Origin of the sequence: Mesorhizobium sp. B2-4-7, assembly GCF_006442685.1 — a bacterium.
Taxonomy (GTDB): Bacteria; Pseudomonadota; Alphaproteobacteria; order Rhizobiales; family Rhizobiaceae; genus Mesorhizobium.
Genome location: NZ_VFVH01000006.1, coordinates 113,782 through 168,674, shown reverse-complemented (window position 1 = coordinate 168,674; position 54,893 = coordinate 113,782). Strand labels below are relative to the sequence as shown.

The window sequence follows — 54,893 nt, the reverse complement described above, 5'->3', positions numbered from 1 at the left end:
CCGTGAGGTCGCCGACGCCTTCGACGAGGTGCAGCGCGCCGAGCAGGACGAGGATAAGTTCGTCGAGCAGGCCAACCAGTACTCCAACCAGAAGCTCGGCCAGGCACGCGGCGAGGCCGCACAGGTCCGCGAAGACGCGGCCGCCTACAAGAACCGGGTGGTGCAGGAGGCCGAAGGTGAGGCCCAGCGCTTCATCTCCGTCTATGACGAATATGCGAAGGCGCCCGACGTGACGCGCAAGCGGCTTTACCTGGAAACGATGGAGAAGGTGCTGAAGGACTCCGGCAAGGTGATCGTCGAGCAAGGCAACGGGCAGGGGGTCGTCCCCTATCTGCCGCTGCCGGCATTGCAGCAGAAAGCGCCGGCTCCGGCCCCGCTTGGCGCGACGACGGGAGGTAACCAGTGATGGCCAACCGTCTCCCCGTCATCGTCGTCATCGCGGCGGTCATCCTGTTCCTGCTCTATTCGTCAGTCTTCGTGGTCAATGCGCGCCAGCAGGCGCTGGTGCTGAGGTTCGGCGAGATCGTCGACGTCAAGACCGAGCCCGGCATCTACTTCAAGGCGCCGTTCTCGTTCTTCGACGCCGACACGGTGCAGTTGATCGAGAATCGGGTGCTGCGCTTCGACCTCGACAACATCCGCGTCCAGGTCTCGGGCGGCAAGTTCTATGAGGTCGATGCCTTCATCGCCTACCGCATCTCGGATCCGCGTGTCTTCCGTGCCGCCGTATCCGGCCAGATCGAGCTCGCCGAAGCGCGGCTGAGGACGCGTCTCGACGCTGCCTTGCGCCGCGTCTACGGTCTGCGCGACTTCGAGGCCGCCCTTTCGGAGGAGCGCGCTGTGATGATGCGCGAAGTGCGCGATCAGCTACGGCCCGACGCCACCTCGCTCGGCCTGCAGATCGAGGATGTCCGCATCCGCCGCACCGACCTCACCGCCGAAGTCTCGCAGCAGACCTTCGATCGCATGAAGGCGGAACGTCTGGCTGAGGCCGAAAGGCTGAGGGCGCGCGGCAATGAGGCGGCGCAGCGCATCAAGGCCCGCGCCGACCGTGAGGTGGTCGAGATCATCGCGGAAGCGCAGAAGGAGTCCGAAATCCTGCGCGGCGAGGGCGAGGCGCAGCGCAGCGCCACCTTTGCCGAGGCTTATCAGCGCGATCCGGCGTTCTTCGATTTCTACCGGTCGATGAACGCCTATGGCACGGCGCTGGACAACACCGGCACGACAATGGTGCTGTCGCCGAATTCGGAGTTCTTCCGTTTCTTCCGCGACCCTGACGGCAAGGAGGCGCCGGCAAGGCCGGCGGCTCCGCAGCCGGCACCACCTGCCGCCCCGGCGACGGCACCCGCGGCTTCGCCCAGCACCGGCCAATAGCGGCCGGTGCAGGATTTCTTCGCGGCAATAGGCCTGGTCGTCGTCATTGAGGGCCTGGTCTATGGCGGCTTTCCCGGTTTCGCCAGGAAACTGGCGGGCGAGGTGCTGTCATTGCCGGACAATGCATTGCGGATTGCCGGGCTGGTGCGATTGGCGCCGGCGTCGGTATCGTCTGGCTGATCCGCGGCGGCTAGGGGGGTGTGCAAAAACGCGGGATTTACACTCTGCCAATAGCCATAGCCGCAAACGTGCCCTATTTCTTGCCATCATGGCGCGACACGGCGTTTCCGTCGAAGCGCTTTTCTCTTTCAGAAGTGCCGGGAGGCTTCTCGATGACATCCAACACCCTTTTGCGCGCGGCTCGACGCACGTTCGTCGCTGGCGCGGCAGCGCTTCTTCTGGGCACCGTGGCCGTTCCGGCCTTCGTGACGCCGACAATGGCCGCCGACGGGCCTGCTTCGGTGGCCGACCTGGCGCAAGGCCTGCTCGGCGCGGTGGTCAACATCTCGACGTCGCAGACGGTGAAGGGCACGGAAGGTCCGGGCGCGGTGCCGATGCCGCAGCTTCCCGAAGGCTCGCCGTTCCAGGATTTCTTCGACGATTTCTTCAAGAACCGCGGCGGCGACAAGGACAATGGCTCGCAGAAAGTGCAGTCGCTCGGCTCCGGTTTCGTCATCGACGCCGAGCAGGGCATCGTCGTCACCAACAACCATGTCATCGCCGATGCCGACGATATCGAGGTCAATTTCTCCGATGGAGTCACGCTGAAGGCGACGCTGGTCGGCACCGACACCAAGACCGATGTCGCGGTGCTCAAGGTCGATCCGAAGGGCCACAAGCTGACGGCGGTGAAGTTCGGCGATTCCACCAAGATGCGCGTCGGCGACTGGGTGATGGCGATCGGCAATCCGTTCGGCCTCGGCGGCACGGTCACGGTCGGCATCGTCTCGGCGCGTAACCGCGACATCAATTCAGGCCCCTATGACGACTTCATCCAGACCGATGCCGCGATCAACCGCGGCAATTCGGGCGGGCCGCTGTTCAACAGCGCCGGCGAGGTCATCGGCATCAACACGGCGATCATTTCGCCGTCCGGCGGCTCGATCGGCATCGGCTTCTCCATCCCCTCGCAGCTCGCATCGGGCGTTGTCGAGCAACTGCGCCAATATGGCGAAACGCGGCGCGGCTGGCTTGGCGTGCGCATCCAACCGGTGACCGACGACATTGCCGAGAGCCTCGGCATGGCGACCGCCAAGGGTGCGCTGGTCGCCGGCGTCATCAAGGGTGGACCGGTCGACAACGGCACCATCCAGGCCGGCGACGTGATCATCAAGTTCGACGGTAAGGACATCCACGAAATGCGCGACCTGCCGCGTGTGGTCGCGGAGAGCCCGGTCGGCAAGGCGGTCGACGTGCTGATCGTGCGCAAGGGTGTCGAGCAAACGGTGAAGGTAACACTTGGCCGGCTCGAGGACAGCGAGAAGCTCGCTAGCGGCGAAAACGGCAACACCGACCAGGACAAAGGCGACAAGGCGCCGGCGGTTTCGACGGCCTCGGTGCTCGGCATGACCGTCGGCGAATTGAACGACGATACGCGCAAGAAGTTCAGCATCGCCGCCGATGTTTCGGGCGTCGTCATCACCGATGTCGCCAAGGATTCGGCCGCGGCTGAACGCGGCATCCAGCCGGGCGAGGTGATCACCGAAATTGCACAGGAATCGGTTGCCACGCCCAAGGATGTGATGGACCGGATCGGCGCGCTGAAGGAGCAGGGACGCAAGAACGCACTGCTGATGCTGGCGTCCAAGACCGGTGAGCTGAGGTTTGTGACGATCCGGATGGACTGAGGATCGCTAACGATGGTCATATTGTAACATCCCATGGGATGTACTATTTTGACTTGTGAGGCGGATCGTACTGGACACAAACGTTTTGACGGCAGGCTTGCGAAGCAGGAATGGCGCGTCTTTCGCCATCCTGCAGCTGATTGCGGATCGGCAAATTCGCCCATTAGTGACGACAGCGCTGTTTCTTGAATATGAAACCGTGCTGGCCAGACCCGAGCAGGTGGCGGCTCACGGGTTGTCCGCGCCGGATCTGGGCCGTTTGCTGGCCGGCTTTGCATTGCTGGCTGAGCCGGTCGAGCTGCACTTTCTCTGGCGGCCGCAATTGAACGATCCGAAGGATGAGATGGTGCTTGAAGCAGCGATCAACGGCCGGGCCGATGCGTTGGTGACTCACAATCGCCGGGACTTCCTAGCTGCGGCAGGCCGTTTTGATGTACTGCTTGTGAGCCCGGCCGAGTTCTTGGAAGGACTTCGTACATGAGCAAAGCGACTTATCCGCTGAAACTGCCACAGTCGGTTAAGGAAGCAGCCGCGCGCCTCGCGAAGGCCGATGGCGTGTCGCTCAATCAATGGATTGCGTCGGCTGTGGCGCAAAAGGTCGGGGCAATGGAAGCGGCAGCTGACTTCCTGCGTCGTCGTGCCGGCGACGCGTCACCGGGCGATTTCGCGAAAATGCTGGGGCGGGTCGCAGACAGATCGCCACAGTCCGGCGACGAATTTCCACCTGACAGGCATTGATCAGCGACGATTCTTCCGCCAATCCGCGCTCGTCAGCCTGTAGAACACATGCCTCTTCAGCTCCGGGTGGCTGTCGGGAATGCCGGGGTGGTCGAAGTTGGCCGAGGGATCGGCGGTCATGCCGAGGCGCTTCATGACGGCAGTGGAGCGGCGGTTGTTCTCGACCGCGAAGGAGACGATCTCGCCAAGGCCGAGTTTTTCGAAGCCGTAGGCCAGCCATGCCTCGGCAGCTTCCGTGACATAACCCTTGCCCCAGAATTCGGGCGCCAGCCGCCAGCCGACCTCAACGGTGCCGGCGGGAAGGAACGGCAGATGGTCGGTCCCGGTGATGCCGGCAAAGCCGATGCATTGGCCTGATGCGGCGATCTCGCAGGCGGCAAAGCCATAGCCGTCCCGATCGATGATGGCCCGCAGTTCGTCCATCTTGGCGTCTGCTGCGGCACGGTCGCGACGGAATGGGAAGAACTCCATCACGCGTTCGTCGGAATTGATGCGATGGAACAACTCGCGGTCACAATCGTCCCAGTTGCGCAGGATCAGGCGCTCGGTGCGCATTGGTTTCATTGGACGAACTCTTCCTGCCCGTAGCCTTGCAGATAGAGCAATGCGGTCAGGTCGCCATGGTCGATGCGAACCTTTGCCTGTGCAGCCACCATCGGTTTGGCATGCAGCGCAACACCGGTGCCGGCAAGGCGGATCATGTCGAGATCGTTGGCCCCGTCGCCGACAGCAATGGCATCGGCCGGGGTGAGGCCGAGACGCGCCGTGATCTCGATCAGCGCCTCGGCCTTGGCGGCGCGGCCGAGGATCGGCTCGCCGACCAACCCGGTAAAGAGGCCATCCTGTTCGAGCAGGCGGTTGGCGCGGTTTTCATGGAAGCCGAGCATGGCGGCGATGCGTGAGGTGAAGACCTCGAAGCCGCCCGAGACTAGCGCGGTCCAGGCGCCGTTGGCCCGCATCGTCTGCACCAGCGCGCGACCGCCGGAGGCCAATGTCAACCGGTTGGCAACGATCAGATCGACCACGGCCGCATCGAGCCCCTTGAGCAGGGCCACGCGCTCGCGCAGGGCGGGCTCGAAGGCGACCTCGCCATTCATCGATCGTGCGGTGATCGCCGCGATGTGCTCCTTGACGCCGATCTCGTCGGCTAGCTCGTCGATGCATTCCTGGTCGATCATGGTCGAATCCATGTCGGCGATGAGGATCTTCTTGCGGCGCGTTGCCGACTGCTGGACGATCACGTCGATCGGCTCGGCGGCCAGCGCCGCGCGCAGATTGGCGGCCGCCTCGTCGGCTTGTGCATTCGCTGGCAGTGCGAGATCGCAGGCAATGTCTTCGGCCATCCAGCGAACAGTGCTTGCGCCCACCGACCGTGAGGCCATATTCGCAAGCGATGGCGACAAGGCACGATCGGCGGGATGGGAAACAAGCGTGGCGATAAGCGGCATCGATAATTCCGGTGCGGATGCGGGCGAAGGCCGCGTGAAGAATGCGATCCTGATAGCCGGGCCGACCGCCAGCGGCAAGTCGGCGCTGGCGCTCGACCTGGCCGAACGTATAGGCGGCGTGATCGTCAACACCGATTCCATGCAAGCCTATTCGGTTCTCGACGTGTTGACTGCCCGGCCGGAGGCGGCGGACCTCGCTCGGGCACCGCATTATCTCTATGGGCATGTCCATCCCGGCACCGCCTACTCGACCGGGGCGTGGCTGCGCGACGTGACGAGGCTGATCGAAGACGGCGCGCTCTCGCGGCGACCGATCTTCGTCGGCGGCACCGGCCTTTACTTTCGCGCCTTGGCCGAGGGCATTTCGGAAATGCCCGACATTCCGCGGCAGGTACGCGACCGTTGGCGCTACGAGTTGAAGGAGCAAGGCGCCGTCAAACTGCATGGCATCCTGATGCGCGAGGATTCCAGAGCAGCCATGCAGTTGAAGCCCACGGACAGCCAGCGCATCGTGCGGGCGCTCGAAGTGCTCGACGCATCCGGCCGCTCGATCCTGGACTGGCAGGCCGCGCGGGGCCGGCCGCTCATCGACAGACAGACGGCCCGCTTCTTCGTCATCGAGCCGGACCGGGCCGCGCTGGTCGGACGCATCGAAAGGCGTTTCGACCAGATGCTGGCCAAGGGCGCACTGGACGAAGTCAGGCAACTCGCATCGCTTCGTCTCGATCCGCAATTGCCGGCGATGAAGGCGATCGGCGTTCGCGAACTGCAAGCGGCGATGGCCGGACAATCGGGTTTTCCCGAGGCGATTGAGCGCGCCAAGATCGCAACCAGGCAATATGCCAAGCGGCAGACGACCTGGTTTCGGCACCAGCTAGGACCGGAATGGCAAAGATTGCATCCTGGTGACGATATCGAAACCACGATCCAAACGCTTGTTGCTAATGCAACCTAGAAAGCCTTTCCTTCACGGAAAGGTTCTCGTTGTGGTTGTCCAAATTAACCCTCCGTAAGGCCCGCCATGCCATAAGGTCGATGGGCATTTTTCCATCGGGGAGCAGATGCGTTTCCACAAGGCGGAATCGGCGTTTTTCGTCTTTATCTTCGTGATCCTGGCCGCCGGCCTGGTGACGCTGCATGCCTATGGACTGCTGCAATCCTTTGCCACCGAACTGCACACGGCCTCCGGCCTGGACAAGGTCATCTACCTCAACAAGCTGCTTTTCGCGACGGGCGTGCTGCTCGCGACCGCGCTGTTCTTCGGCATCTTCTTCATCTACCCGCTGATCCGCAGGCAGGCGACGGAGGAAGGCAAGCTGCGGGCCATGACCGTGTCACTGAGCGCCCGCTCCGAGACGTTCGAACATGCGGCGCTGACAGATAGCCTGACCGGCATGCAGAACCGGCGCTATTTCGACGACGCGCTGAAGGAATATCTCGAGGAGTTCAAGCGCATCGAGAAACCCGTCGGGCTGATGATCCTCGACCTTGATCATTTCAAGCAGGTCAACGATACACATGGCCACGACGTTGGCGACGAGGTACTCAAGGCCGTCGCCAGCTGTCTCAAGGACATGACGCGCTACCATGACGTGGTGGCGCGATTGGGTGGCGAGGAATTCGCCGTGGTCACGCCCAACATGGAGGCGGAATTGTTGTCGAAATTCGCCGAGCGTATCCGCAAGGCGATCGCCAACATGTCGGTTCTTTCGGGCAATGTCCGGCTCAAGATCACCACCAGCGTCGGCCTTGCCGTCTGGGACCGCAAGGAGACGGCGGAAGAATTCTATCGCCGCGCCGACCGCCAGCTCTACGAGGCCAAGAGGCAAGGCCGCAACCGCGTCTGCGCCTGAAATCCCGAAGAAGAATTCACGAGGCCGGTTGCCTGACGCGGCTTTTTCGACTTCCGGTGCTCACGGACTGAATGTCCGCTCCGCTCCGGCTTCTCGAAACCACGCCATTCAATCCGGCCTGATGAATTCCCTTTCGGGATTTGACCAAGCTGGTTCGATGATGTGAAGCCTTTGGAGCTTGTGTGCGGCTTCCCGGCCGGTCGTCAGAGAGCTTGCAGGCTCAATCGTTCTGGGGGCGCATGCCGAAGGTGGCGGGCTTTAGGCCGTAGCGCATGTCGAAATCATCGTCCGATTGCACGCGTGCGGCCGGCGGCTTGCGGTAGTCGGGATCGCCGGCCTGGCGGCCAGAATCGACCACTTCGGCAAAGGCCATCGCCTGCTGCTGCGGCTTTGGAACGTTGCGAAGCCGTTCCACGATCGTCACCAGATCGACATCGTCGCCGGTTTTCGACGACATGGCTTGTTCGCGCTTTGCCGTGCCGGGGATCAGTTCAGCCGGCAGTCTCTCGAACTTCAGCCGCATCGTCGTCGCCACGCCTTCCCCGAAGGCGATCGCTTCGCGCTGGCCCATGGACGACAGGAAAGCAAGCGTGGAGGCGGACGAGTCGGCGATGGCCGAGCGGATGATCGCCTGGTCCTGCTCATTGGCGAGCCGCATGGCGAAGAAGGTCGAGCACTGCGACAGGATGGTCGGGTCGAGTTCGCCCGGGCGCTGGGTGACGACGCCGAGATAGCAGCCATATTTGCGGCCTTCCTTGGCAATGCGCGACAGCGCGTGCCTTGTCGGCGCGAAGCCGAGGCGCGCATCGGCCGGCATGTAGCGATGCGCTTCTTCGCACAGCAATAGGAGCTGCAGCTTGCCCTCGCTCCACAGCGCAAGGTCGAACGCCAGGCGCGCCAGCACCGAACAGACGGAATTGACCACTTCGGACGGCATGCCGGCCATTTCGAAACAGGTCACAGGGCGGCCGTTATGCGGCACGCGGAAGATGTTGCCGATCGTCTCGTGGATGGTGTCCTCGATCAGGCGCGAGTTGAACATGAAACGGTAGCGCGGATCGGCTGCCGCCGATTCGATGCGCGTCTTCAGCGATTTGAGCGTCGGGCGCTCGTTCTTGCTTTCGAGCATGCCCATGCGCTCGTCAATCTGCTTGAGCAGATCGGCAATGCGGTAGGGCACTGGCGTATCGGCGGTCAGCGCATCGCTGCCGCGCCTGAGATAGGCACCGGAATTGGGGTTGCGATAGAGGTTTTTGGCGAGCGGAATGAGGTCGCGCAGCGCATCGATCTCGTCGGGCACGGTCTCGCGGCCGCGAAATAGAACCTCGGCGAATTCCTCGAGCCGGAACATCCAGAACGGAAGGTCGAGCGTCTTGGAATCGACCTTGACGCAATATTCGGGCAGCGACGCGGCGAATTCATTGTGCGGATCGAGGATCAGGATGCGCAGATCCGGCCGCGCCGCGATCGATTTGCGCAGCAGCAGCGAGACGGCGGTGGACTTGCCGACACCGGTGGTGCCGACAATGGCAAAGTGGCGCGCCAGCGTGTCGTCGATGGCGATGTTGGCGGCGATCGCCTCGTCCTGCGACAGCGAGCCGATGGTGATCGAATGACGCCCGGCCAGATCGTAGACGGCCTGCAGGTCACGGCTGCGGATGCGGTGCGCGATGGCGCCGATATGGGGATAGGTGGTGATGCCGCGGTCGAAGATCGGCTTGGAGCCGGGTTCGGCGCCGTCGCGCACTTCGCCGATCAGCTCGATGCTGACCTCGATGGCGTTCTGGCCTTCGCTGTTCCAGGCGCGATCCGACTTGCCGATCGCATAGACCAGGCCGACGGTGCGCGTGGTGCCGAGATTGACCGAGATCATCTTGCCGACCGTCCACAGGCCGGTCACCGCGCCGTCGACGTCGTCCGCAAAGGCGCTGATGGTGGCGCGCGCACCGTCGCATTGCACGACATTGCCCAGGATGCGCCTGTCGTTCTGTTCGGCGTTGCGGCGCTCCTGCGATGTCGGTTCTCCGACCGAGGCTTCGCGTTCGACATACATGGACAGGCCAATCCCCATTTTCCCTCACGTCGAAGCCTACAGGAACGGGGTTAAGGTCGAGTGTGGCCGGATGGTGTAGGGACGATTAAGAAGCCGGCGAAAATTGTCGCGACAAGGCTCTTTTCCAGCTATCGGTTTTCGCTATAATAGACGAATGGATGATATGACGAACGACATTACCTCGACAATCGGCAGACGGATACACGCCGAGAGGACGATACGGGACTGGTCCCTGGCCGAGCTCGCCGAGCGCTCCGGCGTCTCCAAAGCCATGCTGAGCACGATCGAGCGCGGCATGACCAGCCCGACGGCAGCGCTCCTGGTGCGGATCGCCGCCGCCTTCGGCATGACGCTGTCGACCCTTATCGCACGCGCGGAATTGCAGGGCGGCGGCTTGCTGCGGGCGAGCGACCAGCCCGTCTGGCGCGATCCCGACACCGGCTATGTCAGGCGGCATCTTTCGCCGGCCGGCGACATGCCGCTCGAACTGATCAGGGTTCATCTGCCGGCGGGCGCCAAGGTCAGCCTGCCCGCGGCATCCTACGCCTTCATCAAACAGCAGATATGGCTGATCTCCGGACGGCTGGAATTCATCGAAGGCGATCTGGTGCACAGGCTCGAGCCCGGCGACTGTCTGGCGCTCGGCGCGCCGTCGGACTGCACCTTCCATGCGCTCGAGGCGGGCGCCGACTATCTCGTCGCGCTGGTCAGGGCCTGACATCATGCCGAGACGTCCAAAGCGCTCCCACAATGGGGGACCGCCGCTCGACGACTACAAGGGGCCGCCATGGGGCAAGGGCGATCCTTATATTTTCCTGGCCTGGCAGGCCGCGCATGCCAAGGCGTGGAAAGCACCGAGCCGCGACGTCATGCTGATGCGCGTGGACAAGGCGGAACGGCTGGGACTTACCTATGAGGAATACACGCTCGAACTCCTCGAACGCGGACGCCACCTTCAGGAAGAGGACACCGAACGCATCGCCGCGATCAAGGCGGCGCGCAAGGGAAAGCGATTCAGCGCTTTCGATTGACGCCAGTTCGACCGTATCGATCCTTCCATCTCAGCCAGGCAGAACGAGCATGCATTCCATCGAGATCAGAATGTTGACGCAGGACGCGCGGACACAGGCGTTGCTTGGCGATCTTCTGGTCGAAACGGTTGCCGCGGGCGGGTCGGTGAGCTTCATGCATCCGCTGGCGCCGGAAACCGCCCGCAGGTTCTGGGACACGTCGCTGACGGCGGCCGCAAGAGGTGAGCGGGTGGTGCTTGGCGCGTGGGAGGCAGACACGCTGGTCGGCACGGTCACGCTGCTGCTCGACTGTCCGCCCAACCAGCCGCACCGGGCCGAGATCGCCAAGCTGATGACGCGCCTCGATCGTCGAGGCAAAGGCGTGGCGACCCGCCTGATGCAAGCGGCCGAGGCCCTTGCGGTGGAGAGGGGCCGCACGCTTCTGGTTCTGGATACGGCGACCGAAGAGGGGGCGTCCGGGCTCGATGAGAGGCTGGGCTTCACGCTGACCGGGGAAATACCGGACTATGCATTGAAGCCCCATGGCGGGCTGACCGGCACGCTCATCTACTGGAAGCGCATCGGCCGGTGAACGTCATGTCGGAGATGGCTCGCCGAGGCGCGACAGCAGCCATTGGCGGAAATCCTGCTCGGCACCGGTCAGTCGCGCGATCGGTGCCTTGGTCAGAAAATGCCCCGATGTGCTCGGGAGCTCGAAATCGGAAAGCCTGGCCAGGGCCTTGCTTTCGAGTGCCGCGTCAATCAGCGGCCGCGAGCCCAGAAGCACGCCCGCGCCGGCTCGCGCAGCCTCCATCGCAGCCACGAAGCTGTCGAAGCGATGCGAGCGCCTGGGGTGACCGGCCAATCCCGCCGCGGCGAACCATTCCGCCCACATCTCGCGCGCACCGGCGACCAGGAGCAGCGGCAGGGATGTCCAGTCGGCATCACTGGCCAAGGCGGGGGCGGCCACCGGCACAAGCCGCTCGGCGGTCAGCCTATCGGCCAGGCGTCCGGGAAAGGATCCGTTGCCGAAACGGATGTCCAGCGCTGAGCCCGGCAGGTCATAGTCGGTCGGGCGATGGATCGTCACCAGGTCGACATGGATGCGCGGCAGCGCCTTGGCAAGGTCGGGCAGCTTCGGAACGAGCACCAGCAAAGCGAAAGAGATCGGCGCCCGCAAGGTGACGGTCTCGACGGCGCGGGGCTCGAACAGTTCCGCCGTGCTGCTGCCGATGGTGGCGAAGGCTGATTGGATGTGGGGCAAGTAGGCGGCGCCCTCCGGCAACAGTGCGACGCCCCGCGCCAGCCGTGAGAACAGACGCGTCTTCAGCCGATCCTCGAGGAGCCGGACATGCTGACTGACGGCCGCCTGGGTCAGGCCGAGTTCGGCGGCCGCCGCCGTAAAATTCGAAAGCCGCGCCGCTGCCTCGAAGCTGCGCAGCCAGTCGAGTGGGGGCAAGGTGGGGATGGTTCTCGCAGGCATTACGATTTTGCAGCCATTGACCGAAAAATGATAATTTCAATTGTACCTTTCGCTCGATCAACATGCAATCGAGGCCCCGCTGAGCGGACTGCGGGGCGCAATGGACAGGAACATCTCCATGTTGACCGATGCGCTGATAGGCGACGCAGGAAGAATGATCGAACTGGGCTGGAAGGACGGCACACGCTGCCGGTTCCATGCCATGTGGCTTCGCGACAACGCACTCGACGACAAGACACGCAGCGCCGGCAACGGCCAGCGACTGATCACCATCCTCGATATTCCAGCCGAGACGCGGATCGGTGCCGCTTCGATCAAGGGCAATGCCGTGGAGATCAGATTCGTGCCCGAGAAGAAGACGGTCAGCTTTCCCGAGGCGTGGCTTCGAGCCAATGCCTATGATCGCGCCGAGGCCCGTCAGTCCGGATGGACCGCCGACGCGGTGCAGCGCTGGACAAGGGCGACGATGCAGAATTCGGTGCCGCGCGCCGGTTATCCGAAGGCAAGCCGCAGCCGCAGTGTGCTGCGGGAATGGCTCTTGGCGGTGAGGGCCTACGGTTTTGCAGTGATGGACGGACTGCCGGCCGAATCCGGCGCTCTGTGCAAGGTCTCCGACCTGTTCGGCTACATCAGGGAGACCAATTACGGGCGCTGGTTCGAAGTGCGCGCCGAGGTCAATCCGAACAATCTGGCCTACACCAATCTCGGCCTCCAGGCGCACACCGACAATCCTTATCGCGACCCGGTGCCGACGCTGCAGATCCTGTCCTGTATCGAGAACACGGTGGAGGGTGGTGAGTCCAGCGTGGTCGACGGGTTCGCCGTGGCGGCCGCCCTGCAGGCCGAGAACCCCGAAGGCTTCCGACTCCTGAGTTCGCATCCTGCCCGGTTCGAATATGCCGGATCGACCGGCGTGCGGCTGCAGGCGAAGCGGCCTATGATCGAACTCGGGCCGGACGGCGAACTGATCTGCATCCGCTTCAACAACCGCTCGCTGGCGCCGACCGTCGACGTGCCTTTCGCCGAGATGGATGCCTACTACGCCGCCTATCGCCGCTTTGCGGAGTTGATCGAGGATCCGGCCTTCGAAGTAACGTTCAAGCTCGAGCCGGGGCAAGCCTTCATCGTCGACAACACCCGCGTCATGCATGCGCGCAAAGCGTTTTCGGGAACCGGGAAACGCTGGCTGCAGGGCTGCTATGCCGACAAGGACGGCCTGCTGTCGACGTTGGCGGCGATCGAGCACGGTTTCAAGGAGGCGGCGGAATGAACCCACATGATCTGAACGCCGGCAACATCGTCGAATTCATCGCCGATATCTTCGAGCGCCGGGGAGCCGAATCCTATCTCGGCGAGCCGGTGACCATGTCCGAGCATATGCTGCAGGGCGCCTGGCTCGCAGAGCAGGATGGTGCGCCGGAAGAACTGGTGGCAGCAGCCCTGCTGCACGATATCGGCCACTACACCAGCGAGTTCGGTACCTATTCGCCCGATGACGTCGAGGACAAGCACCATGACGAGGCCGGCGGCGAGGTGCTGGCGCCGTTCTTCCCGCCGGTCATCGTCGAATGCGTCAGGCTGCATGTCTCGGCCAAGCGCTATCTCTGCGCCACCGACCCGACCTATTTCGACAAGCTGTCGCCGGCTTCGGTTCATACGCTGTCGTTGCAGGGCGGGCCGATGAGCCCGGACGAGGTGGCCGGGTTCCGCAAGAACCCGTTTCACGAAGAGGCGGTGCGCGTCCGCATCTGGGACGAGGGCGGCAAGGTCGCCGACATGAGGACGCGCACGTTTCGCGACTATGTGCCGTTGCTAGAACGCGTGGTGGCGCGGTTCGCGGCCGACCAGGCGGCGTAGCCGATCGCACCGATCAGGAAAGGGAGGCGCGGTCCAAAACCGCGCCTCCCTCGGTTTTTCGCCACGATCTGGCTTATCCCTTGTGGTGAACCTGCTGCAGCCCATAGACGGGCGTCGCAATGCCTTCCTGCCTGGCCTTCAACTGCAGCGACAGGAACTGCGAATAATGGCGCGACTGGTGCAGGTTACCGCCATGGAACCAGAGCGCCTCCTGCTGCGTCGGCTTCCACATGTTGCGCTGCTCACCTTCCCATGGGCCGGGATCCTTGGTGGTGTTCGAGCCGAGTCCCCAGCATTTGCCGACCTTGTCGGCAACCTCCTTTGAGATCAGCTCCGCCGCCCAGCCATTCATCGAGCCGTATCCGGTGGCGTAGACGATGACGTCCGCCGGCAGTTCGGTGCCATCGCTGAGCAGGACGGAATGTTCTTTGATCTCGGCCACATCGACGCCGCTCTTGAGCTTGATGGCGCCATCGATGATCAGCTGCGAAGCGCCGATATCGATGTAGTAGCCGGAGCCACGCCTGAGATATTTCATGAACAGGCCGGAGCCGTCGTCGCCCCAGTCGAGCATGAACCCCGCCTTTTCCAGGCCCTTGTAGAACGCCGCGTCGCGCTCCTTCATCTTCTCATAAAGCGGAATCTGGAACTCGTGCAGGATCTTGTAGGGCAGGGAGGCGAAGATGAGGTCGGCCTTGGCGGTGGTCATACCGTTCTGCACCGCCTGCTCCGAGTAGAGCGCGCCAAGCCCGATATCCATCAGCGTGTCGGATCTGACGATGTGGGTGGTCGATCGCTGCACCATGGTGACGTCGACGCCGGCTTCCCACAGTGCTGCGCAAATATCGTGCGCGGAATTGTTGGAGCCGATGACGACAACCTTCTTGCCGGCATATTGGTCGGGGCCGGGGTGCTTGGAGGAGTGGTGCTGATCGCCCTTGAAATTCTCCATGCCCTTGAACTTCGGCAGATTGGGACGGCCGGACATGCCGGTGGCCAGCACCAGCTGCTTCGGCTTCAGCGTGATGTCCTTGCCGTCGCGGTGGACGACAACCGTCCATTCCTTGTTCTCCTCGTCGTAGGAAGCGCTCTTGGCCTCGGTTGAGGACCAGTAATTCAGCTCCATCACCTTGGTGTACATTTCCAGCCAGTCGCCGATCTTGTCCTTGGGCGAGAAAACCGGCCAGTTCCGGGGAAAATCGATGTAGGGCAAATGGTCATACCAGACCGGATCGTGCAGGCAGAGCGACTTGTAGCGCTTGCGCCAGCTGTCGCCGGCACGTTCATTCTTCTCGATGATGATCGTCGGCACGCCGAGCTGCCGGAGCCGTGCGCCAAGCGCGATGCCGCCCTGGCCGCCGCCGATGATGACCGTATAGGGCTGCGTCTTGAAGCCAAGCTCGGCCGCTTCCTTCTCGCGCTCTTCCTTCCAGGTCGGGCGGTTCCTGCCGGAGCCGTGCTTGGCGCCCATGGGCCGGGCGAAGCCGGCCGGCTCTTCATAGCCTTTCAGCTCGACCATTGTGGTCAGCAGCGTCCAGATCTTGCCGTCCTTCAACCTGATATGGCCGAAGCCGCGCGCCACATTCGTCTCGAAGCTGATCCAGCCGTCGATCACCCCGTTCGCCTCGGTCGCGTCCTCGCCCCTGGCGATGGCGAAATGTGATGGCTTCGTCTTCGATAGCTGGCTTTCCAGCATGTCACGCACCTGATCGCGGCCTTCCATGGTCTTGATATTCCAGGTGAAGGTGACGAGGTCGCGCCAATAACAATCTTCCTGGAAGCATTCGACCGCCTTGTCGACGTCGCCGGCGGCAAGGGCCGCGCCAAATCGTTCGAGAAGGTCGGAAAGCTTCCTGTTCGGGGCCTTGTCGAGCATCAGTTTCCTCCGCGTTTTTGTTGATCGGCCTCGTTGCGAGCTGCCTTTGCCGAGCTTGGGGTCCGGCCTCGGGCAGTATCGCGGCAAACCATGGGCCGCGTCACGTCGCCAAATAGTTCGGCTTGTTTTCAAGGGTTTGACCAGCGACCCGACGTCGAGCCGGGTCTAAATGACGGCGTGCGCGTGCTTCGTGCCATGCACCGGGCAAGCCGGCATGAAAGCGGAATCGACCCCATTGACGAACGGCTGCTTTCACCCTTATGGTTCGCCACCATGAAAAAGGCACTCATTCTCGTAGGAAGGCGCGTGGGCAAGGCGGTGTAACCGCCGGGCGAAAACCTCCCATGCGCAACACACAGGCTCCCTCGGGGGCCTTTTTTATTGCCTGAAACACGACTAAACGACCAGCAAATCGCCAGATGGCGGACAGTACGGGACCAAACCGATGAGCAACGGACAGAGCGAGCGGCGCGAAATGACTGGCGCCGAAATGGTGGTGCAGGCGCTGAAGGATAATGGCGTCAAGCATGTCTTCGGTTATCCGGGCGGCGCGGTTCTCCCGATCTATGACGAGATCTTCCAGCAGGACGACGTCGAGCACATCCTGGTGAGGCACGAGCAGGGCGCCGGCCACGCGGCCGAGGGCTATGCGCGCTCGACCGGCAAGGCAGGCGTCATGCTGGTGACATCGGGTCCGGGCGCGACCAACGCGGTGACGCCTTTGCAGGACGCGCTGATGGATTCGATCCCGCTGGTGTGCCTGACCGGGCAGGTGCCGACCTCGCTGATCGGTTCGGACGCTTTCCAGGAGTGCGACACGGTCGGCATCACGCGCCCCTGCACCAAGCACAATTGGCTGGTGAAGGACGTCAACGAGCTTGCCGCAACCATTCATGAGGCCTTCCATGTCGCCACCACCGGCCGTCCCGGTCCTGTCGTGGTCGACATCCCGAAGGACGTGCAGTTCGCCAAGGGTTTTTATGTTTCTCCGCAAACCGCGCCTCGCACCAGCTATCAGCCGAAGGTGCAGGGCGACCTGGAGAAGGTCAAGGCGGCGGTCGAACTGCTGGCCGGTGCCAGGAAGCCGATCATCTACAGCGGCGGCGGCGTCATCAACTCCGGTCCGGAAGCGAGCCATCTGCTGCGCGAACTGGTCGACCTCACCGGTTTCCCGATCACCTCGACGCTGATGGGGCTCGGCGCCTATCCGGCATCTGGCAAGAACTGGCTCGGCATGCTCGGTATGCACGGCACCTACGAAGCCAACATGGCCATGCATGATTGCGACGTGATGGTCTGCATCGGTGCGCGCTTCGACGACCGCATCACCGGCCGGCTCAACGCGTTCTCGCCGAACTCGAAGAAGATCCATATCGACATCGATCCGTCCTCGATCAACAAGAACGTCCACACCGACGTGCCCATTATCGGCGATGTCGGCCGGGTTCTGGAGGATCTCGTGCGGCTGTGGCGGGCAACCGCCAAGGCCGACAAGAAGGCGCTCTATCCCTGGTGGGAGCAGATCGCCAAATGGCGCGCGCGCGATTCGCTCGCGTACAAGATGAACAACGACGTGATCATGCCGCAATATGCCATCCAGCGGCTCTATGCCCTGACCAAGGACATGGACACCTACATCACGACGGAGGTCGGCCAGCACCAGATGTGGGCGGCCCAGCACTACCATTTCGAGAAGCCGAACCGCTGGATGACGTCCGGGGGGCTCGGCACGATGGGTTACGGCTTGCCGGCGGCACTGGGCGTGCAGATCGCGCATCCGAACGCGCTGGTCGTCGATATCGCCGGCGACGCTTCGGTGCAGATGACGATGCAAGAGATGAGTGCCGCGGTGCAGTTCGACGCGCCGATCAAAATCTTCATTCTCAACAACCAGTATATGGGCATGGTGCGGCAATGGCAGCAGCTGCTGCACGGCAACCGGCTGTCGCATTCCTACACCGAAGCCATGCCTGATTTCGTCAAGCTGGCCGAAGCCTATGGCGGCCACGGTATTCGCTGCGACAAGCCGGACGAGCTGGACGATGCCATCAAAGAGATGATCTCGGTCAGAAAGCCGGTGCTGTTCGACTGCCGCGTGGCGACGCTCGCCAACTGCTTCCCGATGATCCCGTCGGGCAAGGCGCACAATGAGATGCTCTTGCCGGACGAGGCGACGGACGAAGCGGTGGCCAACGCCATCGACGCCAAGGGCAGGGAACTGGTTTAGCAGCGGACAGAGGCAGGGCTGTCGCGAGAAGCCGTGCGTAAACAGAGATTAGATCCAAGAGTTTGAAGTCGAGATTCACATCATGAACGCACAGCTACAACCGACCGGCTCCGCCTATTTCATCGCCAAGGAAACGGAAAAGCCCGAGAACCACACGCTTTCCGTGCTGGTCGACAACGAGCCGGGCGTGCTTGCCCGGGTCATCGGCCTGTTTTCCGGGCGCGGCTACAACATCGAGAGCCTGACAGTCTCGGAAACCGAGCATGAGAAACATCTGTCGCGCATCACCATCGTGACGCGCGGCACGCCGCATGTGCTGGAGCAGATCAAGCACCAGCTCGAGCGCATCGTGCCGGTCCACCGCGTCGTCGACCTCACCGTGCGCTCGCAGGAGTTCGGCCAGGAGCGGCCGCTGGAGCGGGAACTGGCGCTGGTCAAGGTCGCCGGCACCGGCGAGGCCCGCGTCGAGGCGCTGCGCCTGGCGGATGCCTTCCGCGCCAGCGTCATCGACGCCAACACCGAGCATTTCATCTTCGAGATCACCGGCAAGGGCTCCAAGCTCGACCAGTTCATCGCCATCATGAAGCCGCTCGGCCTGGTAGAGATCTGCCGCACCGGCGTGGCGGCGATGAACCGTGGCCCGCAGGGGATGTAGCACCGGTAAGTTTCTCCACAGCGTGACGACGGGATCGGCCACCGGCCGAGGGTGGCCTTTGTGCGGTCGTTGGAAGAGACAATAATACTGGCTTATCTGGGAGGATATCATGTCGCTCGACGCATTCCTCGCCTTGCTTGTCTACGCCTTCGTGACCTCGATCACGCCCGGGCCTAACAATCTGATGCTGCTCGCCTCAGGTGTGAATTTCGGCCTGGTGAGGAGCGTGCCGCATATGTTCGGCATCAGCATCGGGTTTCTTGTCTTGCTGCTGGCGGTAGGCCTTGGTCTTGGCGCCGTGCTGACGGCGTTCCCGGCGCTGCACACCGCGCTCAAGATCGCCGGCGCCGCCTATCTGCTCTACCTTGCCTGGAAAATCGCCATGTCACGCTCGCTCAGCGGCAAAGGCGAGACGAAGGCGCGGCCGATGCGTTTCATCGAGGCGGCGGCGTTCCAGTGGGTCAATGCCAAGGCCTGGGTGATGGCGATCACCGCCATGGCCGTCTACTCCAATCCGGAGCATCCGTTCCTGTCGGTGGCGCTGATCTCGGTGGCCTTCACCATCGTCAACCTGCCGAGCGTTTCAGTGTGGGCGGGATTCGGCACGGCGCTGCGCGGTTTCCTGTCCGATCCAGTGCGGCTGAAGTGGTTCAACATCGCCATGGGCGTGTTGCTGGCCGCGACGCTTTGGCCGATGCTGCGGTGAGTTGTCCAGGTTCGCGATCCGCCTTTTGCACGCGATCATGGTGGCCAGCCCATCCATTGTGCAGTGCACATTAAATCTTCGTAATGCCGTGTTTTGGCCCTTTTCCGCCAAAGCCCTGTCCTATCTATTCAGCGAAATCGCGGCAGGGCGTCGTGATTTGAGCTAGAATACGACCACCTGGCTATGGCGTGTCGGACGGAGAGGGTCTTTTGTCGATGCGTGGAAAAGTCATTCTTTCATTGCTTGCGGTCGCCTGCGCAGGCGCGGCCTGGCTCTATCTGTCTCCCGACACGCTGAGCAGGGCCCGGCAGATCATCGGTGCAAAGCAGGTCGCGTCGGACAAGCCGACGCCGGATAGGCAGGATCCGCAGGCAGGGGCCAAGCAGGCGGCCGGCGGCACTGGCGCCCGTTCGGCCTCGATCATCTCGGCCACGGCAACGACGGCCGATTTCCCGGTCCGGCGCTACGCCATCGGCTTCGTCTCCTCTCCCGCCGTGGTCAGCATCAACGCGCGCGTGTCCAGCCAGATCGTGTCGATCGACGTCAAGGACGGGCAGATGGTGAAAACCGGCGATCTCCTGTTTTCGCTGGATGACCGTGCCTTGAAGGCGCAGCTCGCCAAGGATCAGGCGACGCTCGCCAAGGATCAGGCGCTGCTTGCCAGTTCGAATTCCGATCTTCAGCGCGCCAAGGATCTTGTCGCCAAGCAGGCCGGTACGCAGCAGACCTACGACCAGGCCGTTGCCGCGCAGAAGGCGGCGGCAGCGACTGTCGATGCCGACAAGGCGACAATCGATGCAGACAATGTCCAGCTTGGCTTTGCCACGATTACCGCGCCGATTTCCGGCAGGCTTGGCGCGGTCAACGTTGCCGTGGGCGATCTCGTGACCACCAGCAATGGCAGCAGCAGTACCTCGACCCCGCTCGTCACCATCACTCAGATGGATCCCCTGCAGGTGAACTTCAACCTGCCCGAAAGCAACCTTGCGCTGCTGCACAAGGCACTGGCAAAGCCACAGCAAGGGGCAGTGACCCTGACCCAGGACGGGAACCCGACACCGATTGGCAAGGGCACGCTCGATTTCGTCGACTCCAGCGTCGATACCGCTTCCGGCACCATTGCAACGCGAGCCAGCATACCCAACGCCGATCTGTCGCTGTGGCCGGGCCAATATGTGAATGTCGTGCTCGACGCCGGCATCATGCCGCAGATGACGTCCGTCCTCACGGTCGCGGTGCAGCCCAGCCAGAAGGGACCGTTCGTCTATGTGGTCAAGCCTGACAACACAGTCGAAATGCGGCCGGTGCAAGTGGCGCTGACCGAAGGTCAGAACAGCGCCATCAGCGATGGCCTGAAAAGCGGCGAGAAGGTTGTTATCGAAGGCCAGACGCGACTGAGGAACGGGGCTGCCGTGCACGAAGGCAAGGCATCCGCCGGACCCGGCGACCAGGCAGCACCCAAGGTCGCGCAAGCCGACAAGGCCCGCGAGGCCGCCCAATGATCTCCGAGTTCTGCATTCGCAGGCCTGTCGCCACCCTCCTGATGTCGTTCGCCCTCGTTCTGGGCGGGCTGTTCGCCTACAAGTTCCTCCCGGTGGCCGCGCTGCCCAGTGCCGAATTCCCCGTCGTCAACGTCTCGGCTCAGCTGCCCGGAGCCTCGCCGGAGACGATGGCAACGTCGGTGGCGACGCCGCTGATCAAGCAATTCGCCACCATTGCCGGCATCGACTCGATCTCGACCACCAACTCGCTCGGCCAGACCTCGATTGCCATCCAGTTCGTGCTCAACCGCGACATCGATGCCGCGGCCGCGGACGTGCAGGCAGCGATCGCGCGCACGCAAAGATCGCTGCCGCCCCAGATGACCTCGCCGCCGAGCTACCGCAAGGTCAATCCGGCCGACGCGCCGATCCTTTTGATGTCGCTGGTCAGCGATACGGTTCCGCTGACCGATCTCGATGCTTTCGCCGAAAACGTCATCTCGCCGTCGCTGTCGACCATCGACGGCGTGGCGCAGGTCTCCATCTTCGGCCAGCAGAAATATGCAGTCCGCATTCAGATCGATCCGACCGCGCTTGCCGCGCGCGGCATTTCGATCGACCAGCTGCAGGCGGCGATCGCATCCGCCAACTCCAACACCCCGCTGGGCGTTCTGAAGAACAACAAACAGCAGTTGACGATCACGGCCAATACGCAGCTGACCGACGCCGCCGGATTCTCCAACCTCATCATCGCCACCAAGAACGGTCATCCGGTGCGGCTGGGCGAGGTGACGCGCGTCGTTGATTCGGTGCAGACCACGACGACTGCGAGCTGGTATGACGGCACGCGCGCGATCATCATGGCGGTGCAGCGCCAGCCCGACGCCAACACTGTCGACGTCGTCGACAAGGTCAAGGCGATGCTGCCGTCCTTCCAGGACCAGATGCCGGCCGCCGCCCAGATCAAGCTGCTCAACGATCGTTCGACCTCGATCCGCCAGGCCGTGGACGACGTGCAGTTCACGCTGCTGTTGACCATCGCACTGGTGGTCATGGTGATCTTCGTGTTCCTGCGCCGCGTTACGGCGACCATCATCCCGGCCGTGGCGGTGCCGATCTCGTTGATCGCCACGCTCGGCGCGATGTTCCTGTTCGGCTTTTCCATCGACAACATCTCACTGATGGGCCTGACGCTCGCGGTCGGCCTCGTCGTCGACGATGCCATCGTGATGCTGGAAAACATCTTCCGCCATATGGAGGAGGATGGGTTGTCGGCGTTCGATGCGTCGCTGAAGGGCGCGCGCGAAATCGGCTTCACCATCATCTCGATTTCGATCTCGCTCGTGGCCGTGTTCATCCCGGTGCTTCTGATGGGCGGCGTCATCGGGCGCATCTTCAACGAGTTCGCCGTCGTGGTGACGGTCGCCATCCTGGCGTCAATGTTCGTGTCGCTGACGCTGACGCCGATGCTGTGCTCGCGGCTGCTGTCGGTGACCAAGGCCGACCGCGAGGCGCATGGCGATGGCCACAGGCGCGATTTCATCACCCGCGGCTACGACCGGATCCTGAGCTTCTGTCTGCGGCACACTTTCCTGGTGTTCCTGGTCTTCATAGGCACCGCGGCGGCGTCGGTGTGGCTGATCGAGGTCTCGCCGAAGGGCTTTTTCCCGCAGGAGGATATCGGCCAGATATCGGTGACGACCATTGCGCGCCAGGACATCTCGTTCGACGCCATGGCAAAGCTGCAGGGGCAGGTGGCCAGCGTGTTCTCGCATTCGCCCTATGTCGACCATGTTGCGTGGTCGGCGGGCAGCGGCAACAATGCGCTCAACCAGGGGCAGCTTTTCGTCCAGCTCAAGGGCAAGGACCAGCGGCCCAATATCGAGAAGGTGCTTGCGGATCTACGCAAGCAATTGGCCGGCGTCGCGGGCATCGAGACCTACATGCAGCCTGTGCAGAATCTGAGGCTGGGTTCGCGCTCGTCTGCCAGCGCCTACCAGCTCGTGGTTCAGGGCCTCGACACCGGCCAGACAGACATCTGGGCGCAGAAACTGAATGACGCGATGGCGGCCGATCATGCGACCTTCACCGACGTCACCAGCGATTTGCAGAACAATGCGCTGCAGGCGACGCTGGTGGTGGATCGCGACAAGGCGGCCCAGCTCGGCATCGACACCGACACGCTGCGCTCGGCGCTTTATGGCGGGTTCGGCACCGACCAGGTTTCGACGATCTTCGGCTCCGCCGACAGCTACGAAGTCATCACCGAGCTCGATCCCAAGATCGAGTGGTCGCCGGAGCGGATGCTGGCCATCCAGATGAGGACGGCGAGCGGCTCCCTGGTTCCGCTTGGCGCCTTCGCCCGGGTCGATCGCACGGCCGGCGCCTTGACGGTCAACCAGCTCGGCCAGCTTCCGGCCGTGACGATCTCTTATAATCTGCCGCAAGGCGTGGCGCTCGGCGACAGCGTGAGCCGCATCGACGCGCTCAAGGAGCAGATCGGCATGCCGGAGACGATCTCGACCAGCTTTGCCGGCACAGCCAAGACCTTCCAGGATTCGCTCGCCAACCAGGGCCTGCTGATCGGCGGCGCGATCCTCACCATCTATATCGTGCTTGGCATTCTCTATGAGAGCTTCATCCATCCGCTCACGATCCTCACAGGCTTGCCATCGGCTGTGCTGGGAGCGGTTGTCGCCTTGCGCTTCGCCGGCATGGACCTGTCCGTCATCGCGGTGATCGGCATCCTGATGCTGATCGGCATCGTCAAGAAGAACGGCATCATGATGGTCGACGTCGCGCTCGAATTGCGACGAGAAGGAATGTCGGCCACCGAGTCCATCCACAAGGCCTGCCTGATGCGGTTCCGGCCGATCATGATGACGACGCTGGCCGCCTTGATGGGCACGTTCCCGATCGCGCTCGGCACGGGCGCCAGCGCGGAGCTGCGCCAGCCGCTGGGCGTCGCCGTTGTCGGCGGTCTGCTCGCCTCGCAGGCGCTGACGCTGTTCGTCACACCGGTAATCTATGTCTACATGGAAAATTTCTCGGGCTGGCTGGTCGGGCTGATGCCGAAGCGCAAGCCCGAATTGCATCTGGTCGAAGCGGGGGATCAGCCTTCGCTGTTCGACGATGATGACGAAATCCGAGGCGAGCCGCAAAAGACGGCCGCGGAGTAGTGTATCCGCGTCGCGCCCACTGGCCCAAGTCGTCATGCTTGCGGCCGGCGGATCGCAGCCGTAGTTTGTGGCCATGTCCCACGATCATGACCACGACAACGAACTCGATCCGTTTGCCGCTCGCGTGCGCGCGCTGGAAACCATTCTCACCCGCAAGGGATTGATCGATCCGGCCGCGATCGATGTCATCGTCGATACCTACGAGACTAAGATCGGTCCCCGCAACGGCGCGAGGGTGGTGGCCAAGGCCTGGAGCGATCCCGCTTTTGCCGACTGGCTGAAGCGCGATGCTACGGCGGCGATCGGATCGCTGGGCTATACCGGCCGGCAAGGCGAGCACATGCAGGCGGTGTTCAACACCGAAGAGACTCACAATCTCGTCGTCTGCACGCTGTGCTCCTGCTATCCGTGGTCGGTGCTCGGCCTGCCGCCGGTCTGGTACAAGGCGCCGCCCTATCGCTCGCGCGCGGTCATCGATCCGCGCGGCGTGCTTGAGGAATTCGGGCTGACGCTGCCGGCCTCGACAAAGATACGCGTCTGGGATTCGACCGCGGAGTTACGCTATCTCGTCGTCCCGATGCGGCCTCAAGGAACCGAAGGCTGGAGTGAGGAGCGCTTGTCCGAATTGGTAAGCCGCGATGCGATGATCGGCACTGTGCTAGCCCAAAAACCGGAAAGAACGGGGGATCCGGCATGAACGGCCCGCAGGATGTCGGCGGACAGATGGGATTCGGGCCGGTGGCGCCGGAACGGGACGAGCCGTATTTCCATACCGACTGGGAGCGGCGGGCGCTCGGCGTGACGCTCACCGCCGGCGCCATGGGCGCCTGGAATATCGATGAGAGCCGGCATGCGCGGGAATCGCTGCATCCGGCCGACTATTATGCCTCCAGCTACTACCAGATCTGGATCAAGGCGCTGGAAACCCTGCTCAAGCGCCATGGTTTCGTCAGCGAGCGTGATCTCAAGGCAGGCGAGGCGATCGATGCGGCGGCGACGCCCAAAAGAGTGCTGAAGACCGATGACGTTCCGGCCGTGCTGGCCAAGGGCGCTCCGTGCAACCGGCCGGTCGAAACGGCGCCGCGGTTCAGGGCCGGCGACCGCGTGCGGACCAGGAATTTCAATCCGACCGGCCACACCAGGCTGCCGCGCTACGCGCGTGGCAAGCATGGGAGGATCGAAGCGGTGCGCGACGGCTTTGTATTCCCGGACACCAACGCGCATGGGCAGGGCGAGAACCCGCAATGGGTCTATACGGTGGTTTTCGACGGAGCCGAGATCTGGGGCGACGGGGCCGATCCGACGCTGACCGTGTCCATCGATGCCTGGGAGAACTATCTTGAACCGGCCTGAGGCGAACGGGCCTGCCGGTCTGCCCGCCGGCCTCGATGCGCCCGTCTTCGCCGAGCCCTGGCAGGCCGAAGCCTTCGCGATGACGGTGGCGCTGCACGACAAGGGCCTGTTTTCGTGGAGCGAGTGGGCGCAGGCACTGTCGGCCGAAGTGAAGAAACCCGGCGCCGGGGCTGACGGCCATGACTATTACGAACATTGGTTGGCGGCGCTGGAAGCGCTGCTGGCGTCGAAAGGATTGGCCGCCAAGCCCGATGTCGATGCAATGGCACGGGCCTGGGAGCGCGCCGCGCATGCCACGCCGCACGGCAAGCCGATCCTGCTGGAGAACGATCCGCACGCCGTCGGGTGATCGCGCGGACATGGCGCCCGTTCCCTTTACGTTCCCGTTCTCGCCTGATAGGCTGAAGCGCAGGGAGTTCGCCACCAGGCCGCGTCGATGGCGGTGGCGCTATCTTGTCTTTCTCTCGCGAATCCGGTCACACGATCAGATGGAATTTTCACCCCAACAGGACGAGGCGCTGCAGGCGGTCGCGCGCTGGCTCAAGGCCGGCAAGCCGCAATTGTTCCGGCTGTTCGGCTATGCCGGCACCGGCAAGACGACGCTGGCGCGCTATTTCGCCGAACATGTCGACGGCCAGGTGCAGTTCGCCGCCTTCACCGGCAAGGCGGCGCAGGTGCTGCGCTCCAAGGGCGCGGTCAATGCCCGCACCATCCATTCGCTGATCTACAGGCCCAAGGGGGAGGAATCGGTCGAAGACGAGGTGACTGGCAAGACGTCGATGTCGCCGACTTTTTCGCTCAACCGGCAGAGCCCGATCTCGCGTGCGAAACTGGTCATCATCGACGAATGCTCGATGGTCGACGAGCAGCTTGGCCGTGACCTCTTGAGCTTTGGCACGCCGATCCTGGTGCTGGGCGATCCCGGCCAGTTGCCGCCGATCTCGGGCGGTGGCTTCTTCACCGACCACGAGCCGGATTTCCTGCTCACCGAAATCCACCGGCAGGCGCGCGACAATCCGATCCTGCGGCTGGCGCTCGACGTGCGCGAGGGGCGCGAATTCATGCGCGGCGACTACGGCACTGCGCAGGTGATCGGCAAGGAAGACGTCAACCAGGACCTAGTGCTGAGGGCGGACCAGGTGCTGGTCGGCACCAACCGCACGCGCCGCCGCTACAACCAGCGCCTGCGCGAGCTCAAGGGGTTCAATGCCGACTATCCGCAGGCCGGCGACAAGCTGGTGTGCCTGCGCAACGACCCGGCCAAGGGCCTGCTCAACGGCTCGCTGTGGAAGGTGATGACCTCGTCGCGCGAGACGGTGAAACCTGGCATCAACCTTCTGGTGTCGCCCGAAGAGGATGATCCGGACCGCGGTGTCGCCAAGATCAAGCTGCTCAAGGCGGCGTTCGAGGATCCCGACGCCGATATCCCGTGGCAGCAGAAGAAGCGGTTCGATGATTTCGACTATGGCTATGCCCTGACCGTGCACAAGGCGCAGGGGTCGCAGTGGAACGAGATCGTGCTGTTCGACGAAAGCTGGGCGTTCAAGGAAACGCGCCAGCGCTGGCTTTACACCGCGATCACCCGGGCGGCCGAACGGTTGACGATCGTCAGGTAGCGGAGCCCAGTTGCCTGGCGCCGAGCCATTGCCAGGCATCGGCCTCGTCTTTGAAATGCCTGAGTTCGACCGGCGGCGGGGTAGGGAGGAAGTCTCGCGCCTGCGCCGTCCAGTCCGGCTCGCCGATCGCGGCACAACGGCCGATATGCTCTGCGGCCTGGACCGCGCCCTGTCGCAGCGTCTCGTCCGATATGTCGCTCCAGTCGACGCCGTCATGATCGATCACGCGCACCAGCACATCGATTCGCGGGTGAAGCGCGTAAGCCGCTTCGAGCAGGCCGAACAGGTTTTCCGCGTCGGCCGCCGAGACATGGCCGACGATATCGATGGCGAAGAGATCCTCACGGTCCGTATCGATGCGCCGGATTGCCGGCACGGCTTCGAGGAAATTCAAGGGATCGTATCCTTTCACAAACGTCATCCGATCTTCTGGAACACCGGAAACCCCCTATCTGTTCCCGTCAAAGGCGGTATAGATGCGCCGAAATCGAGCAGGATCCGAAGCCATGCCCGCAAAGCTTTCCGTCAATCTCAACGCCATCGCCATGCTGCGCAACCGGCGCGACCTGCCGTGGCCTGATGTGATCAGGCTTGGCCGCATCGCGCTTGCGGCGGGAGCGCATGGGCTGACGGTGCATCCTCGCCCGGACGAGCGCCATACCCGCCTTTCAGACCTGCCTGAGATCAGGGCCTTGATCGACGATGAGTTCCCGCGGGCCGAATTCAACATCGAGGGCCATCCGACCGAGCATTTCCTGGCGCTCGTGGAAAAGCACCAGCCGGAACAGGTGACCCTGGTGCCCGACGATCCCTCCCAGGCAACGTCGGACCATGGCTGGAACTTCATCGCCGATGCAGCGTTCCTGACACCGATCGTGAGACGCCTGAAGAAGGGCGGTTTCCGGGTCTCGTTGTTCTCCGATGCGGATCCTGCCGGCATAAACGCCGCGCGCGATACCGGCGCCGACCGCATCGAGCTTTACACGGGACCTTATGGCAGTTGCCATGCCGATTCCGCCAAGGCGGCCAAGGAGCTGGAAAGACTGGGAAAAACGGCCGATGCGGCCTTTGTCGCGGGCCTCGAGGTCAATGCCGGGCACGATCTGACCGTGAGCAACCTGCCGGCCTTGGCGCGACGCGTTCCGGCATTGGCCGAAGTGTCGATCGGACATGGGTTGACAGCCGACGCGTTGGAGTATGGCATGGCCGGCACGGTGGGCCGCTTTCTCAGGGCTTGCGGGTGGTAATGGTGGCAGCCTCGCGTGCAAAGCATGGCAGCCATAACGCGACGGTACTTGATATTGCATCGCAGCAAGCGTAGAGCACCGCCCGCTTATCGGAGTGTCGTTCATGGCCCTTGCCAACACTGGTAGTGAGGCAGAAACCGTCGAACAATCGAGCCATCCTGAAATCGAGCAGCACAGCACCAAGGTGTTGATGCTCGGCGCGCTCGGCGTTGTTTACGGCGATATCGGCACCAGCCCGATCTACGCGTTCCGCGAGGCGCTGGTGGCGTCGTCGGGCGGCGAAGTGGCCGACCGTGGCGACATTCTTGGCGTTCTCTCGCTGATCATCTGGTCACTGACGATCATCGTCACCATCAAATACATCATGTTCGTGCTGCGCGCCAACAACCGCGGCGAAGGCGGCGTGCTATCGTTGATGGCATTGGCGCGCGGCAGTTTCCCGAAGCGCTCGGCGATCATCCTGGGCATCGGTATCGTCGGCGCCTCGCTGTTTTTCGGCGACGCCGTCATAACCCCGGCAATTTCGGTGCTGTCGGCGGTCGAGGGCATGAACGTCGTCACGCCGACCTTCCAGCCCTATGTCGTGCCGCTGACACTGGTCATCCTGGCGGTACTGTTTTCGGTGCAGCGCTTCGGCACCGGCGGCGTAGCGCTGATCTTCGGCCCGATCACCGCGGTCTGGTTCCTGGCCATCGGCCTGTCCGGTCTCAACCATATCATCGCCGATCCGGAAATCCTGTGGGCGATCAGCCCGCACTATATCGTCGCCTTCCTGATCAATTCGCCCGATGTCGCCTTCGTCACCATCGGCGCCATCTTCCTTGCGGTCACCGGCGCCGAAGCGCTCTATGCCGATCTCGGCCATTTCGGCCGCAAGCCGATCGTGCTCGCCTGGCTGGCGATCGTGTTCCCTTGCCTGCTGCTCAACTATGCCGGCCAGGGCGCCTTCGTGCTGGCCAAGAACGGCGTGGTCGGGCATCCCTTCTTCGAAATGAACGAAGGCTGGACGCTGATCCCGATGGTGGTGCTGGCGACCGCCGCGACGGTCATCGCCAGCCAGGCGGTGATTTCAGGCGCATTCTCGCTGACCAGGCAGGCGGTGCAGCTCAACATGCTGCCACGGCTGGAAATCCTGCACACGTCGGAAAAACAGTCCGGCCAGATCTACATGCCGCGCGTCAACCTGTTGCTGGCGCTGGTGGTGATGATGCTGGTGGTGGGCTTCGGCGAATCCAGCAGGCTGGCTTCGGCATACGGCATCTCGGTGACCGGCAACATGCTGGTGACCACGGTGCTGCTGTTTGTCGTCATGACCCGCATCTGGAAATGGCGGCTGTGGGTGGCTGTCGCGATGACGGCGTTGTTCGGTTTCATCGATGTCGGCTTCTTTGCTTCCAACATCGTCAAGGTGTTCGAAGGCGGCTGGGCCTCGCTGGCGGTGGCCTTCACCATCGTTCTGGCGATGTGGACCTGGGTGCGCGGCAGCCGTTATCTCTTCGACAAGACCCGCCGCAACGAGATCCCGCTCGATTTCCTGGCCGGCAATCTGTTGAAGAAGAAGCCGCAGCTGGTATCCGGCACCGCGGTGTTCCTGACCAGCGATCCGCTCAGCGCGCCGACCGCGCTGATGCACAGCCTGAAGCACTACAAGGTCCTGCACGAGCAGAATGTGATCCTCTCGGTGGTAACCGCGCCGCAGCCGGTGGTGCCTGACAGCGACCGGGTCAAGATGGAGACGGTCAACGAGCTGTTCATGCGGGTGACGCTGACCTTCGGCTATATGGAGCAGCCCAACATCCCGCGCGCGCTGGCGATCTGCCGCAAGCAAGGCTGGAAGTTCGACATCATGACGACGTCCTTCTTCCTGTCCCGGCGCTCGCTGAAAGCCTCGCCCAATTCCGGCATGCCGGTGTGGCAGGACCGGCTGTTCATCGGGCTGGCGCGCACGGCGGCCGACGCCACCGAATATTTCCAGATACCGACCGGCCGTGTGGTAGAGATCGGCACGCAGGTGGCGATCTGACTGTCTCGATCGCCTTGGGCTGACGCTTCGGGGGACGGGCATGAGCGGCGAATTGGTGCTTGTCACCGGCGGATCTGGCTTTCTCGGCGCCCACTGTATCCTTGAACTGCTGAAGGCGGGCTACCGCGTGCGCACCACCGTGCGCTCGGCCGGGCGGCAAGCCGATGTCCTGGCCATGCTCAAGGCAGGTGGCGTCGAGCCGGATGACAGGCTCTCCTTTGCAATCGCCGATCTCATGAGCGATGCCGGCTGGCCGCTAGCCGCTGCAGGCTGCGACTATGTCCTGCATGTCGCCTCGCCGTTCCCGCCCGGCGTGCCCAAGCATGATGACGAGCTGATCATTCCGGCCCGTGAAGGCGCGTTGCGGGTGCTGCGGGCGGCACGAGATGCCGGCGTCAGACGCGTCGTGCTGACGTCCTCCTTCGCGGCTGTCGGCTACGGCAAGATGCCGCCCGACAGCCGTCCGTTCACCGAGGAGAGCTGGACCGATCCGATGGGAAGGGTCAGCGCCTATGTGAAGTCGAAGACGCTCGCCGAGCGCGCGGCCTGGGATTTTATCGCCGCCGAGGGGGGCGGGTTGGAGCTTGCTGCCGTCAACCCCGTCGGCATCTTCGGGCCTGTACTTGGCCCGGACCATTCGACCTCCACCGAATTTGTCCAACGCATGATGAATGGCGCCATGCCGGGCCTGCCGCGTCTGTCCTTCGGCGTCGTCGATGCACGCGACGTGGCGGACCTGCATGTCCGCGCCATGACCGATCCAGCTGCCAACGGCGAGCGCTTCCTGGCGGTCGCCGGCGATTTCATGACCGTGCGGGAAATCGCGCAAACCTTGAAAAAGCGGCTCAGCAATGCGGCGAAGCGCGTTTCGACCAGAGAGCTTCCCGATTGGCTGGTGCGCATGGTGGGACTGTTCAATCCGGAAGTCGCGCAGCTCGTGCCTGAGTTGGGCAAGGTCAAGAATGCCACCAATGCCAAGGCGGTGCGCATGCTCGGCTGGAAGCCGCGTTCGCGCGAAGACGCGCTGGCTGCGACCGGAGAGAGCCTTATTCGGCACGGCCTGATCAAAACATCGAAGTAGGGGCGGAAAGTCGAGAACAGACTTCCCGCCGCGTGGATTTCAACCTGCCAGGGCAGCCTTGTTCGCCTCGAGGAATTGTCTCAACGTCCTTGGCGTCCTGCCGGAAAGCATCTCGATCGCGTCCGTCACCATGGCGATGCGGCCGGCACGCGTGTTGACGTCGAAGGAAACGATGACGCCGGCAAAATCCTCGGGAACGCCTGATGCCTTTACCCCTTCCGTCAGGACATCATCCGAAACCTGCATGACATCGAGCGGCTTGCCGGTGACTTCGCTGACGAGGGCGGCGATCTCGGCCGTCGTGTACGCTTGCGGGCCAGTCAGCGTGTACGTTTTGCTGTCGGTCGAGCCGGAAGCGACACCGGCGGCGATCGCCGCTGCCATGTCGTCGCGTGCGCCATGGGCGATGCGGCCTTCGCCGGCGGACGTGTACCAGTGCCCCGAGGCGATCGCGTGCGGCAGCGCCATGAACAGGTTCTCCTGGTACCAGCCGTTGCGGAAGATCGTGTAGGGGATGCCGCTCGCCTTGATTGCCTGCTCGGTGCTGTAGTGGTCACCGGCAAACAGGACCGGCGACACCGGTTCCGGGTTGGGCATCGAGGTGTAGAGCAAGTGCGAAACGCCGGCGTTTTTGGCCGCCGCGACTGCATTCTCGTGCTGCTTCAGGCGCTTGCCGCTTTTGAGATCGAGATCGCCGGTCGAAATGATCAGCGCCTTGTCGGCACCCTTGAACGCGGTTTCCAGCGAAGCGGAGTCGTTGAAGTCTGCGGCCCTGACAACGACGCCGCGCACCGCCAAATCTGCCAGGCTTTCGGGATTGCGCGTGGTGGCGATGATCTTTGCAGGCGGAGTTTTATGCGCGTCCAGGAGATAGCGGATGACGCCGCGGCCAAGCTGGCCGGAGGCGCCGGTGACGAGAAGGGTTTCGGTCATCGGAGATCCTGATTTGTGCCGAAGCGGTGGGTGCTCTAGTGGTCTCAGAAAGAGACTAGCACTAAAATAGGAATTGACCTGCCACCGTAAAGGAGGCAGTTTTTCGGGAGGTAGGCACATCCAGGGAACCAGCGATGGACGGCAAGGTCACCAATCTGAAATCGAAGCTGGAGACCTACAAAGCGATGAGCGGGGGCGGTAATTTTGCCGACTGTCCGGTTCGCAATGTCATCCAGGGCGTCAGCGGCAAATGGAGATCGCTGCTGGTGATGGCGCTGGCTGAAAGGCCGTATCGCTTCGGTGAGTTGCGGCGGCTGGTGCCCGACATTTCGCAGCGCATGCTGACCCAGACACTGCATGATTTGCAGCGCGACGGCTATGTGCATCGTGAAGTGTTCCCGACCAAACCACCGAGCGTTGAATACAGCCTGACCGATCTCGGGCGCTCGATGTTCGGCGCCTTTCATCAACTGATCCTATGGGCCGAACTCAACCATGATGCGGTGCGCGAAGCGCGTGCGGATTTTGATGCCGCCCAGGCATAAGCCGCGGGGTGGCGCCGCGACGCCGCGCATTCGCCGCAGTTCCTCGCCTCAATGGTGGCCGGCACGGTGGTCCATCCGTTCAGGCGAACTGGGCTGGCGGAAGCGCGCTGGCCGGATCGTTCTTGCGAATGACCGTCGAAAGATACGATCCCTTCGCCCGCAGGAAGGCATGCAGGCGCAGTGGATAGTCCTGCGCCACGGCATGCTTGACGGACGGGCGTCCACTCAATGCCTGGCGCCAGGCCTGGACGAGCGGTTTGCCGTCCAGAATGCCGAAATCGCCGATCCGGTCGAAGGTATCGATGTAGCGGAAGACAGGGCCGTAGACTGCGTCGACGAGCGAAAAGCGCCCGCCTTCGAACCATGGTCCAGTCCGGCCGGCTTCGCCCGCCAATTCGGTCTCCACACGATCGAACATTTCCGACAGCGTCCGAGACTCGGCAAGGAATCCTGCCTCGGTCGACGCCGAATAGAACCGGCCGACGGCGTTGAGGATGGCTGAGCCATACTCGATCCAGGCACGATGCCGGGCACGGGCATAGGGGTCGGCCGGGTGGAGGGGATTGGCCTCAGTTTCTTCGAGGAATTCGAGGATGACGGCGGATTCGAAGATCACCGTTTCATCGTTCCCCCGCTGCACGCGCAGCAGCGGCACCTTGCCGAGCGGCGAGACCGCCTTGAACCAGTCAGGCTTGTTGGCGAGGTCGATGTCGACGCGCTCGAACGGCACGCCTTTCTCGGCCAGCGAGATCGCCGCACGCTGGACATAGGGGCAAAGGGGATGGCTGACGAGAATGAGGGTGTTGGCATGCTTCATCGGATTTGCCTCTCAATATCGATGCATTCGCATCTATCTAGATGCAAATGCATTGGTCGTCAAGCTTGATGCAATTGCATCTATCTCTTATGATGCCGTCATGATCGAGACAGCCATGCCATCGCCGGAGGCCATCAAGACCTGGGCACGCCTGATGCGGGTATCACGCCAGCTGGTGGAACGTGCCGAAGACGCGCTGAAGGAAGGCGGCCTGCCGCCGCTTGCCTGGTATGACGTGCTGCACGAACTCGCTGAGGCGGGCGAGGGCGGCTTGCGGCCGTTCCAGCTGATCGAACGAACCCTGTTCGCGCAGTATAATATTTCGCGGCTGCTGGCCCGACTTGAAGCCGATGGGTTTGTCGAGAAGCTGCCGGTGGCTGATGACGGCCGCGGCCAAACCGTCCGCATCACGGCCAAGGGACGAGAGACGCGCCGCCGTATGTGGGCCGTCTATGGCAGGTCGATCGCGGAGCTGGTTGGCGACAAGCTTTCGCCGCAAGAACTGAACACGGTATCGGCCTTGCTCGGGCGGTTGCGCGATCCGCCAGCCGGCGACTGAACATACGCGTTGCGCGGCTGCGGGGACACGGGAAAGACATTTCGTCATTTTGGCCTTGCGCCGATCTTCGGATTGCGCAATATGCCGAACCGTAACGTACGGTACTGAGCTCAGGCGATCTACGGCTCTACCATCAAACGGGAACAGAGCGTGTTGCAGGCAAATGCCGATATCGACAACGGCGAAGCGCTGACGGAGCGTCAGAAGGCGGTCCTGGATGCAGCGCTCCGCCTGCTGGTCGAAGAGGGCGACAATCTGACCATGACCGCAGTGGCGCGGCGGGCGAGCTGCTCCAAGGAAACGCTCTACAAATGGTTCGGCGACCGCGACGGACTGCTGACGGCGACGGTGCAATGGCAGGCCTCGAAGGTGCGGGTGACGGCGGTCGACGGCAGGGGGCTCGACCTTGCGTCGTTGGCCGCGAGCCTGGAGCGATTTGCTTCCGACTGGCTGAAGGTCATTTCCAGCGACACTTCGATCGCACTCAACCGGGTGGCGGTCGGCCATGCCGGTTCGGGCAAGGATGATCTTGGCGCGGTGGTGCTGGAGAACGGGCGCTTTGCCCTCGCCAAGCGCCTGAAGCCGGTGCTGGAGGCCGGCCGCCAGGCCGGGCTGCTCGATTTCTCGGACGCCGAGACGGCGTTCCGTACGTTTTTCGGGCTGGTCGCCCGCGACGTGCAGATCCGTCTCTTGCTTGGCGACCGGCTGGAATTGACTGAGGCGGCGATCGGCGGTGATGCCGTCCGCGCGACGCAGCAGTTTCTCGCTCTTTTCGGAGCAAAAACCGGGCCGCAAGGCCTCTGATCTTCAAACGGGAAGGAAGACAAAAATGCGCGTCTATTACGATCGTGATGCCGATCTCAACCTGATCAAGGGCAAGAAGGTCGCCATCATCGGCTATGGCAGCCAGGGCCGGGCGCATGCGCTCAACCTCAAGGATTCCGGCGCCAAGGAGATCGCCATCGGCCTCAAGGCCGGATCGGCGACCGCCAAGAAGGTCGAGGCCGACGGGCTCAAGGTGATGAGCGTGGCCGACGCCGCCAAATGGGCCGACCTGATGATGATGGCGACGCCCGACGAATTGCAGGCCGACATCTACAAAAACGAGATCGCGCCGAACATCCGCGACGGCGCGGCAATCGCCTTCGCGCATGGCCTCAACGTGCATTTCGGCCTGATCGAGCCGAAGTCGACGGTCGACGTCGTCATGATCGCGCCGAAGGGGCCCGGCCATACGGTGCGCGGCGAATACCAGAAGGGCGGCGGCGTGCCGTGCCTGGTCGCCGTCAACCAGGATGCTTCGGGCAACGCACTCGACCTCGCGCTCTCCTACGCCTGCGGCGTCGGCGGCGGCCGTTCGGGTATCATCGAGACCAATTTCCGCGAGGAATGCGAGACCGATCTGTTCGGCGAGCAGGTCGTGCTGTGCGGCGGCCTGGTGGAGTTGATCCGCGCCGGGTTCGAGACGCTGGTGGAAGCCGGCTATGCGCCCGAAATGGCCTATTTCGAGTGCCTGCACGAGGTCAAGCTGATCGTCGACCTGATCTATGAAGGCGGCATCGCCAACATGAATTACTCGATCTCGAACACCGCCGAATGGGGCGAATATGTCTCGGGGCCGCGCATCATCACCGCAGAGACAAAGGCCGAGATGAAGCGGGTGCTGAAGGATATCCAGACCGGCAAGTTCACCTCGGAGTGGATGCAGGAATACCGTGCCGGCCTGTCGCGTTTCAAGGGCATCCGCCGCAACAACGACAGCCATCAGATCGAGGAAGTCGGCGCCAAGCTGCGCGCGATGATGCCGTGGATCTCCAAGAACAAGCTGGTCGACAAGGCGAAGAACTGAGCGATCCACGCTCCAAAAGAAACGGCGCCGCGCGGCGCCGTTTTTTATTGCAGGATTGTGCGGCCTGGCTCAGCGATAGGGCGAGTAGCACTGCTGGCGTGGGCCGTTGTAGGGCTGGAAGGTGTTGTCGTAAGCGCGATACGAGCGGTATCTATTGTAGCACCACCGGACATGGGCGCTCGACAGCCGGCCGGCGCGATAGTAGCGGCGCGGCGGTGCATCGTAGTAATTGTAGTTGTTGTACATGCTGCCGAGGCCGAGCCCCAAGCCAAGCCCCAGGATCGCGGCGCTGGCGCTGTCATCATAGTAGCGGCCGCGATAATGGTGGCGGCGCCAACGCCAATCATCGCCGCCGTTCCAGCGACGACCGCTCCAGTGACGGCCGCCCCAATCGCCGCGGTTCCAATTGCCGTGGTTCCACCCGCCCGACCGGCGCCATCTCCAGTCGTTGTTGAAGCTCCGGTTGTTGCCGCCGGCCCAGCTGTCACGCACAGGCGTGACCGTCGGCGCCGCGGTGCTGGCTGGGATCGACAGCTCCGGCTGAAGGATTGGTCCGGCAGCGGATGGTGCCGTGATGCCGGAGAAGATACCGAGCGCTATCAGCCCGGATTTGACTGTGGAAGAAAAGAGCGCGTTCATTGCACTTCTCCAAGAGAACAGGCCCCACGCCGACCCTGGGATGGGCCCACTGTGGGTCTTTGCGTCTGAACGGCGGATGAACGGAAAGGTTCCCTCAACCATGGCGCGAGGCGCGCCAGGATCAATCGATTCCAGCTGGTGGTTGCCCGGCCTTGTTTTCTGCCGCGCTTGCGGGCAAAGGTCATGATATGTCGCTGCGTCTTGCAACCTTCAATGTCGAGAACCTGATGAACAGGTTCGATTTCTCCGGATACCGCAACCAGCTCAACGAGGACCGGACGCTGGCTCTCTTCGATATCCAGAGCGAGGCCGAGTACAAGATGCTGGAGCAGGCCCGCGCCATCGCGCAGTCGGACGACATGCGGCAGCTGACGGCGCTGGCCATAGCGGCCACGCGCGCGGATATCATCTGCATGCAGGAGGTCGACAATATCGAAGCCCTCAAGGCGTTCGAATATGGCTATCTTTTCAAGATGGTGGGGCAGGGCTACCGCCAGAAGTACACCGCTGCCGGCAATGATTCGCGCGGCATCGACGTCGCCGTGATGATGCGCAGCGAGACCGCGCAGGGCCAGCCCATCGAATTCGTGCGCATGACCAGCCACGCCTATGTGACCTATGAACAGTTCGGGCTGCACACGCCGGAGCTGGCGGCGCTCGGCAACCAGCCCAATGAACGCATCTTCCGGCGCGACTGCCTGGAAGTGGACATTACCGTGGGCGGCTCGCCGCTGACGCTCTATCTCGTGCACTTCAAGTCGATGGGCTCGCCCCGCAACGGGCTCGACGGGCGTGAAGCGACGATGCCGATCCGCATCGCGGAGGCGCAGGCGGTGCGCCGGATCATCGAGGAGCGCTTCGGGGCGGATCATGCAGCCGACAAGCGCTGGGCGATCTGCGGCGACATGAACGATTACCGCCAGCGCGTGAAGATCGCCGGCGACGAATTCGACGGCTATCGTTTCGAGGTGGTCGACGAGAACCTGTCCTGCATCAACGTGCTGACGGCCGGCGGTTTTTGCGAAAACGTGGTCGAGAGGCGGCCGGAAATGAACCGCTGGACCTTCTACCACACGCGTGGGCCGCAAGAGCGGCATTTGTGCCAGCTCGATTATATCCTGCTGTCCAAGGGATTGGCGGCTAAGAACGCCACCGCCGTCCCGGACATCATCCGCAACGGCCAGCCCTGGCGCACGATCTTTCCTGCCGGCCAGGAAGTGGAGCGCTTTCCGCGCGCCGGCTGGGACCGGCCGAAGGCATCGGACCATTGTCCGGTGGCGATCACGCTGGACATGGCCTGAGCCGTGAGCTTCGACCTGCCGCGCAACGTCATTTTGCCGGTCGACGCCGTCGACGTCAGGCTCGATCCCGGCCCGCATCCTTTCGCGCTGGACAACGCCGAGGCGATTGCCGCGAACTGGCAGCACGAGATCGCGGCCAACCCTGCGCTGTTCGACGGTCCCGTGGTGCTGCTTTCGCGACTTGCCTGGCGCGACAATCGCCTCGTCGGCCGGTGCCACGCGGTCAACTACTCCACCTTCATGCTCTGGCGGAAGCGGCGCGAGAATTCGGGCGCCGAGCACGCCTATGCCCATGCCATGCTCGTGGCCGGCGACAATGCGCTGGTGGCGATTCGCATGGCCGCCCACACCGTTACTGCCGGCCGCGTCTATTTCGCCGCCGGTTCCTTCGAACCGGCCGATTTTCGCGATGGCCTCGTCGATGTCGATTTCAATATGATCCGCGAGGTGCGGGAAGAAACCGGCCTCGACATTTCAGGCGCCGCACGCGGCCTGCATTACCATGCCCTGTCGACGGAAAGCGGCACGGTGATCTTCCGCCGATACCGGGTTCCCGAGCCCGCCGAGGAGATCGCGCGGCGCATCTCGGCCTTCGTCGCAACCGAGGCCGAACCGGAGATCGTCGGTCCGGTCATCATCCGCCACGCCGCCGACCTGCCGCACGGGCTGATGCCGCACATGAAGCCGCTGATCGAGTGGCATTTTGCGAACGCGGACTAAACCTTACCTTCCGTGCTGATCGCCAATGCCGGCATACGAAGGTCTGAGTGGCTGCCTGCAACCCCAAACATCGGGTGCGTGCGCGGACAATCGTCTCGATCAGGATGTGTTGCCACTGTTTGCAGGCCGCATTCTGCCTTTCGACCTCGACGCGTCGCGCGCCTATGCCGACCTCATGGTAAAGGCGAGAGCCTCAGGCAAGGCGATCGGCAATGCGGATGCCTACATCGCGGCCACGGCCGCAGCAAACGGTCTTACGGTCGCCACCCGCGACACCGGCCCATTCGCGGCCGCCGGATTGAATACGATCAATCCCTGGGAAACAGCGTCGTAGCCGCGCCTTTGCTTTCCAATCGCCTTATTCATGCCGCAGCGCGTCGATCGGGTCGAGCCTGGCGCCGCGCAGCGCCGGGAAGAAGCCGAAGACCATGCCGATCAGCGCGGAAAAGCCGACGGCGAGCAGGATGACTGCCGGGCTCGGCGCAAAGGGAATGGCCAGCGTCGCCGAGGCGAGACCGGCCAGCGAGAGCCCGATCAGGATGCCGATGATGCCGCCGAGCAGCGACAGCACCGTCGCCTCGACCAGGAACTGGATGAGGATGTGCTTTTCATGCGCGCCGATGGCGAGCCTGATGCCGATCTCGCGGGTGCGCTCGGTGACCGACACCAGCATGATGTTCATGATGCCGATGCCGCCGACCAGCAGGCTGACGCCGGCGACCGCGCCCAGCATGCCGGTCATGGTGGTGGTGGCGCTGGCCATGGCATCGGCGATCTGGGTCATGTCGCGGATCGCGAAATCGCTTTCGCGGTCGGGCGTGAGGCGTCTGGCGTCGCGCAGAATATCCTCGACGCGCGGCTGCAGCTCGCTGGTCGGGGTGCGGTCGTCGGCGGCGACGTAGATGTTGTCGATGTTGCGGTTGCCTGCAATGCGCCGCTGATAGGCATGCAGCGGCATCAACACGACATTGTCCTGGTCCTGGCCGAAGCCGGTATAGCCCTTCGGCTCGAGCAGGCCGATGATCTTGCAGGAGGTGCGGTTGACGCGGATGATTTCGCCCTCCGGGTCGCCGGCACCGAAGAACTGCTGGCGCACCGTCTCACCGATCAGGCATACGCCGGTGCCCGAGCGGGTCTCGGACTCACTGAACGAACGGCCTGAGACCAGTTTCCAGTCGCGAGCATCGAGATAGGCACTGTCGGTGCCGGTGACGCCGGAGGTCAGGCTCTCGGTACCGAAGATGACGCGGACCTGCTTCTGCGAGGCCGGCGAAATGGCGCGTGCGCCTGTCAGATGGGCAATGAGCGCGGCAAGATCCTTTTCGGTGAGCGGACGGACGACCTGGTCGAGCCCGCCCGGGCCGCCGGGACCGGCCGGGCGGCCGGAGCGCACAACCAGAAGATTGCTGCCGAGCTTGGCGATGTCGTCCTTGACCTTGGCGGTGGTGCCGGCGCCAATGGTGAGCATGGCGATGACCGCGGCGACGCCGATGACGATGCCGAGCAAGGTCAGGAACGAGCGCAGCATGTTGCGGCGGATCGAGCGCAAGGAGAGGCGGACGGTTTCCCAGAGCATTGTCAGGCCACCTCGACGGTCATGGTGTCGGAGGCGACATGGCCGTCGAGGAAGCGCACCGTGCGCTCGGCATATTCGGCGACGTCGGCCTCGTGGGTGACCATGGTGATGGTCAAGCCAAGCTCCTTGTTCAGTTGCGTCAGCAACTCCATGATCTCGTGCGTGCGGGCAGTGTCGAGATTGCCGGTCGGTTCGTCGGCGACGAGCAGCGTCGGCCTCGTGACGATGGCGCGCGCGATCGCCACGCGCTGTTGCTGGCCGCCGGAAAGCTCGGCCGGCGTGTGATGCTCGCGACCGACAAGGCCGACTTGCGCCAGCGCCTGCATGGCAAGATCGCGGCGCTCGCGGCCGGCCACGCCGCGATAGATCAGCGGCAGTTCGACATTTTCCGCCGCCGTGGTGCGCGCCAGCAGATTATAGCCCTGGAAGACGAAGCCGACATAGAGGTTGCGCAGCATGGCGCGGCGGTTGCGGTCGAGCCGGCCAGCATCGACGCCCATGAAGGAATAGGTGCCGGCGGTCGGCGTGTCGAGGCAGCCGATGATGTTCATCGCCGTCGATTTGCCGGAGCCGGACGGGCCCATGATGGCGACGAATTCGCCGCGCCGGATCGCCAGGTCGACGCCGGCCAGCGCGTGCACCTTGGCTTCGCCATGGCCGTAGCTCTTCCAGACCTTGTCGAAGGTGATGAGGGGGGCGCCCATCGCCACGGCGTCAGCTCCGCTGCTGCGAGGCCGTGATGACCTGCGCCCCCTCTGACAGGCCCGAGGTGATCTCGGTCAGCTCGCCGTCGGTCGAGCCGATCCTGACGTTGACCGGATGCGGACGGCCTTTCTCCAGCACGTAGAGCATGCGTGAGCCGTCGGTCGGCGGCGCTGCCGCCTGGCGCTGGCGATTGCCGCCGGGACGTCCCATGCGGCCGGTGAACAGGTCGCTCAGGCTCCAGCCGCGGGCGGCCTGCTGCGCAGGACGATAGCGGAAGGCGGAGGAGGGGACGGTCAGCACGTCCTTGGCCTGCCGGGTGACGACCGAAACAGTGGCGGTCATGCCGGGGCGCAGCAACAGCTCGTTGTTGTCGACCTCGAGCCGCGCATTGTAGGTGACGACGCCGTCGGTGGTGACCGAGGCGTAGGAGATGTCGCGGATCTCGGCGTCGAACGGCCGCTCCGGGAAGGCATCCACGGTGAAGCGGGCATGCTGGCCCGGCTTCACCGCGCCGATATCGGCTTCGTCGACCGCCGCCACCAGTTCCATGTTCCTGAGATCGGCGGCGATGATGAACAGCACCGGCGCCTGCAAGGAGGAGGCGACCGTCTGGCCGGGGTCGACAGAGCGCGTCAGCACGATGCCGTCGATCGGCGCATAGATGGTGCTGTTGGCAAGGTCGGTCTGCTGCGATTTCAGGTCGGCGTTGGCGATGGCGAGATTGGCCTCGGCGCTATCGAGCGCTGCCTTCGAACGGTCGCGGGTCGCGGTCGCCGCTTCGAGCGACTGGTCGGTGGCCATGCCGCGCTTGGTGAGGGCGGCGGCGCGCACGAGCGCGCTTTCATTCTCGGCCAGCGTCACGGTGGCGTCCGCGACATTGGCGGCGGCCGCCTTGGCGGATGCCTCGGCGCGTTCGATCTGCACCTGCAGCTTGGCGGTGTCGAGCGCGGCCAGCACATCGCCCTTCTTGACCTGCTGGTTCTCGTTGACCGAGACTGAACGAATGATGCCCGAGAGCTGGCTGGAAATGTCGACCTGGGTGAGGGGCTGCAAGGTGCCGGTCGCCGAAACCTCGACAGTGAGGTCGGCCTTGGCGGCGGGCGCCGTCGTATAGTCGATCTTGACCGGCGAGCCGGCATACCACTGGTAGCCGGCAAAAGCCGCGACAAGGACGATCAGTGCCAGCAGCGCATAGAGCCAGCCGCGGCGGCGATTCTTGCGCCGCCCCGTCTGGTCGAGCCCGAGCGCGGTCTCGATGGCGGAATCCGATTCCGTCTTTGGCAGATTGACAATCTGGTCCACGCCGGACCCCCTGAAGCGCAATATGTCCCTATGAGTGCACAGATCAGTGCTAATGGTTCGAATATCAAATTAAATTTCGCTCATGTTGGGATTGAGGCAGAAATTCGGATCAAAGCGGAAGGTTTCCTCCATGAGACGCGATTACTTGCTTTACGATGTGTTTACGACCGATCGGCTGGCCGGCAACCCGCTGGCGGTGGTGTTGGACAGCGGCGGACTGGACACGGCTGCGATGCAGGCTATCGCGCGCGAGTTCAACCTGTCGGAATCGGTGTTCGTGCTGCCACCGGATAATCCCAAGCACCGCGCCCGTATCCGCATCTTCACGCCCGATTATGAAATGCCTTTCGCCGGCCACCCGACCGTGGGCTCGGCGATCGCGCTGGCCGAACTGGCCGATATCGCGCTCGCTGAAATGGCCGACAATGACGGCGCTGCGAGCATTTTCGTGCTGGAGGAAAACATCGGCCCGGTGCGCTGTGCCGTCAGCAAGCACGATGGCGCCACCTTCGCCGAATTCGACCTGGCGAAGCTGCCGGAGCCGCTGAAGCTCGAAGCCGACCCGGTGGCGATCGGCGCCGCCCTTGGCCTGGCGCCGCACGAGATCGGTTTCGAGAATCACCGCGTCGCGTTCTGGTCGGCGGGCGTGCCCTATGTGACCATACCGGTGGCCAATCTGGAGGCGGCGGGCCGGATCCGGCTCGACAATCAGGCGTGGTCGGAACTGGCCCCGCGCAAGAGCGAATGGGCGTTTGCCAGTCCCTATGTCTATTGCCGAGAGACGGTGAACCACGAGAGCGCCTTCCATGTGCGCATGATCGTGCCCGGCACGCCTTCCTACGAGGACCCGGCGACCGGCTCGGCGGCGGCGGCTTTCGCCGGCGCCGTCATGCATTTCGACGCTCCGACGGATGGCGTTTCGCAGCTGTGGATCGAACAGGGGCTGGAGATGGGGCGGCCCTCGCGTATCCGCCTGGAACTAAGTGTACAGGGCGGAAAACTGGTCTCGGCGCGCATCGGTGGCAACGCGGTCAAGGTGGCGGAAGGCAAGCTGTTCGTCTGACCATCTGCGTCACTTCGGCGATTTGTCGGGAAATGATTCCGGCAGGGCTGGACAGGACCGGCATCGGCGGCTATATGCCCGCCAACGCCGGTTTTTGCCGGCCGAGTGGGTGCGTAGCTCAGTTGGTAGAGCAGCTGACTCTTAATCAGCGGGTCCACAGTTCAATCCTGTGCGCACCCACCAAATTCTTCAAAGACTTGGTGGAAAGACCCTGAATAGGCCGGTTCAATTGCCGCGCTCGTTCATCAGTGTTTGGCTGCCTTCGCAACCCGGCCGCCGTTGGCCAGGTGAGACGCGGGACTTTGCAGCTTGGTCAAAGACTACGATTGGCCGCGCCGAAAAACGCGGCTCAGAAACCTGCCGAACCGAAAAGCCATGCCGTTGTCCGCGCTCCGACCGTCGTCGGCATCAATGGCGGCCTTTCCGCCTGAGAAATCGCTGATGAGCCACCAGAAGAAAACCAGAAAAACAACGAGAATTGCGGTGTCGATCGGGCCGTAAGTTGAATATCCACTGTGCCGAAGCACACCAGCAAGCAGCACGCCGATAGTCATAGCAGCGGCAGCCGGGTGAAGCTTTTTCATCCACCAGATCTATTCGAGAATCGCTACAACCGGAAGATGTTACTTCTCCGACACGCCGGCCTCGGCAAAGCTCGCCATCCTCGCATGGCACTCCAGCGCCGAGCGGACGATGTTGACGGCGAGGCAAGCGCCGGAGCCTTCGCCGAGCCGCATGCCGAGGTCGAGCAGCGGCGGCAGGTCGAGCGCTTCGAGCAGGCCGCGGTGACCCGATTCAGCCGAGACGTGGGCGGCGATCGTATGAGCAAGGCCTGTGGAGTGCAGCTTTGCCAAAGGTGCTGCGGCTGCGGTGCAGACGAAGCCGTCAAGTAGCACCGGTATGCCCATGTGACGGGCGGCAAGCGTGGCGCCGAAGATGGCGGCGAGTTCGCGGCCGCCGAGCGCCATGGCAATCCCCAGTGGATCGGCAAGAACAGCGGCATGGCGCTCCAGGCCCGATTCGATGGCGACCACCTTGCGCTCGAGGCCGGCATCGTCGACGCCGGTGCCGCGTCCGGTCCATTTTTCGGCACCGCCGCCGAACAGCGCCGCCGAGATCGCGGCGGCCGGCGTGGTGTTGCCGATACCCATCTCGCCGAAGCAGACGAGATCGAGATCATCAGTCACCGCATCGTAGCCGGCCGAGACGGCGGCAAGAAATGCCTTGTCGTCCATCGCCGGCGTTTGCGTGAAATCGCCGGTCGGATGGTCAAGATCGAGCGGAATGACATCGAGTTCGGCGCCTGCGATGCGGGCGAGCTGGTTGATGGCCGCACCGCCGCCGGCGAAATTCGCCACCATCTGCACCGTGACTTCCGAAGGATAGGCCGACACGCCTTGGGCGGTAACGCCGTGGTTGCCGGCGAAGACGAAAACTTTCACCCGCTCGAGCCTAGGCATGTCGCGGCCCTGCCAGCGCGCCAGCCACGCGGCGATGGACTCAAGCCGGCCGAGGCTGCCCTGCGGCTTGGTCAACGTGTCCTGGCGGCGAGCGACCGCGCTCGCGGCGGCGTCATCGCCATCAGGCAGGTCGAGGCAAGCAGCGCGCAGTTCATCTAGGGATTTGAAAGGCATGGAAGGAAATTCTCCGAAACAGAGTCAGGAAAGGGCTACGGAAGCGACGAGCAGCACCGCGATTTCGCTCACCTGTTGCATAGCGCCGATCGTGTCGCCGGTCTGGCCACCGATCTGGTTGAGGCAAAGCGCGTGGAAGGCGGCAAACAGCAGTCCGAGCAGGATAAGCGCGGCGATGGCGCCGCCAAGCCCGAGCAGGAGGAGCGGGATGGCGCCGAGCACGGCGCCGGCGAGGGCAATTTCCCGCGAGACGGTGCCGGCGCCGGCCGAGAGGCCATCGTCGCGCGCCGGGGGCAAGAGATGCATGAAGGTGCCGAATACGCCGCGCGAGGCCGCATGGGCGGCCAGGAGCGCGAAGAGAGCTTGTGTGGGATCGACGAATTCCGACAGCGCGCTCCAGCGGATGAGCAGCGACAGCGCCAGCGCCATGGCGCCGTAGGCGCCGATTCGGCTGTCGCGCATGATCTCCAGCTTTCGACCGCGCGTGTTGCCGCCGCCAAAACCGTCGGCGACATCGGACAGCCCGTCCTCGTGCAGGCAGCCGGTGGTGACCGCGGTTGCAACCAGGGCAAGGGCTGCCGCCGACCCGATGGCAAGGCCAAACCGTTCCGCCGTGGCAAAGACGATGGCGCCGATCAGGCCGACGACGAGGCCGGCGACCGGGGCGGCCCAGATCGCGGCGGCAAGGCTGCGGCCGCGAAAGTCGATGACGGGCAAGGGCAGCCTGGTGAAGAAGACCAGGCAGAGGGCAACATCGCTGGGGATTTGCCGGGGCGAAAGGGTGACCTTCGGGAACTTCATGCCTCAGCCCCTTGCGATGGCATGGAAGAAGGTGCCGCTGACTTGGCCGCGCCGGTAGCCCGAGGCGCCGATCGGATTGCCTTGCCCGTCGGCGAGGTCGGCCAGGGGCTCGTCATCACCGGTAGCCGTCATCTGCGCATAATGGAATTCGTGCCCGCGGATCAGCGCGCCCCGCGGGCCGAGCGGACAGTCGGCGCGCAGCCGCGCTTCGCGATAGCCGAGGTTCATCTTGCGCTTGGCGAAGCTGGTTGAATGGCCGAGCAGGCCGAGCATTTTGTGCGTTTCGCCAGATGCATCTTCCAGAGCTTCGCCAAGCACCATGAAGCCACCGCACTCACCATGGATGGGCTTCGTCCCGGCGAACCTTGCCGTTCCTTTCCGAAAATTCGCAGCGGCGGCGAGACGGCCGGCGTGAAGCTCGGGATAGCCGCCAGGCAGCCAGCAGACGTCGCAGCTGTCGTCAGGCGCCTCGTCCGCGAGCGGCGAGAACGGAACGATCTCCGCGCCGGCCTTGCGCCAGTAGGCCGCGACGTGCGGATAGAGAAAGGTGAAGGCGGCATCCTCGGCAAGTGCGATGCGCTGGCCGGGCGGCTGCAGCGCATCGTCGAAGCTGCCGGGCTCCGGGGCGAGAGGTGTTGCCAGCGCCATGACGGCGTCGAGGTCGAGCGACTTTTCCGCCATGTCGGCCAACCGGTCGAGATGCGCCATCAGGTCATCATATTCACCGGCCTGGACGAGGCCGAGATGGCGCTCGGGCAAGTTGAGCGTGGGATCGCGCAGGATGGCGCCGACGACCGGCAGGCCGATCGCCTCGATGGCGTCGCCGGACAGCCGGCGATGGCGCTCGCTGCCCAGCCGGTTGAGCACGATGCCCGCCATGCGAACCTCCGGATCGTAGATGGCGAACCCCTTGGCGACGGCCGCTGCCGTGGTCGACTGGCCGGAAACGTCCAGCACCAGCAGCACCGGCAGGCCGTAGAGCCGCGCGAGATCGGCCGCCGAACCGCTGCGGCCCGGCGCGGCCGGAATGCCGTCGAACAGGCCCATGGCGCTTTCGAGGATAACAAAATCGGCGTCGTCGGCGGCATTTACGGCCAGTGCGTTGAGCAGCGACGGCGACATCGCCCAGCTGTCAAGATTGACGCCGGACAGGCCGGTGGCGGCGGTGTGGAAGCCGGGATCGATGTAATCGGGGCCAGACTTGGCGCCGCGTACTTTCAGGCCGCGCCGAGTGAGTGCGCGTAAAATGCCGATGGTGACGCTGGTCTTGCCCGAGCCGGAGCGCGGCGCGCCGACGATGATCGCGCGGGCGCTCACGATGCACCCGCCAGCGCCGCGCGCATGGCGACGATGCCGCCGACGACGATCAGCGCCGGTGCGGACAGGCCGGCGGCGGCGGCTTCCTCGGCGATGGTGGCCAGCGTGGCGACGACGATGCGCTCCTGCGGCGTCGTCGCGGCGACGATCACCGCCGCCGGCGTCGATGGCGCCAGCCCGCCGTCGAGCAATGCGGCCGATATCACAGGCAGATTGGCCATGCCCATGTAGACCACGACAGGCTGGCCGGTGCGCGCGATCGCGGCCCAGTCGAGATCGTCATCGGTGCCGGCGGCATGGCCGGTCGCCAGGATTACCGCCTTGTTGATGCCGCGCATGGTCGCGGGGATGCCGGTGGCGGCCAGCGCGCTGAGGCCCGAGGTGAGGCCGGGCAGGACGCGGAACGGGATGTTTTCCCGCGCCAGCGCCAGCGCCTCTTCGCCGCCACGGCCGAAAATATAGGGGTCGCCGCCCTTCAGCCTGACGACGCGGCGGCCCTGGCGCGCCAGCCGGACCAGCAGGGCGGTTATGTCGTCCTGTTTCATCGAGGGTTTTCCGCCGCGCTTGCCGGCAAAGAAAAGCTCGGCGTTTTCGGCAACCGCGACGACGTCCGGGGAGACCAGCGCATCGTAGACCAGCGCATCCGCCTCACTCAGCGCCGCCAGCACTTCCAGCGTCAGGCAGCCGGGATCGCCGGGGCCGGCGCCGGCGAGCCAGACATGGCCGGGCTCAAGCGTCCGCGGCTTGAAGTTCAGCCGGGCAAGCGCCTGTTGGAGCGCGGCGTTCTCGCCCTTATTTTTGGTGCTGTCGCTCACAATCCGTCCCGTCCGCGAAAACGCCGTTGGTAATGCGCGTCGTACAATGAACTCTCGCCAAAGCCTTCCGCCGCCAGCGAGCGGCCGACGAAGATGATGGCCGTACGCTCCATCGGGTCGGCGGCCAGTTGTGCCTCGATGGTTTCCAGCGTGCCGGTCAGCACGCGCTCGTCCGGCCAGGAGGCACGGAAGACGACCGCCACCGGGCAATCGCGGCCATAGAGCGGCGTCAGCTCGGCGACGATGCGATCGATGGCGTGGATGGCAAGATGAATGGCAAGCGTGGCGCCGGTGCGGCCGAAACCGGCCAGCGTTTCGCCAGGCGGCATTTTTGAAGCGCGGCCGGAGACGCGGGTCAGCACCAGGCTCTGGGCGACTTCGGGAATGGTCAGCTCGCGCCGCAGAGCAGCCGCCGCGGCAGCGAAAGAGGGAACGCCCGGCGTCAGCGTGTAGGGAATGCCGTGCCTTTCCAGCCGGCGGATCTGTTCGGCAACCGCGCTCCATACCGACAGGTCACCGGAATGCAGCCGCGCGACATCATGGCCGGCCTTGTGGGCGGCCAGATATTCGGCCTCGATCTCGTCGAGCGACATCGGCGCGGTGTCGATCAGCTTCGTTCCCGGGGCGCAATGCTGCAGCAATTCGGGCGCCACGATCGAGCCGGCATGGAGGCAGACCGGGCAGCTTGCCAGCAGCCGCGCGCCGCGCAGGGTAATGAGGTCGGCGGCGCCCGGACCGGCGCCGATGAAATGCACGGTCATGCCGCGTCTCCGCTGATGGCGATGGCGCAGGTGACCGGGCCGAGCACGATGCGTGGTCCCAGCAGCCTGGCGCCTTCGCCGGCGACGGCCAGCGCCGATGCTTCGGAAACCGACGGTGTGCCGGCCAGACCCTGCGAGAGGCTGGAGTTGCTGAGCGCCTTCGTCGACGCTGCTTTAAGCGCTGCCTCATCGACGACGATGACGGGAAGGTTGAGTGTGCGACCTGCGGCAGCGATCGCCTGTTCATCTTTCTTGAGCATGGCGGTGGCGAGCGACGAGAGCGCCGTCATCGCCAGCCCGTGCGCTTCGAGCGCGGTTTCTATCGCGGCAAGCACGTCCTCGACGCTTACACCCTTTCGGCTGCCGATGCCCGCGACCATCATGGCTTGATCCAACTCCATTGGGTAACCGGCATCGCCGGCCGCCAGGCCTGCATCGAACCGACAGGCGCGGCGCGGGATATGGCGATGCGGGTCAGATCGCCCCCGAGCTCGGTATGACGGGCAAGAAGCAGCGTCTCCATTTCCAGCGTCACCGCATTGGCAACGAGGCGGCCGCCGGTGCGCAGCGCCTTGATGGCGGCGGCCAGCACGCCGGCGTCGCTGCCGCCGCCGCCAATGAAAATCGCGTCTGGCGTATCGAGCCTTGCAAGCGCCTTGGGAGCGCTGCCTTCGACCACGATGAGTCCGGGAACGCCACACGCGGCAGCATTGTGGGCGATGCGGGCGGCGCGGATCGGGTCGGCTTCGATGGCAACAGCGCGCATCGAGGAATGGGCGAGCATCCATTCGATGCCGATGGAACCGGAGCCGGCGCCAACATCCCACAGCAGTTCGCCGCGCCTCGGCGCCAGCGCTGACAGCGTGATGGCGCGGATGTCATGTTTGGTGATCTGGCCGTCATGGTCGAACAGATGATCGGCGAGGCCTGATGTCAAAGGCAGGATACGCGCATCCGGACCAGATTGAATTTCGAGCGCCAGTACATTGAGCGGATTGATGTTTTCGAGGTTGAACGCATCGGCGCGGGCCGAGCGCAGGTTCTCCTTTGGCCCGCCAAGCGCCTCCAGAACCGTCAGCCGCGAGGCGCCGAAATCAAGCTCGGTGAGCAGGCGGGCGATCGCCGCCGGTGCATCGGCATCGGATGTCAGGGCCAGGATGCGTGCGTTGGGTTGCAGCAATGGCCGGATCAGGTCGATGGGGCGGCCATGCAGCGAGACGGTTTCGATGTCCTGCAGCGCCCAGCCAAGGCGAGCGGCCGCCAGCGAAATGGCCGACGGCGCGGGAATGACATGCATCTCCCGCGGCATGACCTTGCGGGCGAGGGTGACGCCGACGCCGTGGAAAAAGGGATCGCCGGAGGCAAGAACGCAAACGCGCTTGCCGGCGAGCGACAGCACGTCGTGCATCTTGGCATCGAAGGGAACCGGCCATGGGCGCGGATCGCCCTTGGCGAATGATGAGACGAGCGCCAGATGCCGCTTGCCGCCAAAGATGATTTCAGCGTCGGCGATCCGCTGCTTGGCCTCGTCGCCGAGACCGGCTACACCGTCCTCGCCTATGCCGACGATGGTGAGCCATTTTTGGTTGGCGCCGCGTAGACTCTTAGCAGGCATGATGACCCACCGCATTCTGATCCTCGGCGGAACCACCGAAGCCCGGCAACTGGCTGGAAAACTGGCAGCCGGTTACTCGGTGATGCTGTCGCTGGCGGGCCGCACCGAAAGCCCGGTGACGCAGGGCGTGCCGGTACGCAGTGGAGGGTTTGGCGGCGCCGATGGTCTGGCCGCCTATCTCAAGGAGACAAGCATCGAGCTGCTGATCGACGCCACGCATCCCTACGCGGCGCGAATTTCCGCCAATGCGGCGCAGGCCGCGCGCATGGCCGGGGTGCCGATCGTCGCTCTGCGCCGTCCCGGCTGGGAGCCTGTCGAGGGCGATCGCTGGACGCAGGTCTATACGACAGGCGATGCCGTGCAGGCGCTTGGACCGGCGCCGCGCCGTGTATTCCTGGCTCTCGGCCGGCAGGAGGTCGCGGCTTTCGAAGCCGCGCCCCAGCACCATTATCTCATCCGCAGCGTCGATCCGGTCGAGCCGAAGCTGGCAGTGCCCGATGCCACCTATCTCCTGGCGCGCGGGCCGTTTCGCGAGGCGGAGGAACGCACGCTGCTCCAGCGGCACGGCATCGACATCGTCGTATCCAAGAACAGCGGCGGCGCGGCGACTTATGGCAAGATCGCCGCGGCGCGGGCGCTTGGCCTCGACGTCGTCATGGTGCGCAGGCCTGTGCTGCCGGAGGTTCCTTCGGCTGCGACCGTCGATCAGCTTGCCGACATGGTCGATCATCTTGTCGAGCCTGCCGCGGAGCGCGGCGTGTAAACCAGCGAAGACTTCTCGCCGCGCCTGATGATCCGGGTTTCCGGCGAGCCGATGATGATGCAGGTTGCCATGTCCGCCTTATCGGCATCGGCATCCGCCAGCAGGAACACCTCGATGCGCTCGTCGGGCCGGCCTGCGGCACGGCCGAAGATGACGGGCGTGGTGCCCGGCAGAATGGCCTTCAGACATTCGAAGGCGCGGCCAAGCTGCCAGGGGCGCGCCTTGCTGATGGGATTGTAAAGCGCGATGACGAAGCCGGCGCCGGCGGCCGCCAGCAGGCGCAGTTCGATCAGGTCCCATGGCTTCAGATTGTCGGACAGCGAGATGACGCAGAAATCATGGCCGAGCGGTGCCCCGATGCGGGCAGCGACAGCGAGCATGGCGGTGACGCCAGGCACGATTGCGAGGTCGATGGCGCGCCATTCGGAGGGGCCGGCTTCGATCGCCTCGCAGACGGCCGCCGCCATGGCGAAGACGCCTGGATCGCCCCCGGAGACGACGGCGACATTGTGACCTTCGGCCGCCTTCGCCAGCGCCTCGTTGGAGCGGGCAAGCTCTTCGCGATTGTCGGAGGCGATGCGGGTCTGGTCCGGGCGCAATTCCAGCCGGTCGAGATAGGGCTTGTAGCCGTAGAAGAAGCTTGCCTCGGCGACGGCGTGGCTCGCCTGCGGCGTCACCTGATCGGCGTTGCCGGGTCCGAGCCCGATGACCGTGAGGCGGCCGCTCATGCGCCACCCGCCGACGCGACAGGGCGTCCGGACCAGCCGGCGACGAGCACGATAGCGAAATAGGGCGCCTTGTCGTCCGGCTTGTCGGTGAGCCGCATCGAGACGCTGCCCGGCATGGTGCCGCGCTCGACATAGACGGCGCGTGTCAGCTTGCCGGTGGCCTCCAGCGCCCGCCGGATTTTGGGCAGGTTGCGGCCGACCTTCATGATGACGGCGGCATCGGTGTCGGCGAGGCGCCGGGTCAGTTCGAACTCGCTCATCGTGCCCGGCAGCACGGTCAGCACGTCGTCACCCTGGACGATCGGCAGGCCGGTCGCCGACCAGCAGCCCGACATGGCGGTAACGCCGGGAATGACCTCGGTCGGAAACCGATGGGCGAGGCGCACATGCAGATGCATGTAGGAGCCATAGAAGAGCGGATCGCCTTCCGACAGCACGGCGACCATCCTACCGGCATCCAGATGACCGGCAACGGTCTCGGCGGACTCCTCGTAGAAGGCCGATATCTGCGCGCGGTAATCGTCGTGATCCTTGTCGATCTCCGTGGTCACGGGATAGAGCAACGGCAGCTCCAGCATGTCGGGCCGGAAGCGCGTCTCGACGATGGCGCGCGCATTGCTGTTGTTGCCGCGCTTGGCGAAATACGCCACCACATCGGCCTCGGCCAGCGCACGCGCGGCCTTCAGCGTCAACAGTTCCGGGTCGCCGGGACCGGTACCGACGCCGACCAGGCGGCCCCTCGAGCCGGTTTTGGGGAGCGCGTTCACAGGCCGGGCCTCGCGAGAGAATTGAGGGCTGCCGCGGTCATGGCGCTGCCGCCAAGCCTGCCGCGCACGATTGCATAGGGTACGCCGTAGGAATTCTGCGCCAGCGCGTCCTTCGATTCGGCGGCACCGACGAAGCCCACCGGCATGCCGATGATGGCGGCCGGTTTCGGCGCACCGTCGCGCAGCTTCTCCAGAAGATAAAAGAGTGCGGTCGGCGCATTGCCGATGGCCACCACCGAACCGGCAATGCGCTCGCCCCACAGGTCGATCGCGGCGGCAGAACGTGTGTTGCCGATCGTCCTGGCGATTTCATGCGTGCGCGGGTCGCGCAAGGTGCAGATCACCTCGTTGCCGGCAGGCAGGCGGGCGCGGGTGACGCCGTGCGAGACCATTTCGGCGTCGCAGAAGATCGGCGCGCCGGCGGCAAGCGCGGCCCGTGCGGCGGCAACGAAATCGCTGGAGAAGACAAAATCCTTGGCGGCTTCCACTTGGCCGCAGGCGTGGATCATGCGGACCGCGACATCGGCCTCTGCTTCGGAAAAGCGCGCGAGATCAGCCTCGGCGCGGATGATGGCAAAGGAGCGTTCGTAGATCGCCGTGCCGTCGTGGATGTAGTCGTAGGCGACCATTGTCATTCCTGTCGATAAGCCTCTGCGATGCCGGCCGGCCCCAGCCTTGTCAGGCAGGCGGCGGCGGTCTCGCCCTGATAGCGTGCGCTGCGGATTGCCGCCGCGACGCGGCCGATGCCGCGCGCGGCGTCATAGCCCGGCCTGTAACCGGCAGGAAGGGCCTTTGCCGTCGCGTTCACGACAAGTCCGGCTCCATTTTCGCCGCCGACCACAGTCAGCGCCGCTGGGCCGGGATGCGCGCAGCCCTTGGCGCAGCCCGAAACATGCAAGGTGAAGTCGAGGCTATCGGCGTTTTCGGTGGCAATCGCCTCGGCGATGTCGCGCGTGGCGATGCGACCCGAGGCGCAAGCCGGCGCGCCGGGACAAGCAGCGATGCGCGTGCGCGGGTCGGTGGGGGAGGTGACGAAGCCGAGGGTGGCGGCTGTTTGCTGGAGGGAAGGATTGGCGGCTGGTGGCTGGCCGAGGAAGAGCAGGGCGCGGCCCGGGGCGAGGCGGATTTCTGACGTGCCGAGAGTGACGGCGCTTTGAGCGAGGGCGATGAGCCTTTCGGTGGGCATGCTGCCGTAGGGGAGACCGATGCCGAGGGCGTGGCCAGTGTTCAAGTCGAAAACGCCAATCGGCGAGCGAGGGTGTTCTACGGCGCCCCCCTCTGTCCTGCCGGACATCTCCCCCACAAGGGGGGAGATTGGCGGTTCGGGCGCCGGCTCTCCTTCTGCATCCGAGGAAATTGGCAAAGGCGAGCGTGAATGAGCAATCTCCCCTCTTGAGGGGGAGATGTCCGGCAGGACAGAGGGGGGCGCCTCGCGCAAACTTGTCAGGCATAGCCAACCCGCCAGAGACACCAACTGCCGCTCCGACAAATCCCTTGCGTGAGCATCGCGGCCTTTCTCGGCGATCATCCTTAGAGCCGCGACGGCTATATCACGAGCCACACCTTCATCAGCAACCGCGAGCAGCCTTGCATTCCGCCCGTCACCGGCAACCGACACCCGCCAGCGGATTCCCGCCTCGGTGCTCGCCGCCTTCAGCCGCACGTCGGCCGTCACAGCATCCATCGTGAGTTGCCCGCCACCGTCGACAACGACCGAAACCTTCGGCCCGAGCCGCTGCGTCAGCCCGGCGTCCTCGACCGCTTCCCTGATCCGATCAGCCAGCGGCCTGGGGTCGGCGATCTCCTGCGGATCGATGCCGGCCAGTGGTCCGGTCTCCACTGGTACGCCAGTGCGGACCACAATGCCCAGCGCATCGACTTCCTTCGCCAGCAGGGTTGCACTTTGCGTGGTCAATCCGCGTATTTGCAAGCTGCCGCGCGCTGTCACTTCCATGATGCCGTTGCCGTGCCGCAGGGCGGATTCTGCCAGCCCGATCAGAAGCTTCGGCGACAATCCTCCGGCGACCGGGTTGAGCCGCACCAGCAGGCCGTCGCCGGTCTGCATCGGCGCCGAAAGGGCCGGGCAGGCGCCGCGTCGGGAGTAGGCGTTCATGCCGCCAACTCCCGTGCCTCGGCAATCAGTGCCGCGAGGTCGTCGTCGATCGAATTGCGCAAGGGATGCCAGAGGCCCCGCCGTCGCGCCGACAGGAGGCGTTCGGCAATGGCTTTCGCGGCGGCCGGGTTTTCGCGCAGGATGAAGGCGCGGACGTCCGCATCGCCGAGATAGGCATCGTGCACGGCGTCTATCAGCGCGCCCGGTATGGCCTGCGTGGTTTCGGCGAAGCCAACCAGCCGGTCGACGGTTTCGGCGAATTCCGAGGCGCCGCGCGGGCCGTGGCGCATCTGGCCCGCTATGAAGCGGGCGTTGACAGCGCGGGCGCGCACGACGCGCGTCACAGCCTCACTAAGTGAACGCGGCTTCGGCCTCTGCGGGTCCGTCGTGTCCAGCACGATAACGTCGGCATTCCTGCCAAGCGCTGCAAGGGCGGCCGAAAAGCCGCCGATAAAGGCGACAT

General features: G+C 64.1%; 56 protein-coding genes, 1 tRNA gene and 3 pseudogenes (2 of these 60 only partly in view). 35 read left to right on the top strand and 25 right to left on the bottom strand.

The features are described from left to right. The 6 genes and pseudogenes from hflK to FJ946_RS18210 all read left to right on the top strand — a co-directional run. On the top strand, positions 1 to 406 hold the final stretch of the coding sequence (gene hflK / locus FJ946_RS18235) for an FtsH protease activity modulator HflK (RefSeq protein ID WP_140495337.1). It extends 716 nt beyond the left edge of the window; only the last 406 of its 1,122 coding nucleotides appear in the window; the start codon falls outside the window, past its left edge; it ends in the stop codon at positions 404 to 406. Beyond that, on the top strand, positions 406 to 1,374 hold the full coding sequence (locus FJ946_RS18230; RefSeq protein WP_140516509.1) for a protease modulator HflC: 969 nt from the start codon (positions 406 to 408) through the stop codon (positions 1,372 to 1,374). The genes hflK and FJ946_RS18230 overlap by 1 nt, the downstream gene beginning before the upstream one ends. Before the next feature lie 6 nt (positions 1,375 to 1,380). Next, positions 1,381 to 1,568: pseudogene (locus FJ946_RS18225) on the top strand (DUF2065 domain-containing protein). A gap of 138 nt (positions 1,569 to 1,706) precedes the next feature. Beyond that, positions 1,707 to 3,221 carry a DegQ family serine endoprotease gene (locus FJ946_RS18220; protein ID WP_140495341.1) on the top strand — a complete coding sequence of 505 codons (1,515 nt, stop codon included), beginning with the start codon at positions 1,707 to 1,709 and terminating at the stop codon, positions 3,219 to 3,221. A 55-nt stretch (positions 3,222 to 3,276) separates the two neighbouring features. After that, positions 3,277 to 3,702 carry a putative toxin-antitoxin system toxin component, PIN family gene (locus FJ946_RS18215; protein ID WP_140495343.1) on the top strand — a complete coding sequence of 142 codons (426 nt, stop codon included), beginning with the start codon at positions 3,277 to 3,279 and terminating at the stop codon, positions 3,700 to 3,702. After that, on the top strand, positions 3,699 to 3,959 hold the full coding sequence (locus FJ946_RS18210; protein ID WP_140495345.1) for a toxin-antitoxin system HicB family antitoxin: 261 nt from the start codon (positions 3,699 to 3,701) through the stop codon (positions 3,957 to 3,959). The genes FJ946_RS18215 and FJ946_RS18210 overlap by 4 nt, the downstream gene beginning before the upstream one ends. Here the strand turns inward: FJ946_RS18210 and FJ946_RS18205 are convergent, their stop codons facing one another. Both FJ946_RS18205 and serB read right to left on the bottom strand, forming a co-directional pair. Next, positions 3,960 to 4,523 carry a GNAT family N-acetyltransferase gene (locus FJ946_RS18205; protein WP_140564209.1) on the bottom strand — a complete coding sequence of 188 codons (564 nt, stop codon included), beginning with the start codon at positions 4,521 to 4,523 and terminating at the stop codon, positions 3,960 to 3,962. After that, a complete protein-coding gene (serB, locus tag FJ946_RS18200) occupies positions 4,520 to 5,407 on the bottom strand; it encodes a phosphoserine phosphatase SerB (protein WP_140564208.1) in 888 nt (295 codons plus the stop codon). The genes FJ946_RS18205 and serB overlap by 4 nt, the downstream gene beginning before the upstream one ends. Here serB and miaA point away from each other — a divergent pair. Both miaA and FJ946_RS18190 read left to right on the top strand, forming a co-directional pair. Further along, positions 5,397 to 6,362 carry a tRNA (adenosine(37)-N6)-dimethylallyltransferase MiaA gene (gene miaA, locus FJ946_RS18195; RefSeq protein ID WP_140495863.1) on the top strand — a complete coding sequence of 322 codons (966 nt, stop codon included), beginning with the start codon at positions 5,397 to 5,399 and terminating at the stop codon, positions 6,360 to 6,362. The genes serB and miaA overlap by 11 nt on opposite strands. Before the next feature lie 106 nt (positions 6,363 to 6,468). Continuing rightward, positions 6,469 to 7,260 (top strand): GGDEF domain-containing protein, encoded by a 792-nt coding sequence (locus FJ946_RS18190; protein WP_140495351.1) that lies wholly within the window; start codon positions 6,469 to 6,471, stop codon positions 7,258 to 7,260. A 220-nt stretch (positions 7,261 to 7,480) separates the two neighbouring features. Here the strand turns inward: FJ946_RS18190 and FJ946_RS18185 are convergent, their stop codons facing one another. Beyond that, a complete protein-coding gene (locus FJ946_RS18185) occupies positions 7,481 to 9,313 on the bottom strand; it encodes an ATP-binding protein (RefSeq protein ID WP_140553686.1) in 1,833 nt (610 codons plus the stop codon). A 154-nt stretch (positions 9,314 to 9,467) separates the two neighbouring features. On the opposite strand from FJ946_RS18185, the gene FJ946_RS18180 reads away from it, so the two are divergent. Genes FJ946_RS18180 through FJ946_RS18170 form a run of 3 tightly spaced genes read left to right on the top strand, consistent with a single transcriptional unit; the run spans position 9,468 to position 10,915 of the window. Then, the gene (locus tag FJ946_RS18180) at positions 9,468 to 10,031 is read left to right on the top strand and encodes an XRE family transcriptional regulator (RefSeq protein WP_140564207.1); all 564 of its coding nucleotides are present in this window, start codon (positions 9,468 to 9,470) and stop codon (positions 10,029 to 10,031) included. Positions 10,032 to 10,035: 4 nt separating this feature from the next. Beyond that, positions 10,036 to 10,344 (top strand): hypothetical protein, encoded by a 309-nt coding sequence (locus FJ946_RS18175; RefSeq protein WP_140516495.1) that lies wholly within the window; start codon positions 10,036 to 10,038, stop codon positions 10,342 to 10,344. A gap of 49 nt (positions 10,345 to 10,393) precedes the next feature. After that, complete coding sequence (locus FJ946_RS18170; protein ID WP_140564206.1) at positions 10,394 to 10,915, top strand: GNAT family N-acetyltransferase; 522 nt, start codon at positions 10,394 to 10,396, stop codon at positions 10,913 to 10,915. 3 nt (positions 10,916 to 10,918) lie between these two features. Here FJ946_RS18170 and FJ946_RS18165 read toward each other — a convergent pair whose 3' ends face one another. Continuing rightward, positions 10,919 to 11,806: a LysR family transcriptional regulator gene (locus FJ946_RS18165; protein ID WP_140559560.1), complete on the bottom strand. Its 888-nt coding sequence runs from the start codon at positions 11,804 to 11,806 to the stop codon at positions 10,919 to 10,921. 118 nt (positions 11,807 to 11,924) lie between these two features. Between FJ946_RS18165 and FJ946_RS18160 the strand changes: the two genes are divergently transcribed. Together FJ946_RS18160 and FJ946_RS18155 are read left to right on the top strand one after the other, a co-directional pair. Then, positions 11,925 to 13,076, top strand: coding sequence for a gamma-butyrobetaine dioxygenase (locus FJ946_RS18160; protein WP_140564205.1), 1,152 nt, complete (start codon positions 11,925 to 11,927; stop codon positions 13,074 to 13,076). Continuing rightward, on the top strand, positions 13,073 to 13,663 hold the full coding sequence (locus FJ946_RS18155; protein WP_140516488.1) for an HD domain-containing protein: 591 nt from the start codon (positions 13,073 to 13,075) through the stop codon (positions 13,661 to 13,663). Before FJ946_RS18160 ends, FJ946_RS18155 begins: the two co-directional genes overlap by 4 nt. 73 nt (positions 13,664 to 13,736) lie before the next feature. Here FJ946_RS18155 and FJ946_RS18150 read toward each other — a convergent pair whose 3' ends face one another. After that, complete coding sequence (locus FJ946_RS18150; protein WP_140564204.1) at positions 13,737 to 15,539, bottom strand: NAD(P)/FAD-dependent oxidoreductase; 1,803 nt, start codon at positions 15,537 to 15,539, stop codon at positions 13,737 to 13,739. A gap of 445 nt (positions 15,540 to 15,984) precedes the next feature. Here FJ946_RS18150 and FJ946_RS18145 point away from each other — a divergent pair, with 445 nt between their 5' ends. From FJ946_RS18145 to FJ946_RS18105, 9 genes are all read left to right on the top strand, one after another. Then, complete coding sequence (locus FJ946_RS18145) at positions 15,985 to 17,766, top strand: acetolactate synthase 3 large subunit (RefSeq protein ID WP_140564203.1); 1,782 nt, start codon at positions 15,985 to 15,987, stop codon at positions 17,764 to 17,766. Between the two features lie 82 nt (positions 17,767 to 17,848). Then, complete coding sequence (gene ilvN, locus FJ946_RS18140; RefSeq protein WP_023676680.1) at positions 17,849 to 18,421, top strand: acetolactate synthase small subunit; 573 nt, start codon at positions 17,849 to 17,851, stop codon at positions 18,419 to 18,421. A gap of 109 nt (positions 18,422 to 18,530) precedes the next feature. After that, on the top strand, positions 18,531 to 19,127 hold the full coding sequence (locus FJ946_RS18135; protein WP_140516483.1) for a LysE family translocator: 597 nt from the start codon (positions 18,531 to 18,533) through the stop codon (positions 19,125 to 19,127). A 215-nt stretch (positions 19,128 to 19,342) separates the two neighbouring features. Beyond that, positions 19,343 to 20,629: an efflux RND transporter periplasmic adaptor subunit gene (locus FJ946_RS18130; protein WP_140564202.1), complete on the top strand. Its 1,287-nt coding sequence runs from the start codon at positions 19,343 to 19,345 to the stop codon at positions 20,627 to 20,629. Further along, positions 20,626 to 23,787: an efflux RND transporter permease subunit gene (locus FJ946_RS18125; RefSeq protein WP_140564201.1), complete on the top strand. Its 3,162-nt coding sequence runs from the start codon at positions 20,626 to 20,628 to the stop codon at positions 23,785 to 23,787. Before FJ946_RS18130 ends, FJ946_RS18125 begins: the two co-directional genes overlap by 4 nt. Positions 23,788 to 23,860: 73 nt before the next feature. Continuing rightward, positions 23,861 to 24,484, top strand: a complete 624-nt coding sequence (gene nthA / locus FJ946_RS18120) for a nitrile hydratase subunit alpha (protein ID WP_140564200.1) — start codon at positions 23,861 to 23,863, stop codon at positions 24,482 to 24,484. After that, the gene (gene nthB, locus FJ946_RS18115) at positions 24,481 to 25,140 is read left to right on the top strand and encodes a nitrile hydratase subunit beta (protein WP_140559565.1); all 660 of its coding nucleotides are present in this window, start codon (positions 24,481 to 24,483) and stop codon (positions 25,138 to 25,140) included. Before nthA ends, nthB begins: the two co-directional genes overlap by 4 nt. After that, positions 25,127 to 25,489 (top strand): nitrile hydratase accessory protein, encoded by a 363-nt coding sequence (locus tag FJ946_RS18110; RefSeq protein ID WP_181167329.1) that lies wholly within the window; start codon positions 25,127 to 25,129, stop codon positions 25,487 to 25,489. Before nthB ends, FJ946_RS18110 begins: the two co-directional genes overlap by 14 nt. A gap of 139 nt (positions 25,490 to 25,628) precedes the next feature. Beyond that, entirely contained in the window at positions 25,629 to 26,756 is a 1,128-nt protein-coding gene (locus tag FJ946_RS18105) for an ATP-dependent RecD-like DNA helicase (RefSeq protein WP_140516474.1), read from the top strand. Here the strand turns inward: FJ946_RS18105 and FJ946_RS18100 are convergent. Next, positions 26,749 to 27,150: an STAS/SEC14 domain-containing protein gene (locus tag FJ946_RS18100; RefSeq protein ID WP_140521265.1), complete on the bottom strand. Its 402-nt coding sequence runs from the start codon at positions 27,148 to 27,150 to the stop codon at positions 26,749 to 26,751. The genes FJ946_RS18105 and FJ946_RS18100 overlap by 8 nt on opposite strands. Before the next feature lie 112 nt (positions 27,151 to 27,262). Here FJ946_RS18100 and FJ946_RS18095 point away from each other — a divergent pair, with 112 nt between their 5' ends. From FJ946_RS18095 to FJ946_RS18085, 3 genes are all read left to right on the top strand, one after another. Beyond that, on the top strand, positions 27,263 to 28,003 hold the full coding sequence (locus FJ946_RS18095) for a pyridoxine 5'-phosphate synthase (protein WP_140564199.1): 741 nt from the start codon (positions 27,263 to 27,265) through the stop codon (positions 28,001 to 28,003). Between the two features lie 103 nt (positions 28,004 to 28,106). Further along, a complete protein-coding gene (locus tag FJ946_RS18090) occupies positions 28,107 to 30,026 on the top strand; it encodes a potassium transporter Kup (RefSeq protein WP_140495382.1) in 1,920 nt (639 codons plus the stop codon). A 40-nt stretch (positions 30,027 to 30,066) separates the two neighbouring features. Next, positions 30,067 to 31,107: an aldehyde reductase gene (locus tag FJ946_RS18085; protein WP_140564198.1), complete on the top strand. Its 1,041-nt coding sequence runs from the start codon at positions 30,067 to 30,069 to the stop codon at positions 31,105 to 31,107. Between the two features lie 39 nt (positions 31,108 to 31,146). Here FJ946_RS18085 and FJ946_RS18080 read toward each other — a convergent pair whose 3' ends face one another. Next, entirely contained in the window at positions 31,147 to 32,040 is an 894-nt protein-coding gene (locus tag FJ946_RS18080) for an SDR family oxidoreductase (protein WP_140564197.1), read from the bottom strand. 134 nt (positions 32,041 to 32,174) lie between these two features. Between FJ946_RS18080 and FJ946_RS18075 the strand changes: the two genes are divergently transcribed. Continuing rightward, a complete protein-coding gene (locus FJ946_RS18075; protein WP_140495388.1) occupies positions 32,175 to 32,585 on the top strand; it encodes a helix-turn-helix domain-containing protein in 411 nt (136 codons plus the stop codon). A 79-nt stretch (positions 32,586 to 32,664) separates the two neighbouring features. On the opposite strand, the gene FJ946_RS18070 is transcribed toward FJ946_RS18075, so the two are convergent. Beyond that, entirely contained in the window at positions 32,665 to 33,402 is a 738-nt protein-coding gene (locus FJ946_RS18070; RefSeq protein ID WP_140559568.1) for a glutathione S-transferase family protein, read from the bottom strand. Between the two features lie 100 nt (positions 33,403 to 33,502). On the opposite strand from FJ946_RS18070, the gene FJ946_RS18065 reads away from it, so the two are divergent. The 3 genes from FJ946_RS18065 to ilvC all read left to right on the top strand — a co-directional run bounded on the left by FJ946_RS18065 (position 33,503) and on the right by ilvC (position 35,810). Beyond that, positions 33,503 to 33,961, top strand: coding sequence for a MarR family winged helix-turn-helix transcriptional regulator (locus FJ946_RS18065; protein ID WP_140516702.1), 459 nt, complete (start codon positions 33,503 to 33,505; stop codon positions 33,959 to 33,961). Positions 33,962 to 34,111: 150 nt separating this feature from the next. Next, positions 34,112 to 34,765, top strand: coding sequence for a TetR/AcrR family transcriptional regulator (locus tag FJ946_RS18060; RefSeq protein WP_140516455.1), 654 nt, complete (start codon positions 34,112 to 34,114; stop codon positions 34,763 to 34,765). Between the two features lie 25 nt (positions 34,766 to 34,790). Continuing rightward, positions 34,791 to 35,810 (top strand): ketol-acid reductoisomerase, encoded by a 1,020-nt coding sequence (gene ilvC / locus FJ946_RS18055; RefSeq protein WP_140495398.1) that lies wholly within the window; start codon positions 34,791 to 34,793, stop codon positions 35,808 to 35,810. A gap of 69 nt (positions 35,811 to 35,879) precedes the next feature. Here ilvC and FJ946_RS18050 read toward each other — a convergent pair whose 3' ends face one another. After that, entirely contained in the window at positions 35,880 to 36,449 is a 570-nt protein-coding gene (locus FJ946_RS18050) for a BA14K family protein (RefSeq protein WP_140564196.1), read from the bottom strand. Between the two features lie 188 nt (positions 36,450 to 36,637). Between FJ946_RS18050 and FJ946_RS18045 the strand changes: the two genes are divergently transcribed. The 3 genes and pseudogenes from FJ946_RS18045 to FJ946_RS18035 form a co-directional block, all read left to right on the top strand. After that, entirely contained in the window at positions 36,638 to 37,750 is a 1,113-nt protein-coding gene (locus tag FJ946_RS18045; RefSeq protein ID WP_140564195.1) for an endonuclease/exonuclease/phosphatase family protein, read from the top strand. A 3-nt stretch (positions 37,751 to 37,753) separates the two neighbouring features. Then, positions 37,754 to 38,470 (top strand): hypothetical protein, encoded by a 717-nt coding sequence (locus tag FJ946_RS18040; protein ID WP_140495404.1) that lies wholly within the window; start codon positions 37,754 to 37,756, stop codon positions 38,468 to 38,470. 85 nt (positions 38,471 to 38,555) lie between these two features. Then, positions 38,556 to 38,804, top strand: a pseudogene (locus FJ946_RS18035) (PIN domain-containing protein); the annotation flags it as partial. Between the two features lie 24 nt (positions 38,805 to 38,828). Here the strand turns inward: FJ946_RS18035 and FJ946_RS18030 are convergent. From FJ946_RS18030 to FJ946_RS18020, 3 genes are read right to left on the bottom strand one after another with little or no spacing between them, the layout of a single operon-like run. Next, positions 38,829 to 40,046 (bottom strand): ABC transporter permease, encoded by a 1,218-nt coding sequence (locus tag FJ946_RS18030; RefSeq protein WP_140521160.1) that lies wholly within the window; start codon positions 40,044 to 40,046, stop codon positions 38,829 to 38,831. Positions 40,047 to 40,048: 2 nt separating this feature from the next. Beyond that, entirely contained in the window at positions 40,049 to 40,756 is a 708-nt protein-coding gene (locus FJ946_RS18025; RefSeq protein ID WP_140564194.1) for an ABC transporter ATP-binding protein, read from the bottom strand. Positions 40,757 to 40,760: 4 nt separating this feature from the next. Further along, positions 40,761 to 42,053 carry an efflux RND transporter periplasmic adaptor subunit gene (locus FJ946_RS18020; protein WP_140495412.1) on the bottom strand — a complete coding sequence of 431 codons (1,293 nt, stop codon included), beginning with the start codon at positions 42,051 to 42,053 and terminating at the stop codon, positions 40,761 to 40,763. 130 nt (positions 42,054 to 42,183) lie between these two features. On the opposite strand from FJ946_RS18020, the gene FJ946_RS18015 reads away from it, so the two are divergent. Both FJ946_RS18015 and FJ946_RS18010 read left to right on the top strand, forming a co-directional pair. Then, positions 42,184 to 43,116 carry a PhzF family phenazine biosynthesis protein gene (locus FJ946_RS18015; RefSeq protein ID WP_140495414.1) on the top strand — a complete coding sequence of 311 codons (933 nt, stop codon included), beginning with the start codon at positions 42,184 to 42,186 and terminating at the stop codon, positions 43,114 to 43,116. A 107-nt stretch (positions 43,117 to 43,223) separates the two neighbouring features. Further along, a tRNA-Lys gene (locus FJ946_RS18010) sits at positions 43,224 to 43,299 on the top strand. Between the two features lie 137 nt (positions 43,300 to 43,436). On the opposite strand, the gene FJ946_RS18005 is transcribed toward FJ946_RS18010, so the two are convergent. From FJ946_RS18005 to cbiE, 8 genes are read right to left on the bottom strand one after another with little or no spacing between them, the layout of a single operon-like run. Next, on the bottom strand, positions 43,437 to 43,700 hold the full coding sequence (locus tag FJ946_RS18005) for a hypothetical protein (protein ID WP_140564193.1): 264 nt from the start codon (positions 43,698 to 43,700) through the stop codon (positions 43,437 to 43,439). Positions 43,701 to 43,739: 39 nt separating this feature from the next. Further along, positions 43,740 to 44,750 carry a nicotinate-nucleotide--dimethylbenzimidazole phosphoribosyltransferase gene (cobT, locus tag FJ946_RS18000; protein WP_140559570.1) on the bottom strand — a complete coding sequence of 337 codons (1,011 nt, stop codon included), beginning with the start codon at positions 44,748 to 44,750 and terminating at the stop codon, positions 43,740 to 43,742. A 24-nt stretch (positions 44,751 to 44,774) separates the two neighbouring features. Continuing rightward, entirely contained in the window at positions 44,775 to 45,551 is a 777-nt protein-coding gene (cobS, locus tag FJ946_RS17995) for an adenosylcobinamide-GDP ribazoletransferase (protein ID WP_140516437.1), read from the bottom strand. Between the two features lie 3 nt (positions 45,552 to 45,554). Further along, the gene (locus FJ946_RS17990) at positions 45,555 to 46,868 is read right to left on the bottom strand and encodes a cobyrinate a,c-diamide synthase (protein WP_140564192.1); all 1,314 of its coding nucleotides are present in this window, start codon (positions 46,866 to 46,868) and stop codon (positions 45,555 to 45,557) included. Continuing rightward, positions 46,865 to 47,683, bottom strand: a complete 819-nt coding sequence (cobA, locus tag FJ946_RS17985; protein ID WP_140495562.1) for a uroporphyrinogen-III C-methyltransferase — start codon at positions 47,681 to 47,683, stop codon at positions 46,865 to 46,867. The genes FJ946_RS17990 and cobA overlap by 4 nt, the downstream gene beginning before the upstream one ends. After that, positions 47,680 to 48,444 (bottom strand): precorrin-4 C(11)-methyltransferase, encoded by a 765-nt coding sequence (gene cobM / locus FJ946_RS17980; RefSeq protein ID WP_140495563.1) that lies wholly within the window; start codon positions 48,442 to 48,444, stop codon positions 47,680 to 47,682. Before cobM ends, cobA begins: the two co-directional genes overlap by 4 nt. After that, complete coding sequence (locus tag FJ946_RS17975; protein ID WP_140495564.1) at positions 48,441 to 48,827, bottom strand: cobalamin biosynthesis protein; 387 nt, start codon at positions 48,825 to 48,827, stop codon at positions 48,441 to 48,443. Before FJ946_RS17975 ends, cobM begins: the two co-directional genes overlap by 4 nt. Continuing rightward, entirely contained in the window at positions 48,824 to 50,059 is a 1,236-nt protein-coding gene (gene cbiE, locus FJ946_RS17970) for a precorrin-6y C5,15-methyltransferase (decarboxylating) subunit CbiE (protein WP_140564191.1), read from the bottom strand. Before cbiE ends, FJ946_RS17975 begins: the two co-directional genes overlap by 4 nt. Position 50,060: 1 nt before the next feature. Here cbiE and FJ946_RS17965 point away from each other — a divergent pair, with 1 nt between their 5' ends. After that, positions 50,061 to 50,822: a cobalt-precorrin-6A reductase gene (locus FJ946_RS17965; RefSeq protein ID WP_140564190.1), complete on the top strand. Its 762-nt coding sequence runs from the start codon at positions 50,061 to 50,063 to the stop codon at positions 50,820 to 50,822. On the opposite strand, the gene FJ946_RS17960 is transcribed toward FJ946_RS17965, so the two are convergent. The 5 genes and pseudogenes from FJ946_RS17960 to FJ946_RS17940 form a co-directional block, all read right to left on the bottom strand. Further along, positions 50,786 to 51,550, bottom strand: coding sequence for a precorrin-3B C(17)-methyltransferase (locus tag FJ946_RS17960; protein ID WP_140564189.1), 765 nt, complete (start codon positions 51,548 to 51,550; stop codon positions 50,786 to 50,788). The two genes, FJ946_RS17965 and FJ946_RS17960, sit on opposite strands and share 37 nt — an antisense overlap. After that, complete coding sequence (locus tag FJ946_RS17955) at positions 51,547 to 52,317, bottom strand: precorrin-2 C(20)-methyltransferase (RefSeq protein ID WP_140521148.1); 771 nt, start codon at positions 52,315 to 52,317, stop codon at positions 51,547 to 51,549. Before FJ946_RS17955 ends, FJ946_RS17960 begins: the two co-directional genes overlap by 4 nt. Continuing rightward, positions 52,314 to 52,946 carry a precorrin-8X methylmutase gene (locus tag FJ946_RS17950; RefSeq protein WP_140516421.1) on the bottom strand — a complete coding sequence of 211 codons (633 nt, stop codon included), beginning with the start codon at positions 52,944 to 52,946 and terminating at the stop codon, positions 52,314 to 52,316. The genes FJ946_RS17955 and FJ946_RS17950 overlap by 4 nt, the downstream gene beginning before the upstream one ends. Continuing rightward, a pseudogene (gene cobG / locus FJ946_RS17945) lies at positions 52,870 to 54,430 on the bottom strand (precorrin-3B synthase). The gene FJ946_RS17950 and the pseudogene cobG overlap by 77 nt, the downstream one beginning before the upstream one ends. Next, positions 54,427 to 54,893: the 3' end of a cobaltochelatase subunit CobN gene (locus FJ946_RS17940; protein WP_140564187.1), read on the bottom strand. The gene runs 3,277 nt beyond the window's last position; only the last 467 of its 3,744 coding nucleotides appear in the window; its start codon lies beyond the right edge, outside the window; it ends in the stop codon at positions 54,427 to 54,429. The pseudogene cobG and the gene FJ946_RS17940 overlap by 4 nt, the downstream one beginning before the upstream one ends.

What these genes read in the sequence shown, in the direction of transcription:
- FJ946_RS18230 (WP_140516509.1), top strand. Translation starts at nt 406, where the DNA reads ATGGCCAACCGTCTCCCCGTCATCGTCGTCATCGCGGCGGTCATCCTG.
- FJ946_RS17965 (WP_140564190.1), top strand. Translation starts at nt 50,061, where the DNA reads ATGACCCACCGCATTCTGATCCTCGGCGGAACCACCGAAGCCCGGCAA.
- FJ946_RS18030 (WP_140521160.1), bottom strand. Translation starts at nt 40,046, where the DNA reads ATGCTCTGGGAAACCGTCCGCCTCTCCTTGCGCTCGATCCGCCGCAAC.
- FJ946_RS18145 (WP_140564203.1), top strand. Translation starts at nt 15,985, where the DNA reads ATGAGCAACGGACAGAGCGAGCGGCGCGAAATGACTGGCGCCGAAATG.
- serB (WP_140564208.1), bottom strand. Translation starts at nt 5,407, where the DNA reads ATGCCGCTTATCGCCACGCTTGTTTCCCATCCCGCCGATCGTGCCTTG.
- FJ946_RS18075 (WP_140495388.1), top strand. Translation starts at nt 32,175, where the DNA reads ATGGACGGCAAGGTCACCAATCTGAAATCGAAGCTGGAGACCTACAAA.
- FJ946_RS18070 (WP_140559568.1), bottom strand. Translation starts at nt 33,402, where the DNA reads ATGAAGCATGCCAACACCCTCATTCTCGTCAGCCATCCCCTTTGCCCC.
- cbiE (WP_140564191.1), bottom strand. Translation starts at nt 50,059, where the DNA reads ATGCCTGCTAAGAGTCTACGCGGCGCCAACCAAAAATGGCTCACCATC.
- FJ946_RS18210 (WP_140495345.1), top strand. Translation starts at nt 3,699, where the DNA reads ATGAGCAAAGCGACTTATCCGCTGAAACTGCCACAGTCGGTTAAGGAA.
- FJ946_RS18175 (WP_140516495.1), top strand. Translation starts at nt 10,036, where the DNA reads ATGCCGAGACGTCCAAAGCGCTCCCACAATGGGGGACCGCCGCTCGAC.
- FJ946_RS18095 (WP_140564199.1), top strand. Translation starts at nt 27,263, where the DNA reads ATGCCCGCAAAGCTTTCCGTCAATCTCAACGCCATCGCCATGCTGCGC.
- cobS (WP_140516437.1), bottom strand. Translation starts at nt 45,551, where the DNA reads ATGAAGTTCCCGAAGGTCACCCTTTCGCCCCGGCAAATCCCCAGCGAT.
- FJ946_RS17950 (WP_140516421.1), bottom strand. Translation starts at nt 52,946, where the DNA reads ATGGTCGCCTACGACTACATCCACGACGGCACGGCGATCTACGAACGC.
- FJ946_RS18205 (WP_140564209.1), bottom strand. Translation starts at nt 4,523, where the DNA reads ATGAAACCAATGCGCACCGAGCGCCTGATCCTGCGCAACTGGGACGAT.
- FJ946_RS18190 (WP_140495351.1), top strand. Translation starts at nt 6,469, where the DNA reads ATGCGTTTCCACAAGGCGGAATCGGCGTTTTTCGTCTTTATCTTCGTG.
- cobT (WP_140559570.1), bottom strand. Translation starts at nt 44,750, where the DNA reads ATGCCTTTCAAATCCCTAGATGAACTGCGCGCTGCTTGCCTCGACCTG.
- FJ946_RS18085 (WP_140564198.1), top strand. Translation starts at nt 30,067, where the DNA reads ATGAGCGGCGAATTGGTGCTTGTCACCGGCGGATCTGGCTTTCTCGGC.
- FJ946_RS18065 (WP_140516702.1), top strand. Translation starts at nt 33,503, where the DNA reads ATGATCGAGACAGCCATGCCATCGCCGGAGGCCATCAAGACCTGGGCA.
- FJ946_RS18160 (WP_140564205.1), top strand. Translation starts at nt 11,925, where the DNA reads ATGTTGACCGATGCGCTGATAGGCGACGCAGGAAGAATGATCGAACTG.
- FJ946_RS18080 (WP_140564197.1), bottom strand. Translation starts at nt 32,040, where the DNA reads ATGACCGAAACCCTTCTCGTCACCGGCGCCTCCGGCCAGCTTGGCCGC.
- FJ946_RS18185 (WP_140553686.1), bottom strand. Translation starts at nt 9,313, where the DNA reads ATGTATGTCGAACGCGAAGCCTCGGTCGGAGAACCGACATCGCAGGAG.
- ilvC (WP_140495398.1), top strand. Translation starts at nt 34,791, where the DNA reads ATGCGCGTCTATTACGATCGTGATGCCGATCTCAACCTGATCAAGGGC.
- FJ946_RS18155 (WP_140516488.1), top strand. Translation starts at nt 13,073, where the DNA reads ATGAACCCACATGATCTGAACGCCGGCAACATCGTCGAATTCATCGCC.
- FJ946_RS18170 (WP_140564206.1), top strand. Translation starts at nt 10,394, where the DNA reads ATGCATTCCATCGAGATCAGAATGTTGACGCAGGACGCGCGGACACAG.
- FJ946_RS18180 (WP_140564207.1), top strand. Translation starts at nt 9,468, where the DNA reads ATGGATGATATGACGAACGACATTACCTCGACAATCGGCAGACGGATA.
- FJ946_RS18090 (WP_140495382.1), top strand. Translation starts at nt 28,107, where the DNA reads ATGGCCCTTGCCAACACTGGTAGTGAGGCAGAAACCGTCGAACAATCG.
- FJ946_RS18050 (WP_140564196.1), bottom strand. Translation starts at nt 36,449, where the DNA reads ATGAACGCGCTCTTTTCTTCCACAGTCAAATCCGGGCTGATAGCGCTC.
- nthA (WP_140564200.1), top strand. Translation starts at nt 23,861, where the DNA reads ATGTCCCACGATCATGACCACGACAACGAACTCGATCCGTTTGCCGCT.
- FJ946_RS18005 (WP_140564193.1), bottom strand. Translation starts at nt 43,700, where the DNA reads ATGAAAAAGCTTCACCCGGCTGCCGCTGCTATGACTATCGGCGTGCTG.
- FJ946_RS18015 (WP_140495414.1), top strand. Translation starts at nt 42,184, where the DNA reads ATGAGACGCGATTACTTGCTTTACGATGTGTTTACGACCGATCGGCTG.
- cobM (WP_140495563.1), bottom strand. Translation starts at nt 48,444, where the DNA reads ATGACCGTGCATTTCATCGGCGCCGGTCCGGGCGCCGCCGACCTCATT.
- FJ946_RS18220 (WP_140495341.1), top strand. Translation starts at nt 1,707, where the DNA reads ATGACATCCAACACCCTTTTGCGCGCGGCTCGACGCACGTTCGTCGCT.
- FJ946_RS18130 (WP_140564202.1), top strand. Translation starts at nt 19,343, where the DNA reads ATGCGTGGAAAAGTCATTCTTTCATTGCTTGCGGTCGCCTGCGCAGGC.
- FJ946_RS18125 (WP_140564201.1), top strand. Translation starts at nt 20,626, where the DNA reads ATGATCTCCGAGTTCTGCATTCGCAGGCCTGTCGCCACCCTCCTGATG.
- FJ946_RS18165 (WP_140559560.1), bottom strand. Translation starts at nt 11,806, where the DNA reads ATGCCTGCGAGAACCATCCCCACCTTGCCCCCACTCGACTGGCTGCGC.
- FJ946_RS18150 (WP_140564204.1), bottom strand. Translation starts at nt 15,539, where the DNA reads ATGCTCGACAAGGCCCCGAACAGGAAGCTTTCCGACCTTCTCGAACGA.
- FJ946_RS17960 (WP_140564189.1), bottom strand. Translation starts at nt 51,550, where the DNA reads ATGAGCGGCCGCCTCACGGTCATCGGGCTCGGACCCGGCAACGCCGAT.
- FJ946_RS17975 (WP_140495564.1), bottom strand. Translation starts at nt 48,827, where the DNA reads ATGATGGTCGCGGGCATCGGCAGCCGAAAGGGTGTAAGCGTCGAGGAC.
- FJ946_RS18045 (WP_140564195.1), top strand. Translation starts at nt 36,638, where the DNA reads ATGTCGCTGCGTCTTGCAACCTTCAATGTCGAGAACCTGATGAACAGG.
- FJ946_RS18135 (WP_140516483.1), top strand. Translation starts at nt 18,531, where the DNA reads ATGTCGCTCGACGCATTCCTCGCCTTGCTTGTCTACGCCTTCGTGACC.
- ilvN (WP_023676680.1), top strand. Translation starts at nt 17,849, where the DNA reads ATGAACGCACAGCTACAACCGACCGGCTCCGCCTATTTCATCGCCAAG.
- nthB (WP_140559565.1), top strand. Translation starts at nt 24,481, where the DNA reads ATGAACGGCCCGCAGGATGTCGGCGGACAGATGGGATTCGGGCCGGTG.
- FJ946_RS18105 (WP_140516474.1), top strand. Translation starts at nt 25,629, where the DNA reads ATGGAATTTTCACCCCAACAGGACGAGGCGCTGCAGGCGGTCGCGCGC.